This window comes from Blastococcus deserti (assembly GCF_042682525.1).
GTDB lineage: Bacteria > Actinomycetota > Actinomycetes > Mycobacteriales > Geodermatophilaceae > Blastococcus_B > Blastococcus_B deserti.
Window position 1 is genome coordinate 1 of record NZ_JBHUHP010000007.1, and the last position, 55,566, is coordinate 55,566.

General features: G+C 73.7%; 62 protein-coding genes (1 of these 62 only partly in view). 15 read left to right on the top strand and 47 right to left on the bottom strand.

Annotated elements, in window-relative coordinates; all coding sequences use genetic code 11:
* From ACFSHS_RS06710 to rimP, 4 genes are all read right to left on the bottom strand, one after another.
* Positions 1-268 (bottom strand): translation initiation factor IF-2 N-terminal domain-containing protein (locus ACFSHS_RS06710; RefSeq protein ID WP_376873380.1); only part of this gene is annotated, 268 nt, incomplete at its 3' end.
* A gap of 173 nt (positions 269-441) precedes the next feature.
* A complete protein-coding gene (locus ACFSHS_RS06715) occupies positions 442-750 on the bottom strand; it encodes a YlxR family protein (protein ID WP_376873382.1) in 309 nt (102 codons plus the stop codon).
* 8 nt (positions 751-758) lie between these two features.
* Positions 759-1,889 carry a transcription termination factor NusA gene (nusA, locus tag ACFSHS_RS06720; RefSeq protein WP_376873384.1) on the bottom strand — a complete coding sequence of 377 codons (1,131 nt, stop codon included), beginning with the start codon at positions 1,887-1,889 and terminating at the stop codon, positions 759-761.
* On the bottom strand, positions 1,886-2,557 hold the full coding sequence (gene rimP, locus ACFSHS_RS06725; protein WP_376873386.1) for a ribosome maturation factor RimP: 672 nt from the start codon (positions 2,555-2,557) through the stop codon (positions 1,886-1,888). Before rimP ends, nusA begins: the two co-directional genes overlap by 4 nt.
* A 325-nt stretch (positions 2,558-2,882) precedes the next feature.
* On the opposite strand from rimP, the gene ACFSHS_RS06730 reads away from it, so the two are divergent.
* Both ACFSHS_RS06730 and ACFSHS_RS06735 read left to right on the top strand, forming a co-directional pair.
* Positions 2,883-3,371 (top strand): hypothetical protein, encoded by a 489-nt coding sequence (locus ACFSHS_RS06730; protein WP_376873388.1) that lies wholly within the window; start codon positions 2,883-2,885, stop codon positions 3,369-3,371.
* Positions 3,372-3,383: 12 nt separating this feature from the next.
* Complete coding sequence (locus ACFSHS_RS06735; RefSeq protein WP_376873390.1) at positions 3,384-3,854, top strand: ferritin-like domain-containing protein; 471 nt, start codon at positions 3,384-3,386, stop codon at positions 3,852-3,854.
* Positions 3,855-3,910: 56 nt separating this feature from the next.
* On the opposite strand, the gene ACFSHS_RS06740 is transcribed toward ACFSHS_RS06735, so the two are convergent.
* The 5 genes from ACFSHS_RS06740 to dxr form a co-directional block, all read right to left on the bottom strand.
* Positions 3,911-5,800 (bottom strand): penicillin-binding transpeptidase domain-containing protein, encoded by a 1,890-nt coding sequence (locus ACFSHS_RS06740; RefSeq protein ID WP_376873392.1) that lies wholly within the window; start codon positions 5,798-5,800, stop codon positions 3,911-3,913.
* Between the two features lie 78 nt (positions 5,801-5,878).
* Positions 5,879-6,730 (bottom strand): GNAT family N-acetyltransferase, encoded by an 852-nt coding sequence (locus ACFSHS_RS06745; RefSeq protein WP_376873394.1) that lies wholly within the window; start codon positions 6,728-6,730, stop codon positions 5,879-5,881.
* Between the two features lie 20 nt (positions 6,731-6,750).
* Positions 6,751-7,911 (bottom strand): flavodoxin-dependent (E)-4-hydroxy-3-methylbut-2-enyl-diphosphate synthase, encoded by a 1,161-nt coding sequence (gene ispG / locus ACFSHS_RS06750; protein ID WP_376873396.1) that lies wholly within the window; start codon positions 7,909-7,911, stop codon positions 6,751-6,753.
* 107 nt (positions 7,912-8,018) lie between these two features.
* On the bottom strand, positions 8,019-9,386 hold the full coding sequence (locus ACFSHS_RS06755) for a M50 family metallopeptidase (protein WP_376873600.1): 1,368 nt from the start codon (positions 9,384-9,386) through the stop codon (positions 8,019-8,021).
* A gap of 13 nt (positions 9,387-9,399) precedes the next feature.
* Positions 9,400-10,599: a 1-deoxy-D-xylulose-5-phosphate reductoisomerase gene (dxr, locus tag ACFSHS_RS06760; RefSeq protein ID WP_376873398.1), complete on the bottom strand. Its 1,200-nt coding sequence runs from the start codon at positions 10,597-10,599 to the stop codon at positions 9,400-9,402.
* Between the two features lie 169 nt (positions 10,600-10,768).
* Between dxr and ACFSHS_RS06765 the strand changes: the two genes are divergently transcribed.
* Positions 10,769-11,056, top strand: a complete 288-nt coding sequence (locus tag ACFSHS_RS06765) for a DUF2631 domain-containing protein (RefSeq protein WP_376873400.1) — start codon at positions 10,769-10,771, stop codon at positions 11,054-11,056.
* A 61-nt stretch (positions 11,057-11,117) separates the two neighbouring features.
* On the opposite strand, the gene ACFSHS_RS06770 is transcribed toward ACFSHS_RS06765, so the two are convergent.
* Positions 11,118-11,828 (bottom strand): VIT1/CCC1 transporter family protein, encoded by a 711-nt coding sequence (locus ACFSHS_RS06770; protein WP_376873402.1) that lies wholly within the window; start codon positions 11,826-11,828, stop codon positions 11,118-11,120.
* Positions 11,825-13,012: a dual-specificity RNA methyltransferase RlmN gene (rlmN, locus tag ACFSHS_RS06775; protein WP_376873404.1), complete on the bottom strand. Its 1,188-nt coding sequence runs from the start codon at positions 13,010-13,012 to the stop codon at positions 11,825-11,827. The genes ACFSHS_RS06770 and rlmN overlap by 4 nt, the downstream gene beginning before the upstream one ends.
* 33 nt (positions 13,013-13,045) lie before the next feature.
* Between rlmN and ACFSHS_RS06780 the strand changes: the two genes are divergently transcribed.
* Positions 13,046-13,687, top strand: a complete 642-nt coding sequence (locus tag ACFSHS_RS06780; protein WP_376873406.1) for a TrmH family RNA methyltransferase — start codon at positions 13,046-13,048, stop codon at positions 13,685-13,687.
* An 80-nt stretch (positions 13,688-13,767) separates the two neighbouring features.
* On the opposite strand, the gene ACFSHS_RS06785 is transcribed toward ACFSHS_RS06780, so the two are convergent.
* Positions 13,768-14,160 (bottom strand): hypothetical protein, encoded by a 393-nt coding sequence (locus ACFSHS_RS06785; protein ID WP_376873408.1) that lies wholly within the window; start codon positions 14,158-14,160, stop codon positions 13,768-13,770.
* A 139-nt stretch (positions 14,161-14,299) separates the two neighbouring features.
* Here ACFSHS_RS06785 and ACFSHS_RS06790 point away from each other — a divergent pair, with 139 nt between their 5' ends.
* From ACFSHS_RS06790 to ACFSHS_RS06810, 5 genes are all read left to right on the top strand, one after another.
* Complete coding sequence (locus tag ACFSHS_RS06790) at positions 14,300-15,439, top strand: sensor histidine kinase (RefSeq protein WP_376873410.1); 1,140 nt, start codon at positions 14,300-14,302, stop codon at positions 15,437-15,439.
* Positions 15,436-16,116, top strand: coding sequence for a response regulator (locus ACFSHS_RS06795; RefSeq protein WP_376873414.1), 681 nt, complete (start codon positions 15,436-15,438; stop codon positions 16,114-16,116). Before ACFSHS_RS06790 ends, ACFSHS_RS06795 begins: the two co-directional genes overlap by 4 nt.
* 23 nt (positions 16,117-16,139) lie before the next feature.
* The gene (locus ACFSHS_RS06800; RefSeq protein WP_376873416.1) at positions 16,140-16,919 is read left to right on the top strand and encodes a polyphosphate kinase 2 family protein; all 780 of its coding nucleotides are present in this window, start codon (positions 16,140-16,142) and stop codon (positions 16,917-16,919) included.
* Positions 16,920-17,022: 103 nt separating this feature from the next.
* Positions 17,023-17,892 (top strand): alpha/beta fold hydrolase, encoded by an 870-nt coding sequence (locus ACFSHS_RS06805; protein WP_376873418.1) that lies wholly within the window; start codon positions 17,023-17,025, stop codon positions 17,890-17,892.
* A gap of 150 nt (positions 17,893-18,042) precedes the next feature.
* The gene (locus tag ACFSHS_RS06810; protein ID WP_376873420.1) at positions 18,043-19,149 is read left to right on the top strand and encodes a GNAT family N-acetyltransferase; all 1,107 of its coding nucleotides are present in this window, start codon (positions 18,043-18,045) and stop codon (positions 19,147-19,149) included.
* Between the two features lie 67 nt (positions 19,150-19,216).
* Here the strand turns inward: ACFSHS_RS06810 and ACFSHS_RS06815 are convergent, their stop codons facing one another.
* The 5 genes from ACFSHS_RS06815 to rpsB form a co-directional block, all read right to left on the bottom strand.
* Complete coding sequence (locus tag ACFSHS_RS06815; RefSeq protein ID WP_376873422.1) at positions 19,217-20,323, bottom strand: phosphatidate cytidylyltransferase; 1,107 nt, start codon at positions 20,321-20,323, stop codon at positions 19,217-19,219.
* Between the two features lie 20 nt (positions 20,324-20,343).
* Complete coding sequence (gene frr, locus ACFSHS_RS06820) at positions 20,344-20,901, bottom strand: ribosome recycling factor (protein WP_376873424.1); 558 nt, start codon at positions 20,899-20,901, stop codon at positions 20,344-20,346.
* 74 nt (positions 20,902-20,975) lie between these two features.
* On the bottom strand, positions 20,976-21,746 hold the full coding sequence (gene pyrH / locus ACFSHS_RS06825) for a UMP kinase (protein WP_458199738.1): 771 nt from the start codon (positions 21,744-21,746) through the stop codon (positions 20,976-20,978).
* A gap of 143 nt (positions 21,747-21,889) precedes the next feature.
* The gene (gene tsf / locus ACFSHS_RS06830; protein WP_376873426.1) at positions 21,890-22,705 is read right to left on the bottom strand and encodes a translation elongation factor Ts; all 816 of its coding nucleotides are present in this window, start codon (positions 22,703-22,705) and stop codon (positions 21,890-21,892) included.
* Positions 22,706-22,796: 91 nt separating this feature from the next.
* On the bottom strand, positions 22,797-23,702 hold the full coding sequence (rpsB, locus tag ACFSHS_RS06835) for a 30S ribosomal protein S2 (RefSeq protein ID WP_376873428.1): 906 nt from the start codon (positions 23,700-23,702) through the stop codon (positions 22,797-22,799).
* A gap of 299 nt (positions 23,703-24,001) precedes the next feature.
* Between rpsB and ACFSHS_RS06840 the strand changes: the two genes are divergently transcribed.
* Positions 24,002-24,556 (top strand): M23 family metallopeptidase, encoded by a 555-nt coding sequence (locus ACFSHS_RS06840; RefSeq protein WP_376873430.1) that lies wholly within the window; start codon positions 24,002-24,004, stop codon positions 24,554-24,556.
* 100 nt (positions 24,557-24,656) lie between these two features.
* Here ACFSHS_RS06840 and ACFSHS_RS06845 read toward each other — a convergent pair whose 3' ends face one another.
* The 5 genes from ACFSHS_RS06845 to ACFSHS_RS06865 form a co-directional block, all read right to left on the bottom strand.
* Positions 24,657-25,436 (bottom strand): class I SAM-dependent methyltransferase, encoded by a 780-nt coding sequence (locus ACFSHS_RS06845; RefSeq protein ID WP_376873432.1) that lies wholly within the window; start codon positions 25,434-25,436, stop codon positions 24,657-24,659.
* Between the two features lie 82 nt (positions 25,437-25,518).
* The gene (gene whiG / locus ACFSHS_RS06850) at positions 25,519-26,334 is read right to left on the bottom strand and encodes an RNA polymerase sigma factor WhiG (RefSeq protein WP_376873434.1); all 816 of its coding nucleotides are present in this window, start codon (positions 26,332-26,334) and stop codon (positions 25,519-25,521) included.
* A gap of 91 nt (positions 26,335-26,425) precedes the next feature.
* A complete protein-coding gene (locus ACFSHS_RS06855) occupies positions 26,426-27,361 on the bottom strand; it encodes a tyrosine recombinase XerC (protein WP_376873436.1) in 936 nt (311 codons plus the stop codon).
* Between the two features lie 75 nt (positions 27,362-27,436).
* Positions 27,437-28,603, bottom strand: a complete 1,167-nt coding sequence (locus tag ACFSHS_RS06860; protein WP_376873438.1) for a DNA-processing protein DprA — start codon at positions 28,601-28,603, stop codon at positions 27,437-27,439.
* Positions 28,600-28,725: a hypothetical protein gene (locus ACFSHS_RS06865; RefSeq protein WP_376873440.1), complete on the bottom strand. Its 126-nt coding sequence runs from the start codon at positions 28,723-28,725 to the stop codon at positions 28,600-28,602. The genes ACFSHS_RS06860 and ACFSHS_RS06865 overlap by 4 nt, the downstream gene beginning before the upstream one ends.
* A gap of 294 nt (positions 28,726-29,019) precedes the next feature.
* Between ACFSHS_RS06865 and ACFSHS_RS06870 the strand changes: the two genes are divergently transcribed.
* Entirely contained in the window at positions 29,020-29,205 is a 186-nt protein-coding gene (locus ACFSHS_RS06870; RefSeq protein ID WP_376873442.1) for a hypothetical protein, read from the top strand.
* 44 nt (positions 29,206-29,249) lie between these two features.
* Here ACFSHS_RS06870 and ACFSHS_RS06875 read toward each other — a convergent pair whose 3' ends face one another.
* The 22 genes from ACFSHS_RS06875 to ACFSHS_RS06980 form a co-directional block, all read right to left on the bottom strand.
* Entirely contained in the window at positions 29,250-30,770 is a 1,521-nt protein-coding gene (locus tag ACFSHS_RS06875) for a YifB family Mg chelatase-like AAA ATPase (RefSeq protein ID WP_376873444.1), read from the bottom strand.
* On the bottom strand, positions 30,767-31,126 hold the full coding sequence (locus ACFSHS_RS06880) for a YraN family protein (protein WP_376873446.1): 360 nt from the start codon (positions 31,124-31,126) through the stop codon (positions 30,767-30,769). Before ACFSHS_RS06880 ends, ACFSHS_RS06875 begins: the two co-directional genes overlap by 4 nt.
* A 91-nt stretch (positions 31,127-31,217) precedes the next feature.
* Positions 31,218-31,904: a calcium-binding protein gene (locus tag ACFSHS_RS06885; RefSeq protein WP_376873448.1), complete on the bottom strand. Its 687-nt coding sequence runs from the start codon at positions 31,902-31,904 to the stop codon at positions 31,218-31,220.
* A gap of 266 nt (positions 31,905-32,170) precedes the next feature.
* Positions 32,171-32,491 carry a DUF2469 domain-containing protein gene (locus ACFSHS_RS06890; protein ID WP_135099203.1) on the bottom strand — a complete coding sequence of 107 codons (321 nt, stop codon included), beginning with the start codon at positions 32,489-32,491 and terminating at the stop codon, positions 32,171-32,173.
* Positions 32,488-33,291, bottom strand: coding sequence for a ribonuclease HII (locus ACFSHS_RS06895; RefSeq protein WP_376873451.1), 804 nt, complete (start codon positions 33,289-33,291; stop codon positions 32,488-32,490). Before ACFSHS_RS06895 ends, ACFSHS_RS06890 begins: the two co-directional genes overlap by 4 nt.
* A 139-nt stretch (positions 33,292-33,430) precedes the next feature.
* Positions 33,431-34,168, bottom strand: coding sequence for a LuxR C-terminal-related transcriptional regulator (locus ACFSHS_RS06900; protein WP_376873453.1), 738 nt, complete (start codon positions 34,166-34,168; stop codon positions 33,431-33,433).
* Between the two features lie 220 nt (positions 34,169-34,388).
* Entirely contained in the window at positions 34,389-35,198 is an 810-nt protein-coding gene (lepB, locus tag ACFSHS_RS06905) for a signal peptidase I (protein ID WP_376873455.1), read from the bottom strand.
* 217 nt (positions 35,199-35,415) lie between these two features.
* Positions 35,416-35,772 (bottom strand): 50S ribosomal protein L19, encoded by a 357-nt coding sequence (gene rplS / locus ACFSHS_RS06910; RefSeq protein ID WP_376873457.1) that lies wholly within the window; start codon positions 35,770-35,772, stop codon positions 35,416-35,418.
* Between the two features lie 150 nt (positions 35,773-35,922).
* Positions 35,923-36,423 carry an NUDIX hydrolase gene (locus tag ACFSHS_RS06915; RefSeq protein ID WP_376873459.1) on the bottom strand — a complete coding sequence of 167 codons (501 nt, stop codon included), beginning with the start codon at positions 36,421-36,423 and terminating at the stop codon, positions 35,923-35,925.
* A complete protein-coding gene (trmD, locus tag ACFSHS_RS06920) occupies positions 36,416-37,159 on the bottom strand; it encodes a tRNA (guanosine(37)-N1)-methyltransferase TrmD (RefSeq protein WP_376873461.1) in 744 nt (247 codons plus the stop codon). The genes ACFSHS_RS06915 and trmD overlap by 8 nt, the downstream gene beginning before the upstream one ends.
* A 3-nt stretch (positions 37,160-37,162) precedes the next feature.
* Positions 37,163-37,702 carry a ribosome maturation factor RimM gene (gene rimM, locus ACFSHS_RS06925; RefSeq protein ID WP_376873463.1) on the bottom strand — a complete coding sequence of 180 codons (540 nt, stop codon included), beginning with the start codon at positions 37,700-37,702 and terminating at the stop codon, positions 37,163-37,165.
* Between the two features lie 8 nt (positions 37,703-37,710).
* Positions 37,711-37,947: an RNA-binding protein gene (locus ACFSHS_RS06930; RefSeq protein WP_376873465.1), complete on the bottom strand. Its 237-nt coding sequence runs from the start codon at positions 37,945-37,947 to the stop codon at positions 37,711-37,713.
* Positions 37,948-37,950: 3 nt separating this feature from the next.
* Entirely contained in the window at positions 37,951-38,424 is a 474-nt protein-coding gene (rpsP, locus tag ACFSHS_RS06935) for a 30S ribosomal protein S16 (RefSeq protein ID WP_376873467.1), read from the bottom strand.
* A 396-nt stretch (positions 38,425-38,820) separates the two neighbouring features.
* Entirely contained in the window at positions 38,821-40,569 is a 1,749-nt protein-coding gene (locus ACFSHS_RS06940) for a proline--tRNA ligase (RefSeq protein ID WP_376873469.1), read from the bottom strand.
* A 130-nt stretch (positions 40,570-40,699) separates the two neighbouring features.
* Positions 40,700-41,107 carry a hypothetical protein gene (locus tag ACFSHS_RS06945; protein WP_376873471.1) on the bottom strand — a complete coding sequence of 136 codons (408 nt, stop codon included), beginning with the start codon at positions 41,105-41,107 and terminating at the stop codon, positions 40,700-40,702.
* Positions 41,107-41,811, bottom strand: a complete 705-nt coding sequence (locus tag ACFSHS_RS06950) for a hypothetical protein (protein WP_376873473.1) — start codon at positions 41,809-41,811, stop codon at positions 41,107-41,109. Before ACFSHS_RS06950 ends, ACFSHS_RS06945 begins: the two co-directional genes overlap by 1 nt.
* Positions 41,812-41,937: 126 nt before the next feature.
* Positions 41,938-43,035: an amidohydrolase family protein gene (locus ACFSHS_RS06955; protein ID WP_376873475.1), complete on the bottom strand. Its 1,098-nt coding sequence runs from the start codon at positions 43,033-43,035 to the stop codon at positions 41,938-41,940.
* The gene (gene ffh, locus ACFSHS_RS06960) at positions 43,032-44,624 is read right to left on the bottom strand and encodes a signal recognition particle protein (protein ID WP_376873477.1); all 1,593 of its coding nucleotides are present in this window, start codon (positions 44,622-44,624) and stop codon (positions 43,032-43,034) included. The genes ACFSHS_RS06955 and ffh overlap by 4 nt, the downstream gene beginning before the upstream one ends.
* Before the next feature lie 65 nt (positions 44,625-44,689).
* A complete protein-coding gene (locus ACFSHS_RS06965; protein WP_376873479.1) occupies positions 44,690-44,881 on the bottom strand; it encodes a hypothetical protein in 192 nt (63 codons plus the stop codon).
* A gap of 14 nt (positions 44,882-44,895) precedes the next feature.
* On the bottom strand, positions 44,896-47,340 hold the full coding sequence (locus ACFSHS_RS06970) for a [protein-PII] uridylyltransferase (protein ID WP_376873481.1): 2,445 nt from the start codon (positions 47,338-47,340) through the stop codon (positions 44,896-44,898).
* 96 nt (positions 47,341-47,436) lie between these two features.
* On the bottom strand, positions 47,437-47,775 hold the full coding sequence (locus ACFSHS_RS06975) for a P-II family nitrogen regulator (protein WP_026856120.1): 339 nt from the start codon (positions 47,773-47,775) through the stop codon (positions 47,437-47,439).
* Entirely contained in the window at positions 47,772-49,136 is a 1,365-nt protein-coding gene (locus ACFSHS_RS06980; protein ID WP_376873484.1) for an ammonium transporter, read from the bottom strand. Before ACFSHS_RS06980 ends, ACFSHS_RS06975 begins: the two co-directional genes overlap by 4 nt.
* A 260-nt stretch (positions 49,137-49,396) precedes the next feature.
* Between ACFSHS_RS06980 and nicT the strand changes: the two genes are divergently transcribed.
* Positions 49,397-50,518, top strand: a complete 1,122-nt coding sequence (gene nicT, locus ACFSHS_RS06985) for a Nickel transporter NicT (RefSeq protein WP_376873486.1) — start codon at positions 49,397-49,399, stop codon at positions 50,516-50,518.
* 105 nt (positions 50,519-50,623) lie between these two features.
* Positions 50,624-51,070, top strand: a complete 447-nt coding sequence (locus ACFSHS_RS06990; RefSeq protein WP_376873488.1) for an SRPBCC family protein — start codon at positions 50,624-50,626, stop codon at positions 51,068-51,070.
* Between the two features lie 25 nt (positions 51,071-51,095).
* Here ACFSHS_RS06990 and ftsY read toward each other — a convergent pair whose 3' ends face one another.
* Positions 51,096-52,301, bottom strand: coding sequence for a signal recognition particle-docking protein FtsY (gene ftsY, locus ACFSHS_RS06995; protein ID WP_376873490.1), 1,206 nt, complete (start codon positions 52,299-52,301; stop codon positions 51,096-51,098).
* Between the two features lie 67 nt (positions 52,302-52,368).
* Here ftsY and ACFSHS_RS07000 point away from each other — a divergent pair, with 67 nt between their 5' ends.
* Together ACFSHS_RS07000 and ACFSHS_RS07005 are read left to right on the top strand one after the other, a co-directional pair.
* On the top strand, positions 52,369-54,042 hold the full coding sequence (locus ACFSHS_RS07000) for an alkaline phosphatase D family protein (protein ID WP_376873492.1): 1,674 nt from the start codon (positions 52,369-52,371) through the stop codon (positions 54,040-54,042).
* 12 nt (positions 54,043-54,054) lie between these two features.
* Positions 54,055-54,873, top strand: coding sequence for an endonuclease/exonuclease/phosphatase family protein (locus ACFSHS_RS07005; protein ID WP_376873494.1), 819 nt, complete (start codon positions 54,055-54,057; stop codon positions 54,871-54,873).
* 58 nt (positions 54,874-54,931) lie between these two features.
* On the opposite strand, the gene ACFSHS_RS07010 is transcribed toward ACFSHS_RS07005, so the two are convergent.
* The gene (locus tag ACFSHS_RS07010; protein WP_376873496.1) at positions 54,932-55,369 is read right to left on the bottom strand and encodes a hypothetical protein; all 438 of its coding nucleotides are present in this window, start codon (positions 55,367-55,369) and stop codon (positions 54,932-54,934) included.
* Positions 55,370-55,412: 43 nt separating this feature from the next.
* Positions 55,413-55,566, bottom strand: partial view of a chromosome segregation protein SMC gene (gene smc / locus ACFSHS_RS07015; RefSeq protein ID WP_376873498.1) — the end only. It continues 3,413 nt past the right edge of the window; the window shows 154 of its 3,567 coding nt (coding positions 3,414-3,567); its start codon lies beyond the right edge, outside the window — the gene reads right to left on this strand; its stop codon occupies positions 55,413-55,415.

Sequence of the window (55,566 nt, forward strand, 5' to 3'; positions counted from 1 at the left end):
GAACGGGGCTGGCCGGCTGCTGGGCCGGCGCGCTCGGAGCCGGGGCGGCGGGTGCGGGCGCACTCGGGCGCGGGGCCGGCTTCGGGGCGGCGGTGCCGTTGCCGGCGCTGCTGCCGAGAGCCTCCCGGAGCCGCCGGGCCACGGGGGCCTCGACAGTGGAGGAGGCGGACTTCACGAACTCGCCCTGCTCCTTGAGCTTGGCGAGCACGGTCTTGCTGTCGACACCGAACTCCTTGGCGAGTTCGTGTACGCGGGCTTTGCCTGGCACGGGTCTCCTCTTGCTGAGGCCGGCGGCTTGCCCGCTCGACCTCGTCGTTAGTGGTGCATGGTCATCGTGGGAACTTCACGGCTGACTCATCCGAAGGTGTCCTGTCGACATGCGGACCGGCCTGGTGCCGGTCCGACTGAGAACTGTCTGGCGTGACCGCGGCACGGCCGCGGTCACTCGCCCGTCCCGGCCCGCGCGCCCGGCTGCTCCGGGGAGGAGCCGAGGACGTGGGCACGGAGCGGACCGACCTCCAACGGGCCGCTGCCCCCCGGGAGGCGCAGCGCCCGGGTGAAGGCCCGGCGTCGCTCCGCTGCGTGCAGGCACTCCGGGGTGGGGTGCACCGACGCTCCCCTTCCGGGGAGCCGCCGCCGCGGATCCGGGACCAGAGCCCCGGAACGGACGACGACACGCAGCAGATCACTGGCCGGAGCGCGTTGCCGGCACCCCACACAGGTGCGCACCGGTTCCGACGTTTCGACCACCCTGCACTCTAGCGCGTGGCGGGGCCGGGATGTTCCGCGCGTCGGGGCGGCGGGCGGTGCGCCGCTGGACGATGGGCGGGTGGACGACCTTCAGCGCCCGCCGGCGCGCCCGACCGCAGCGGCGGCCGGCCCACCCCGGGCGAGGGGGTGGCGGTGTCGTCGTCGGGCTGGGCGTCACTGCGGATGTCGATCCGGCAGCCGGTGAGCCGGGCCGCGAGGCGGGCGTTCTGCCCCTCCTTGCCGATGGCCAGCGACAGCTGGTAGTCGGGCACGATCACCCGGACGGCCTTGGCCTGAGGGTCGACCACGCGCGCGGTGGTGACCCGGGCCGGGCTGAGCGCCGAGGCCACGAAGGTGGCGGGGTCGTCGGACCAGTCGACGATGTCGATCTTCTCGCCGTGCAGTTCGCTCATAACGTTGCGCACGCGCTGCCCCATGGGCCCGATGCAGGCGCCCTTGGCGTTGAGCCCCGGCACCTTGGTACGGACGGCGATCTTCGAGCGGTGCCCGGCCTCGCGGGCCACCGCGACGATCTCGACGCTGCCATCGGCGATCTCGGGGACCTCCAGGGCGAACAGCTTGCGGACCAGGTTCGGGTGGGTGCGCGACACGGTCACCTGCGGGCCGCGGAACGTGCGCGCGACCGAGACGACGTAGGCCCGCAGCCGGCTGCCGTGCGGGTAGCTCTCCCCCGGCACCTGCTCGGTCGGCGGGAGGACGGCCTCCACCTTGCCGATGTCGATCAGCACGGTGCCCTGCACGTTGCGGCGGTCGTGCGCCTGCACGATGCCGCTCACGATGTCGCCTTCCTTGCCGGCGTACTCGCCGAAGGTCTGCTCGTGCTCGGCGTCGCGCAACCGCTGGACGATGACCTGCTTGGCGGTGCTGGCCGCGATCCGACCGAAGTCGGAGGGGGTGTCGTCCCACTCTCGGACGACCTCGCCGCCTGGGCCCAGCTCCTGGGCCAGCACGGCGACCTCCCCGCTCTTGCGGTCGACGTGCACGCGCACGTGCTTGGCCGCGCCGTCGGCGTGCCGGTACGCCGTCACGAGCGCGGTCTCGATGGCCTCGATCACCGTGTCGGCGGGGATGCCCTTCTCCCGCTCCACCGCCTTGAGCGCGGTGACGTCGATGTTCACTGTGCTCCTCCTCGCGCCTGCGGGGTGCCGCCCGGCTCGATGTCGTCGTCGGCGAGGTCCGGATCGTCGGACAGCTCGTCGTACAGGTCGTCGTCCGTCGCGTGGTCGTCGAGGTGGTCGTCGGCTGCGCCCTCGCCCGGCCCGCTCCGCCCGAACTCCACCTGTACCCGGCCCTTGCCCAGCTCGTGCCACGGCACCTGCCGGGGTGCGGGCGGCCGCTTCTTCGCGCCGGGCTTGCCCGGCGCCTGGACGGCGAGGGTCACCCCCGTGCCGTCGACCGCGGTGACGCGACCGGTGATCTCGGCGGTGTGCCCGGCCGGACCGACGGCGACGGTCACCAGGCGGCCGATGTTGCGCCGCCAGTGCCGGTGCTCGGTCAGCGGCCGGTCCACCCCCGGGCTGGTCACCTCCAGCACGTACGGCGCACGGCCCATGCCGTCGTCGTTGCGGTCGAGCACCTCCGAGACCGCCCGGCTGACCTCGGCGATATCGTCGAGGGTCACCCCCTCGTCGCGGTCCACCACGACCCGGACGACGCTGCGCCGCCCGGCAGGGGTGACGACGAGTTCCTCCAGGTCGTAGCCGGCCGCACTCACGACCGGCTCGATCCAGCCCGTCAGCCGGGCGGTCGACGGATCGGTGCGCTGGTTGCCGTGAGAGGTGGACACGGTCTCCTCCTCCGGGCTCGAGCGACCGCGCGGTGCGGTCCGCCATGCCCCTCCGGTCCGGCGCCGGCCGCCCTTCGGCGCTGGTCGGGCCCGTGTGGAGGGGAAGAGGTCAGGCTACCGCCCTCGCGGCGGCCTCCGGACCGCGCACCGGGAGCCCGCGGGGAACGACCGGCATCGGCCCGCCGGGGGCCGGTGGTGACGGCGAGCCTCGGACACCGCCGCCGCGGGTGGGACCGGAGGGACGCACGATCTGGCCGGGACCGGCGTGGACGCGCCTGGGTAGCACTACCGGCCCGGTGGCGTTCCGGCTGCGAGAATGGCGGCGATGTCCCCTCCTCTCGCGTCCGGCCCGCCGGGCTTCTCCCGGCGCACCCTGCTGGCCGCCTCCGCGGCGGGGCTGGCCGTCCTGGCCACCGGGTGCACCTCGTCGTCGGCCGACGAACGGGAGAAGGTCACCGGCGAGCAGGCCGACGAGCTGACCGCCCAGGTGGCGGTGCAGGAGGGGCTGGTGTCCGCCTTCGTCGCGGCGGGTGCGGCCGACCCGGCACTCGCCGCGGAGGTCTCCGATCTCGCCGCGCAGGCCGACGAGCAGCTCGCCCGCCTCCGGGCGGCCGCGCCGGGCAGCTCGGCGGCGCCGTCATCCGCGGCGGGCGGGGCTCCGCCGGCGCCGGCGACCCGGGCCTGGCTGCGCGAGCAGGTCGCGCTGGCGGCGAGCTCGCACGCCACCGCGTGCCTGGACCAGTCCGGTGCGCGCGCGGCGTTGCTGGGATCGATCGCCGCGGGGCTCGCCGGGCAGGACGGGAGACTGGCATGACGGGGTCGCACGATGGCTGACGACAGTTCCGACCCGGGCGCCCTGGACGAGCGGACCGAGAACACGGCACTCGGCGAGGCGCTGGCGGCGGAGCACGCCGCCGTGTGGGGATACGGCGTCGTGGGGGCAGCGCTGGACGCCGGCGCCCAGGGGCTCGCGGCGGCCTCGGAGACCGCGCACCGCGACGTCCGTGACCAGGTCGCCGGCCTGCTCAGCGAGCGCGGCGTCGACCCGGTGGGTGCGCAGGGGGCCTACGCCCTGCCCTTCCCGGTCCTGTCGGCGACCGACGCCGCGGCGCTGGCCGTGGTCCTGGAGGACGGGGTCGCGGCGGCGTGGGTGCGGGTGCTCGACCAGGCCGTCGAGCGCAGCACCCGCGAGCTGGCGGTGGGCGCCCTCACCGCCACGGAGGTCCGGGCCGTCGGGTGGCGGACCACCGCCGGCCAGACGCCGGTGACCCGCGCCTTCCCGGGCCTGCCCCAGTAGAAGGTCCCCGAAGGACCCGTCCTCCCCGGTGCTCGCGAGCTCGGGACGGGCCGCGCTCAGAGACTGCCGAGGAAGGCGTCCGTGACACCGACCGCGACGCTGCTGGACTGCCCGCCCTCGACGAGGACGGCGAAGGCGACGTCGCCCTGGGGTCCGCCGAGCTGGTAGCCCATGAACCAGCCGTGTGCGTCCGGCGGGGTGTTGCTGCCGTACTCGGCCGTCCCCGTCTTCCCGTACACGTCGCCCCGGTCGGCCAGCGCCGTCGCGGTTCCCGACAGCACCACCTGGCGCATGAGCGGGCGCAGCGCGTCGAGCACCGCCTGTCCCGGACCGGCGGGCGCCGGACCGGCGGCCTCCCCGCCGACCACCTCGACCGGCGCGGCCGGGGTGCCGCCGGCGATCCCCGCCGCCACGAGGGCCAGCTGGGCGGGGCTCATCAGCACCTCGCCCTGGCCGATGGCGTTCGCGGCCTTGGTCGTGCCGGTGCTGTCGCTCGGCACGCTGCCGCTGAAGATGCCGACGGGGAGGTCCCACTCCGCGCCGACGCCGTAGGACGACGCCGCCTCGGCCAGCGCCCCGTCGGGCAGCTGCAGGGCCTGCTGGATGAAGGTGGTGTTGCACGACTGGGCGAAGCTCTCGGTGAACGGCACCGTGCCGAGGTCGAACTGGTCCTGGTTCTCGAACTCGCGGCCCTCGACGGTCGTCGTCCCCGGGCACGGCACGGAGGTGTCCGGACCGAGCGTGCCGGTCGACAGCAGCGCCGTCGCGGTGATCGCCTTGAAGCTCGAACCGGGCGGGAACCGGCCGCTCAGGGCGTTGCTGGGGTCGGCCGCCTCGTTGGACGACACGGCCAGGATCTCGCCGGTGCCCGGGCGCACGACGACCAGGTGGGTCGGCAGCTGCTGCCCCGCCACGGCGGCGTCCGCGGCGTTCTGCAGGGCGGGGACCAGCGGGGTCTGCACCGGCGTGCCGGGCCGCGGTTCGACGGCGGCGATCTGCAGCCCCTCGTCGGCGGTGCCCTCGTCGGTGCTCACCACCGACACGGTGAAACCGGGCGTGCCGGCGAGCTGCTCCTGGAAGGCGCGCTGCAGCCCGGAGAGGCCCAGCTGGTCGCCGGCGGCGTAGCGCGGGGCGCCGTCCTCGTCCTGGGATTCCTCGATCACCTCCTCCGTGGCCGCTCCGACGCGCCCGAGCAGGGCGGCGGCGAAGCGGGCGGTGGGCGCCAGGAGGCGTGTGTCGGTCGGGAAGACCGCGCCGGGCAGGTCGAAGACCTGGGCCCGGATCGCCTCGAAATCGGGCCGGCGCAGCGTGATCACCGGCACGAACTGACCCTCGGGCGCGGCCTGGACGTCGGCGACGATCTCCTCGGCCGCGATGCCGGTGGCCGCGGACAGGTCGGCGGCCAGCGACGGGAGGTCGGTCACCTGTGCGGGGTCGACGCCGACGTCGACCACCTCGGTCGGCGTGAACAGCGGCGCTCCCGCGGCGTCGGTGATCGGTGCCCGGTCGGGGAGGGTTCGGGTGAGCTCGAGGTGCTGCCCCGGCCCCAGCTCGGGGTGCACCACGGTGGGGTCGGCCACGACCTGCCAGTCGTCCTCGCCCTCCTCCAGGAGGAGCGTGGCGTCGTAGGTCCACTCCGGAGCGGCCGCCAGGTTCCAGGTGGCGGTCCAGTCGACGGTGGCCGTGCCGTCATCGACGGTCACCGTGCCCAGCTCGGCCGTGAGCACGGCGTCCGGCAGGTCCGTCGCGGTCCGCTCCAGCAGCTCCGTGGCCGCGTCCGGGTCGGTGGTCGCCGCCGCGGCCGCGGCGGTGTCCCCGCCGGCCCACGCGTCGAGGAAGGTCTCCGCCGCCGCTCGCACGTCGTCCTCGGAGCTGCCGGAGCAGGCGCCGAGGAGCGGAAGGGTCAGCAGCAGCGCCGTCGCAAGAGGTCCAGTCCGTTCCCGCACCCGGACAGGGTGTCAGAGACAGGATCCCGTCCCCCTCGCGCCTCGCTGCGCTCGACGCGAGCGCCCGGACGGGGCCGCTCAGAACAGCACGCTGGCGTACTGCCCGACCTCCTGGAACCCGACGCGGCGGTAGGCGGCGCGGGCGGCGGTGTTGAAGTCGTTCACGTAGAGGCTGACGACGGGTGCGATCGCCGTGCGGGCGTACTCCACGACCGCCGCGGTACCCGCCGTCCCGATGCCGCGGCCCCGGTGGGCCGGTGCCACCCACACCCCCTGCACCTGGCAGGCGGCGCGGCAGACGGCGCCGATCTCGGCCTTGAACAGCACCTCGCCGCCCTCGATCCAGGCCAGCGACTGGCCGGCGCGCACCAGTTCGGCGACCCGGGCGCGGTAGCCGGCACCACCGTCGACGCGCAGCGGGCTGACGCCCACCTCCTCGGTGAACATCGCCACGGCGGCGGGGAGCAGGGTGTCGAGCTCGGCCGGGCGAACCGGCCGGACCCGTGGCTCGGGGGGCACTGCGGGCGGTCCGTCGATGGCCATGAGGGGCTGGCGCGGCCGGTGGTCGCGGGCCGGGCCCCAGTACGGGGCCAGCAGGTCCCACAGCGGTGCGACCGAGGCGGCGGGGCCGACGATCGTCGAGCAGCGACGCCCGGCCCGCCGGGCCCGTTCGGCGAACGCGGCGGCCGCGGCGCGCTCGGCGCCGGGGAGGGCGAACGGGATGAGGTTGGCCCCGGCGAGGCAAACGGCCTCCAGCTCGTTCCCGCTGCCGAACCCCCACAGCGGGGCGCCGAGGGACGCGGGCGCGGTGCCCGCCGCCTCCACCCGCCCCGCGAGGACGCACGCGCCGACCGGATCGGTGGCCAGCAGCCGGTGCACGGCCGGTTCGTCGCCCTCGTCCAGGACGCGGGCGGTCAGCGCACGGAGCACGGAGACCTCGCGGGACGCGGTCAGCTGACGGTGACGACGGGCGGCCCGGACGGGACGCCGCCGTCGACCTGCTCGGCCGCTATGCGCATGGCCTCCTCGATGAGGGTCTCCACGATCTGCGACTCGGGCACGGTCTTCACGACCTCCCCCTTGACGAAGATCTGCCCCTTCCCGTTGCCGGAGGCCACGCCCAGGTCGGCCTCCCGGGCCTCGCCGGGACCGTTGACGACGCAACCCATGACGGCGACGCGGAGCGGCACCTCCATGCCCTCCAGCCCGGCGGTGACCTCGTCGGCCAGCTTGTAGACGTCGACCTGCGCGCGCCCGCACGACGGGCAGCTGACGATCTCGAGGCCGCGCCGGCGGAGGTTCAGCGACTCCAGGATCTGGGTGCCGACCTTCACCTCCTCGACCGGAGGGGCCGAGAGCGAGACGCGGATCGTGTCGCCGATGCCCTGCGACAGCAGCGCGCCGAAGGCGACCGCGGACTTGATGGTGCCCTGGAACGCGGGGCCGGCCTCGGTCACGCCCAGGTGCAGGGGGTAGTCGCACTGCGCGGCCAGGAGCTCGTAGGCACGCACCATGACCACGGGATCGTTGTGCTTGACCGAGATCTTGATGTCGCGGAAGTCGTGCTCCTCGAACAGCGAGCACTCCCAGAGCGCGGACTCCACCAGCGCCTCCGGGGTGGCCTTGCCGTACTTGGCGAGCAGGCGCTTGTCGAGCGAGCCGGCGTTGACACCGATGCGGATGGGGGTCCCGGCGTCCTTCGCCGCCCTCGCGATCTCGCCGACCTTGTCGTCGAACTTCTTGATGTTGCCGGGGTTCACCCGGACGGCGGCGCAGCCGGCGTCGATGGCGGCGAACACGTACCGCGGCTGGAAGTGGATGTCGGCGATCACCGGGATCTGCGACTTCCTCGCGATGATCGGCAGCGCCTCGGCGTCGTCGGTGTCGGGCACGGCGACCCGCACGATCTGGCAGCCGGAGGCGGTCAGCTCGGCGATCTGCTGCAGTGTCGCGTTGATGTCCGCCGTCTTGGTCGTGCACATCGACTGCACGCTGACCGGGAAGTCGCTGCCGACACCCACCCCTCCCACGTCGAGCTGCCGGGTCTTCCGGCGGGGTGCGAGGACGGGCGGAGGTGCAGCGGGCATGCCGAGACCGACGGGGATCGCCATGAGAGCCAGTATCCCCTGCGTGGCGGTCGATGCCGGTCGCGCGGCTGTGATCAAGGACCCCCTGCCGCACCGCTCCCACGCTCGCGGCGGGACCCTGCAGGGGCCGTTCAGCCCAGGGTGATCGGGTTGACGATGTCGGCGACGAACAGCAGTGCCGAGAGGGCGATGAAGATCCCGGCCACCACGTAGGCCACCGGCATCAGCCGGGCGATGTCGAAGGGACCCGGGTCGGGCCTGCCGCGCAGGCGGGCGACGGTCGACCGCGCCTTCTCGTAGAGCGCCCCGGCGATGTGCCCGCCGTCCAGGGGGTAGATCGGCAGCAGGTTGAACAGGAACAGCACGAGGTTGACGCTGGCCAGCAGGCTGAGGAAGAAGCTGAGCTTCTCCAGGCCGGTGAGCTGTTCCAGGGCGAACGCCTCGCCGGAGATGCGGCCGACGCCGACGACGCCGATGGGGCCGTTCTCGTCGCGTTCCTCGCCCAGGAAGGCCGCGCGGAACAGCTGCGGGATCTTCTCCGGGATCTCCACCAGCCGCTCGACGGAGTGGACGACGACCATGCCGAAGTACCCGGGCAGGTCGGCGACGTCCTGACGGGCGAACCCGAACACGGGGCTGACACCGAGATACCCGGCCGTCGTCGTCTCGTCGCTGCCCGCCTCGACGTAGACGGTGTTCGGGATCGGCGTGACCGTCAGGTCGCGCCGTTCGCCGTCCCGCTCGATCGTCAGCTCGATCGGCTCCCCCGGACTGGTGCGGATGGCCTCCTGCACCGCCGCCCAGCTGGCGTGGTCGGTCGGCTCGAGCGGGTCGCCGTCGATCGCCACGATGGTGTCCCCGGGTCGCAGGCCCGCCTTCGCGGCGGGGCTGCGCTCCGGGAGGGCGCACCCGGCCGCGCCCGCGGCGCACTCCTGCCCCTGCGCGGTGATCGGGACCGAGCACGGGTCGTCGGCGTCGGCGGTCTCGGCGCCCGCGGGCAGCACGCAGGCGGGCACCGACTCGATCTGGGTGGTGATGACGTTGGTGCCGATCGCGGTGAGGGTGATCGTGAAGAACACGACCGCGAGCACCAGGTTGTGGAACGGCCCGGCGAACATCACGATGACGCGCTGCCACCAGGGCTTCTTGTAGAAGACGCGGTCGCCGTCGGTGGGGAGGACGTCGTTGAGCGCCTGGCCGCGCACCTCTGCGATGAAGCTGCGCATGCGCGTGGCGCGCTTGCTCTCGCCCTCCTCGGCGGGCGGGATCATGCCGACGATGCGGATGTAGCCGCCCAGGGGGATCGCCTTGACGCCGTACTCGGTCTCGCCGCGCGTCCGGGACCAGATCGTCGGGCCGAACCCGACCATGAACTGGGGCACCCGCATGCCGAACCTGCGGGCCCAGTAGAAGTGGCCGGCCTCGTGGAAGGCGATCGAGAACAGCAGGCCGATCGCGAAGGCGACGATCCCGAGGAGTGTCAGCAGGATCCCGCTCAGTTCAGGCCCTCCGTCATGTTCCCTGGCCGATGACCCCCCGGGCGTGCTCCCGGGCCCACTTCTCCGCCGCCAGGACGTCCTCGACGCAGGTGGGGGCGCCGAGGTCCGGCGCCTCGTCGAGGGTACGCGCGACGAGATCGACGATGCCCCGGAACGACAGGCGACCGGCCACGAAGGCGGCGACCGCCTCCTCGTTGGCGGCGTTGTACAGCGCCGGGACGACACCCCCCGCCTCGCCGGCCAGCCGGGCCAGCCGGACCGCCGGGAAGGCCACCTCGTCCAGCGGCGCGAACTCCCACGTGCTGCCGGTCGACCAGTCCAGGGCGGGCTGGACGTCGGGCAGCCGCTCCGGCCAGGCCAGCGCGAGGGCGATGGGCAGGCGCATGTCGGGCGGGCTGGCCTGGGCGATGGTGGCCCCGTCGGCGAACGTCACCATCGAGTGGACGATCGACTGCGGGTGGACCACGACGTCGATGTCGGCGTACGGGACGTCGAACAGCAGGTGCGCCTCGATCAGCTCCAGGCCCTTGTTCACCAGGGTCGCGGAGTTGATGGTGATCACCGGGCCCATGTCCCAGGTGGGGTGGGCCATCGCCTCCTCGACGGTCACGCCGGCCAGCTGCTCGGCCGTGCGGCCGCGGAAGGGGCCCCCGCTGGCGGTCAGCACCAGGCGGGCCACCTCGCTCCGCGCGCCGCCGCGCAGGCACTGGGCCAGCGCCGAGTGCTCGGAGTCGACGGGTACCAGCTGACCGGGCGCCGCCGCACCGGTCACCAGCGCGCCCCCGGCGATCAGCGACTCCTTGTTGGCCAGCGCGACCGTGTGCCCCGCCCGGAGCGCCGACAGCGTCGGCCGCAACCCGATCGAGCCGGTGATGCCGTTGAGGACGACGTCGGCCGGCCGGGCCGCGAGCTCCTCGGCGGCGCGCGGTCCGGCCAGGATCTCCGGCAGGGCGTACTCACCCTTTGCCCAGCCCCGCTTCGAGGCGGCCGCGTAGAACGCCAGCTGCAGGTCCTGGGCCGCCGTCGCACGCGCGACGGCGACGGTGCGGACGCCGAGGGCCAGCGCCTGCTCGGCCAGCAGTCCGACGTCGCCTCCTCCGGCGGCCAGGCCGGTGATGCGCAGCCGTTCGGGGTTCTGCTGCGCCACCGCGATCGCCTGCCGGCCGATCGAGCCGGTGGAGCCGAGCAGGGTGATGCGACGGGGTGGACTCACGATGCCTCCGGTCCGCTCCCGCGGGACGCTCCGCTCCTCGCTCGCCGGCGCTCGCTGCGATGCTCACGACCCTGTCCGCTCACGTCCTGCATCCTCCCCGAGCGGGCGGCGCGCCGTCGGTCGGCCACCTCGGCCGGTGTCCGGCCGCCCCTCCTGCCAGAATGTCGGCGTGAGTGACACGCAGCGGGTCAACCAGCCTGGTCGCGAGGAAGCCGTCGTCCGCGTCGGCGCCCACCCCGTCGAGCACGAGCGTCCCGAGGACTGGGGCTGGCACGGCGAGACCGGCAGGAAGGGCCGCATCGGCGCGTGGATCTCGGTCCTGGTCCTGCTGAGCTACCTGGTCGGCAACCACGAAGGCCGGATGGAGGACCTGTGGATCCTCGGCATCGCCCTGGTGATCGTCCTCATCCTGCTGTGGGACATCCGCCGGCGGAAGAACGCCTGGCGCAGCCGCTGAGCGGCCTCCTCCCGGGCACCGCCCCGAGCTCGCGAGGGGGTGGGGAGGAGGAGGTCCTTGCTCACGCGACGGCGACGCCGATCGCCGCACCGATCGCGTAGGTGACTCCGGCCGCCGCGGCCCCGAACAGCAGCTGCCGCAGCCCGGCGTACCACCACGGCCGCGGGGTGAAGCGGGCCGACAGCGCTCCGGCGGCCAGCAGCCCCAGGCCCCCGCAGAGCAGCGCCACCCACAGCAGCGAGATGCCGAACAGGTAGGGCAGCAGCGGCAGGAGGGCGCCGGTGCCGAAGGTCAGGAACGAGCTGACCGCCGCCGTCGTCGGCGACGGCTTGTCCTCGGGGCTGACGCCGAGCTCGGCGACGACGTGCAACCGCAGAGCCGTCTCCGGGTCGCGCGAGAGCTGGACGGCGACGTCGCGGGCGAGGTGCTCGTCGACGCCCCGCACCCGCAGCATCTGGACGAGCTCGGCGAGCTCGCCGGCGGGATTGCGCTCCAGCTCCCGGCGCTCCTTCTCCACCTCGAGGTCGAGCTGCTCGTTCTGCGTCCTGACCGACGTGTACTCCCCCAGCGCCATGGAGATGGCGCCGGCCACCAGGCTGGCCACGCCGGCGAGGACGATCGCCCGCGGGGCCGCTCCGCCACCGCCGACACCCGCCACGAGGGCGGTGTTGGTCACCAGGCCGTCCATCGCGCCGAACACCGCCGCGCGCAGCCAGCCCCCCGAGACGTCGGCGTGGCTGTGCTCGTGCGCCTCGGCGTCGGTGGTGGTCACGCCCCGTCCGCCTGGTCCGCCTCCTCGCCGAGCGGGACCGGCGGCTCCAGCTGCGGCGTGGGCAGCGCCACGGCGGGCAGGCCCTCGACCCGGTCGGCCGCGGCCAGCTGACCGCAGGCGCCGTCGATCTCCTGCCCGCGGGTGTCGCGGACCGTCGTCGGGATGCCGGCGGTGCGCAGCCGCGCGACGAACTCCCGCTGGGCCGGCAGCGGGCTGGCGTCCCAGGGGCTGCCCGGCGTGGGGTTGAGCGGGATCAGGTTGACGTGCGCGAGCCGGCCCGCGAGCAGTCGCCCCAGCAGGTCGGCCCGGAACGGCTGGTCGTTGACGTCGCGGATCAGCGCGTACTCGACGGAGTAACGACGGCCGGTCTTCCGCGCATAGGCGTCGGCGGCCTCGATGACCTCGCCGACCTTCCACCGCGTGTTGATCGGCACGAGGGTGTCGCGGAGCTCGTCGTCGGGCGCGTGCAGGCTGACGGCGAGGGTCACGTTGCGGCCCTCCTCGGTGAGCCGCCGGATCGCCGGCACGAGCCCGACGGTGGACACCGTGACCGACCGCTGCGACAGGCCGAGCCCGTGGGGGGCCGGGGTGAGCAGCGCGTCGAGGGTCTTGCGGACGCGGGCGTAGTTGGCCAGCGGCTCCCCCATCCCCATGAAGACGACGTTGGACAGCCGGCCCGGGCCGCCGTCGAGCTCGCCGTTCGCCATCGCCGCCGCGGCGGCGACCGCCTGGCCGATGATCTCGGCGGCCGACAGGTTCCGGGTCAGCCCGCTCTGGCCGGTGGCGCAGAAGGGGCACGCCATGCCGCAGCCGGCCTGGCTGGAGATGCACACCGTCGCGCGGTCGGGATACCGCATGAGCACGCTCTCGACCAGCGCGCCGTCGTGCAGCCGCCACAGCGTCTTGCGGGTGCGGCCGTTGTCGGCGGTCTGGTGCCGGACGACGGTGAGCAGGCCGGGCAGCAGCGCCTCGGTGAGCGCCTCGCGGGCGTCGGCGGGCAGATCGGTCATCAGCGCCGGATCGGTCACACCGCGGTAGAAGTGGCGTGCCAGCTGGTCGGCGCGGAAGGCCGGGTGCCCCAGCTCGGTGACCGCGGCGCGGGCCTCCCCGCGGGTGAGGTCGGCGAGGTGGCGCGGGGGCATGCCCCGGCGCGGGGCGTCGAAGACGAGCGGGAGGGCAGTCATGGCGCCCTCCATGGTCCCACTAGCGTGCGCGGGGTGACGGACGCCGAGACAGAGCTCACCCCGCCGGAGGCGGTGCTCGACACGGTCGGGGTGGGGCCGTGGCCGGGTCCGTGGCCCGAGGATCCCCGGTACGACCCCGAGCTGCTGGCGCACGGCGACCGGCGCAACGTCGTCGACCGCTACCGCTACTGGACCGTCGAGGCGATCGTCGCCGACCTCGACCGCCGCCGCCACCCCTTCCACGTGGCCATCGAGAACTGGCGGCACGACCTCAACATCGGCACGGTCGTCCGGACCGCCAACGCGTTCCTGGCCGAGGCGGTGCACATCGTCGGGAGGAAGCGCTGGAACCGGCGCGGGGCGATGGTCACCGACCGCTACCAGCACGTCCGGCACCACGCGGACGTCGTCGCTCTCGCGGCGTGGGCCCGTGACGCCGGGCTGCCGCTGCTGGCCGTGGACAACCTGCCGGGAGCCCGGCCGCTGGAGACGGCCGAGCTCCCGAGGTTCTGCGTGTTCCTGTTCGGTCAGGAGGGCAGCGGTCTGTCGGCCGAGGCCCGCGACGCCGCCGACTGGGTGCTCTCGATCGCCCAGTTCGGCTCCACCCGCTCCATCAACGCCGGGGTGGCGGCCGGGATCGCGATGCACGCATGGATCCGGCAGCACGGGATGTGACGCGACGGTGTGCGGGGATGCGCAGCCCCCGGCTCGGGAACTGCGCCTGCCCGCACACCGTCGGAGCCTCACGAACCGGGTCAGCGGTTCCGGTGGGCGATCGCGGCCAGCAGGGCCATGATCACCAGGCTCACGGCCATGAAGCCGACCGCCTCCGGCTCGTCGTACACCGTCAGCTTGACCACGCTGAAGACGAGGTCGACCAGGATCACGGCCGCGAGCGCCGGTAGCACGCGGCGGTCCCGCCCCAGCCGGGCGGCGGCGACCAGGTACGCGACCGCGAGCAGGGTCGACCAGATCCCGACGGACCAGTCGGCGAGGCCCTCGGGGTCACCGCCCTGCTCGGCGGTGGCGAAGAAGAGGAAGTACGCGGTACCGAACAGCTTGACGGCGCCGAAGAGACCGAGCAGCGCGCGGGTGCCGTACAGCAGGGGGTCGCGCCGGGTCGGTGGCCGAACTGCCGTGGTGGTCATCGGTTCCTCCTGGACGTAGCCGGATCGATGCCCGGAACGCTAGGGAGACGCGGCGCCACCGACATCGACCCGGAGGCTGTTCCTGCGATCAGCCCACGGGCTGATGGCGGGCGGCCCCGGCGGCCCTACGCTGCCGCTCGTGGACGTGTCGCGGCGCCGTCCGGCCCTGCCGATCTGGTCCGACGTCGTGCTCGCGGCCGGTTTCCTCGCCGTGTCGCTGGCCCAGGTCGCGGTCGCCCCGATCGCCGGACCCGTGGCCTCCGTGGTGGTCGCGCTGGGGTCCACGGTGCCGCTGGCCTGGCGCCGGACGGCGCCGGCGACCGCCGCGCTGGCCGGGACGGCGGTGTGGATCGTCCCGACGCCCCACGGCTACCTGCTCCTCGGCTACGTGATCGCAGGTGTCCTGTACTACTCGGTCGGCGCGTACGTGCCCGAGCTGTGGCGGGTGGTCGTGGTCAGCGGCGTCGGCGTGGCCGTCGGCGTCGTCCTCACCCTGCTGGGGCCGGAGATCTGGCAGGCCGCCATCGGCTCGGCGCTCGTGGTCGCCGGCCCGGCCGCGGCCGGACGCCTGGTGGCCCACCAGCGAGCGCAGAATGCCCGGCTGCGGGAACTGACCGGACAGCTCGTCCAGGAGCGGGCCGCCGCGGAGCGCGCCGCGGCGGCCGAGGAGCGGGCGCGCATCGCGCGCGAGCTGCACGACGTCATCGGTCACGAGGTGACCGTGATCGCCCTGCAGGCCGACGCCGCGGCGGCGGCCCTGGCCCGGGCGCCGGAACGGGCCGCCGCCCCGGTGGCCGCCATCCGCCGGTCGGCAGCCGAGGCACTGAGCGAGATGCGGCGGGTCGTCGGCATGCTGCGGACCGCCGGCGAGGACGACGACCTGCGGCCGCAGCCCGGGCTTGCCGATCTGCCGGCGCTGGTGGAACGGGCGCGGTCCGCGGGCACGGACGTGGAGCTCGCCTTCCGGCCGCCGGCCGCCGCCGTGCCGCAGAGCCTGCAGGTGGCGGTGTACCGGATCGTCCAGGAGTCGCTCACCAACGCCCGGCGGCACGCGCCCGGTTCGGCCGTCCGCGTGCGGGTCGACGCCGACGCCGACGCGCTCTGCGTCGAGGTCCTCAGCACCGGCGGCGGTGCGGGTCCGGGCCCCGGCGGCGGCCACGGTCTGGCCGGGATGCGGGAGCGCGTGCGCACGCTGGGTGGCCGGCTCGACGCCGGTCCGACGGCCGACGGATTCGTGGTCACCGCCCGGCTGCCCCTCGCGCTGCGGACGACGCCGTGACCGAGCCGGCCGCGGCACCGCTCACCGTCGTCCTCGTCGACGACCAGGCGCTCGTCCGGGACGGGCTCCGGCTGATCCTCGAGCTGTCCGGCATCGAGGTGATCGGTGAGGCCGCGGACGGCGCGGAGGCGGTGCGACTGGTCCTCGACCGCCGGCCGGACGTCGTGCTCATGGACCTGCGCATGCCCGTGATGGACGGCGTCGAGGCGACCCGGCGCATCGTCGCGGCCGGGGCCCGCTCGCGCGTCGTCGTCCTCACCACGTTCGAGGGCGAGGAGCACACCTACCGGGCGCTGCAGGTGGGGGCGACCGGCTACCTGCTCAAGGACGCCGGGGGCGAGCGGATCGTCGCGGCGGTGCGGTCGGCCGCCGCGGGCGAGATGCCGCTGGCCCCGTCCGTCGTGGCCCGGCTGGTGAGCTCCTTCGTGAGCCGGCCCCCGGTCCCCGCGGCGTCGGACCGGCTGGCCGTGCTCAGCGAGCGGGAGCGCGACGTCCTGGCCCTGGTCGGGGCGGGCCGGTCCAATCCCGAGATCGCGGCCGAGCTGTTCATCTCCCTGGCGACGGTGAAGAGCCACGTGCGGCACATCCTGGCCAAGCTGGACCTGCGGGACCGGGCGCAGGCGATCGTGCTGGCGCACGAGTCGGGACTCGTGGCCGGCGCCCGCGCGCAACGCTGAGCACCGCCTGCCAGGCTCGGGCCATGAGCCGGCTCGCCGACGTCGATCTGTCCCTCAGCCTGCCGAAGAAGGAGGGGAAGAAGCAGCTGGAGGCGGCCCAGCAGCGGCTGGTGCACCTGCGCCTGCTCCTCGGCGGCCAGATCGGTCCGGGACAGCTGGGGCCACCGCTGTGCGTCCTGTTCGAGGGCTGGGACGCCTCGGGCAAGGGTGGCGCCATCCAGCGTCTGGTCGGCGAGCTGGACCCGCGGCACGTCCGCGTGGCGCAGTTCGCGGCGCCCACCCCGGACGAGAAGCGGCACCACTTCCTCTGGCGGTTCTGGCCGGTGCTGCCGGGCTGGGGCGGCATGGCCGTCCTCGACCGCACCTGGTACGGCCGGGTGCTGGTCGAGCGGGTCGAGGGCTTCGCCGCCGACGACGCCTGGCAGCGGGCCTACTCCGAGATCGTGGACCTGGAGACGACGCTGGCCGCCGAGGGCACGATCCTGGTCAAGTTCTGGATGCACCTTTCCCCCGAGGAACAGCTGCGCCGGTTCGAGTCGCGCCGGGCGAACCCCTACAAGGCGTGGAAGCTCACCGAGGAGGACTGGCGCAACCGGGAGAAGCGCGACGCCTACGAGGCAGCCGTCGAGGAGATGCTCGACCGCACGGACCACCCGGCCGGGCCGTGGCACGTGATCGCCGCCGAGGACAAGCGATGGGCCCGGGTGGCGGTCGTGCGCACCGTCGTCGAGGCGATCGAGGCGGCGCTGGAGGCGCGGGGCATCGACCCCGACCCGCCCTCGCTCCTCCCCGGCGAGCGATGAATTCGCGGGGGACGCGCCGTCTGCAGGTGGCAAGGACCCACGGAGAAGGACCCACAGAGAAGGACCCACAGAGACAGGGACCCACGAGCCCCGGGAGACCACCATGACCGCCGTGCTGTCGACGCTCACCCTCGAGGTGCCGGGAGCCTGCCTGGCGTACGACGTCCACGGGCCGCTGCCACCGGCCGACGGGCAGCCGCCGCTGCTCATGGTCGGGCAGCCGATGGACGCGAGCGGGTTCGGCACGCTCGCCTCCCTCTTCCCCGATCGCACGGTCGTCACCTACGACCCCCGCGGCCTGGGTCGCAGCGTGCGCACCGACGGCCGGACCGACCACGACCCCGAGCAGCAGGCCGACGACGTGCACCGGCTCGTCGAGGCCCTCGGCGCCGGGCCGGTGGACCTGTTCGCCAGCAGCGGTGGAGCCGTCACCGCGCTCGCGCTGGTGGCCGCCCACCCGGGTGACGTGCGCACGCTCGTGGCGCACGAGCCCCCGCTGCTGGGCATCCTGCCCGACGCGGAACAGGCGTTCGCGGCCGAGCGCGCGTTCCTGACCGCCTACCAGGAGTCGGGCTTCGGCGCCGGGATGGCCGGCTTCATCGCGCTCACCTCGTGGCAGGGCGAGTTCCCCGACTCCTTCGAGGTGCCCGACCCCGGCCGGTTCGGCCTGCCCACCGAGGACGACGGGTCGCGGGACGACCCGCTCCTCTCCGGCGCCTCCGCGCCGGTGACCGCGTACCGCCCCGACCTCGAGGCGCTGACCGCGGCGTCGACCAGAGTGGTGATCGCGGCCGGGACCGAGTCGCGCGGCACCGTCACCTGGCGCACCGCCGAGGCGCTGGCCGGAGGGCTGGACCAGCCGCTGACGGTGTTCCCCAGCCACCACGGCGGCTTCCTCGGCGGCGAGCACGGCTACGCCGGCCAACCGGAGGCGTTCGCGGCGAGGCTGCGTGAGGTCCTCGGCGGCGCCTGACCGGACCCAGCCGGCCGGCCGATGCGTCCCCCCGTGGGCACACGCTCGCGGAACAGGGCACGTCCGTCGGAATGCCCCGGGAGGAGCGCAGCGCGGCGAACGGCAGCGTCGGGTGACTCCTGCCCGCGGCAGTGCAGCAGGATCCTGCTCGTGGCCGGGGACCTGCTGCTGCACCTGATCGAGCCCGCGCAGTGGCGAGCGGCGCTGGCGGACGGCGCCGTCCGCCCGCCGTCGCTGGCGTCGGTCGGTTTCGTGCACCTGTCCACGCCCGACCTGGTGCACGTCCCAGCGAAGGCCCTCCACCCCGTCCGCCGCGATCTCGTCCTGCTCGTCGTGGATCCGGCCCGGCTGACCGACCGGGTCCGCTTCGAGCCAGGCGTCCCCGCCGATCCGGGAGGCCGGTTGTTCCCGCACCTGTACGGGCCGCTCCCGGTGAGCGCCGTGGTGGCCGTCGTCCCGTACCGTCCGCCGGCCCGGCCCCCGCTGCCGGCCCCGGACGACGTCCTCGGGCGGGCCGTGGCCTATTACGCCTCTCTTCCGGTGCGACGGGCGGCCGGCGTGGAGGACGTGCCGGGGGGCGTGGCCGTCCTCGACCCCGGCTTCCCGCACTCCCGGGACAACAACCGGCTGGTCCTCACCGCGCCGGTGGACGCGGCGACGATCGAGGCCACCGCCGACGAGATGGCGGCCGACGCCGGGTGGCCGCACCGGGCGGCGGCACTCCTGTGGGCCGGAGCCGGTGAGGTCGCCGGGGAGCTGGCGGAACGCGGCTGGGAGGTCGAGGAGCTGCTCCTGATGGCCCGGGGGGCCGAGCCCCTGCCGGGTGGTGAGCGAGCCGAGCTGGTGGACCAGCGCGACGTGCACCCGCTCTGGGAGCGATCGTGGCGGGACGCTCTCCCCGATCTGGGGCCGCAGCTGAACGCCGTCGTGGCGCAGCTCGTGGGCCGCGAGCACCTCAACGACCGCGTCGTCGCCGTGCACGACGTCGTCGTCCGCGAGGATGGACGCGTGGTGGCCGCCGGCCAGCTGCGCATCGACGGCGCGACCGCCGCCGTGGACTCCGTGCTCACCGATCCCCCGGCCCGGGGACGGGGGTACGGCGACGCCGTCCTCGCCCGGTCGCTGGCCGTCGCCGCCGGGGCCGGCTGCGACCTCGTCGTGCTGGAGGCGGCGGCCGACGACTGGCCGCGGCACTGGTACGCACGCCGCGGTTTCGAGGCGGTCGGCTCGTCCTGGTCCGTCAGCCGCCCGGCGTAGCTGGGGCGGCCCCCTTGCAGGGACCCGCCGCGAGCCTGCGAGCGGTGGGGGGCAAGGGGGTCCTCGGTCAGAGCGGCGCGAGCACCGACAGCAGCAGGTAGGCGGCCGCCGCGGACGGCAGGAGCGAGTCCAGCCGGTCCATGATCCCGCCGTGGCCGGGCAGCAGGTCGCCCATGTCCTTGATCCCGAGGTCCCGCTTGATCAGGGACTCTCCCAGGTCGCCGATCGTCGCCGAGGCGGCCAGCGCGGCGCCGAAGACCAGCCCGCCCCACCACGGGCCGTCGAGCCAGAGCACGACGAACGGGGTGGCGACGAGCATGCAGGCCGTCACCGACCCGGCCATGCCCTCCCAGGACTTCTTCGGGCTGATCGACGGTGCCATCGGGTGCTTGCCGAAGAGGACACCGGCCGCGTAGCCGCCGACGTCGCTGGCCACGACGGTCGCGATGAACGCCAGCACCCGTGCCGCCCCGTCGTCCGGGACCAGCAGCAGGACGGCGAACCCGGCCAGCAGCGGCACGTAGAGGGCGACGAGGACGCCGGACGCGGCGTCCCGCAGGTAGCCGACCGGGCCGTGGCCGAGCCGCCAGAGCAGGACGGCGAGGGCGGTGAGCAGGAACCCGACGACGAGTCCGGTGGGCCCGCGGCTCCAGGCCAGGCCCTCCATGACGAGGGAGCCCACCAGCAACGGGACCAGCGGGGGGTCGAAGCGGCCGGCCCGCAGGGCACGGGTGAGCTCCCACACCGCGACGAGCACCGCCGCGACCAGCACGGCGAGGAACGCCGGCCGCCACAGCAGCAGCGACGCGACGATGAGCGCGACCAGGCCGACGCCGACCCCGATGGCGGCCCGGAGGTTCCGGCCGGCCCGGCCGCCCGCGGGCCGCTCCGTGGTCGGCAGCTCCTCCACCGCCGGGGGCAGCGGCGGGGACTGGGGGGGCGGCGGTGGAGGGTCGGTCGGGCGGGCCGGGGGCGCTGGCAGGTCACCGACGATCGGCACGGGCCCGGTGTCGTCGTCCTTCCGGCCCGTCCACGCGACGGGCGGCGGCTGCCACGGGGCCGGAGCCCGGCCGAGCGTGTCCGACGACCGGTCCACTCGCGGACCGTAGGGGGGCAACCGCTCGGTGCCCGGCCCGGAGGTCCCGGGCCGGTCGGCGGCGGAGGGGGTGGTCATGGGCGGACGGGCCGTCGGGGTCAGACCTCGAGCAGCTCCGCCTCCTTGTTCTTCACTGCGTCGTCGATGGCGTGGGTGTGCTGGGCGGTGAGGTCGTCGAGCTCCTTCTCCGCTCGGCGCACCTCGTCCTCGCCCGCCTCGCCGTCCTTGACGATGCGGTCGAGCTCCTCCTTCGCCCGGCGGCGGATGTTGCGGATGGCCACCTTGGCGTCCTCGCCCTTGGACCGGGCCATCTTCACCAGGTCGCGGCGGCGCTCCTCCGTCAGCTGCGGGAACACCACCCGCAGGACGTTCCCGTCGTTGGTGGGGTTCACGCCGAGGTCGCTGTCGCGGATCGACCGCTCGATGGCCGACAGCTGGCTCTGGTCGTAGGGCTTGATGACCGCCATCCGGGCCTCGGGCACGGTGATCGACGCCATCTGCGGCACGGGGGTGGGCGCCCCGTAGTAGTCGACCATGATCTTGTTGAACATCGACGGAGCCGCCCGGCCCGTGCGCACCGAGCCGAGGTCCTCGCGGGCGACGGACAGCGCCTTGTCCATCCGCTCCTCGGCATCGAGCAAGGTGTCGTCGATCACGGGTCTTCCCTCCATCGGCGGCGGCGCTGGGCCGTCGTCCGTCTCGTCCGGCGTGCCGTCCGGTCAGTCCGCGCTCAGGCCGGCTGACTGATCAGCGTGCCGATCCTCTCACCTGCGGTGGCCCGAGCGATGTTGCCGTCGCGCAGCAGGTTGAAGACGACGATCGGCATGGCGTTGTCCATGCACAGGCTGATCGCGGTCGCGTCGGCGACCTTCAGCTGCTTGGCCAGCACGGTGGCGTAGTCCAGGTCGTCGTACATGACGGCGTCCGGATTGGTGCGCGGGTCGTCGTCGTACACGCCGTCGACGCCGTTCTTGCCCATGAGCAGCACCTGGCACTCGATCTCCAGCGCCCGCTGGGCCGCCACGGTGTCGGTGGAGAAGTACGGCATGCCGGCGCCGGCGCCGAAGATGACCAGGCGCCCCTTCTCCAGGTGGCGGATGGCCTTGCGCGGGATGTAGGGCTCGGCGACCTGGCCCATGGTGATCGCCGACTGCACGCGGGTCTCGAGGCCCGCCTTCTCGCAGAAGTCCTGCAGCGCCAGGCAGTTCATGACCGTGCCGAGCATGCCCATGTAGTCGGCCTTGGTGCGGTCCATGCCGGCCTGGCTGAGCTCGGCGCCGCGGAAGAAGTTGCCGCCGCCCATGACGACCGCGACCTGGGTGCCCTTGGCCACCACCTCGGCCAGCTGCTCGGCGATGCCCTTGACGATCCCGGCGTCGACGCCCACCTTCCCGCCGCCGAACGTCTCGCCGGAGAGCTTGAGCAGCACCCGCTGGTAGCCGGTGCCGTCGGCCGGCTGGAAGGCGGTGGGGGCGGACAGCGGCGGTGTGGTGTCGGTCAACGCGTCATCCCTCGGTCGACGTCAGTGGGTGAATCCTGCCGGACGGACGAACGGCCCCGCTCCCGGGGCGGGAGCGGGGCCGGTAAGGACCCTCCTGCCCCCACCACTCGCACGCTCGCGGCGGGGGCCTGCAGGAGGGCCGGCTAGGCCTGGCCGACCTCGAAGCGGGCGAATCGCTCGACGGTCAGGCCCGCCTCGTCGACGATCTGCTTCACCGTGCGCTTGGGCTCGGTGATCGACGGCTGCTCGAGCAGGACGAAGTCCTTGTAGAAGGCGTTGACCCGGCCCTCGACGATCTTGCTGATCGCCTGCTCGGGCTTGCCCTCCTCCTTCGCGGTCTGCTCGGCGACGCGGCGCTCGGTCTCGACGGCCTCGGCCGGCACCTCGTCGCGGGTGAGGTAGCGCGGGCGGGCGGCGGCGATGTGCATCGCCAGGCTGCGCGCGGCGTCCTCGCTGCCACCGCTGTACTGCACGGCGACACCGATGGCCGGGGGCAGGTCGGTGGCCCGCTTGTGCAGGTAGGTGGCGGTGGTGCCCTCGAAGACGGCGAACCGGCTGAGCACCAGCTTCTCGCCGATGCGGGCGGACTCCGACTCGATGAGGGCGGCGACGGTCTGCCCGTCGACCTCGGTGGCGAGCAGCGCGTGGACGTCGGCCGGCTTCTGCGCCAGGACGACGTCGAGCAGGCGCTCGGCCAGCTTCACGAAGTCGGCGTTCTTGGCGACGAAGTCGGTCTCGCAGTCGAGCTCGAGCAGCGCGCCGTCCTTGCTGACGACGACGCCGTTCGTGGTGGAGCGCTCGAGGCGCTTCCCGACGTCCTTGGCGCCCTTGACCCGGAGCAGCTCGACGGCCTTGTCGTAGTCGCCGTCGGCCTCGGTGAGCGCCTTCTTGCAATCCATCATGCCGGCGCCGGTGGCGTCGCGGAGACGCTTGACGTCGGCAGCGGTGAAGTCAGCCATGTCTCTTCCTCAGAGGTGTGGGTTGCGAGCACAGTCGGCCCCGTCGCTCTCACCCCGAGCGTGCGAGGGTGAGAGCGACGGGGTCGGGGTTTCAGACGGAGCGGGGGGACTCGCCCGTGGTGGCGGGCACGCCCTCGACCGGTGCGACCTCGTGCGCGCTGACGGCGGGCGGCTCGGCGGGGGTCTCCGGCAGCGGGGTGGCGGCCTGGTCACCACCGGTGAGCAGCTCGCGCTCCCAGTCGGCCAGCGGCTCGTCGCCACCGATGACGGGCTCGGCTGCCTCGCCGCGACCGGCGTCGGCCTGCGCGGCCGAGCGGGCCATGAGGCCCTCGGCGACGGCGTCGGCGATGACCCGGGTCAGCACGGTGATGCTGCGGATGGCGTCGTCGTTGCCCGGGATCTTGTAGTCGACCTCGTCGGGGTCGCAGTTGGTGTCGAGGATCGCCACCACCGGGATGTTGAGCTTTCGGGCCTCGCCGACGGCGATGTGCTCCTTCTTGGTGTCCACGATCCAGATGGCGCTGGGCACCTTCTGCATGTCGCGGATACCGCCGAGGCTGCGCTCGAGCTTGGCCTTCTCGCGGCTCAGGACCAGCTGCTCCTTCTTGGAGAGGCTGACCAGGGCACCGGTCTGCTCGAGGTCCTCGAGCTCCTTGAGGCGCTGGAGGCGCTTGTGCACGGTCTGGAAGTTGGTGAGCATGCCGCCCAGCCAGCGCTGGTTGACGTAGGGCATCCCCACCCGCGTGGCCTGCTCGGCGACGACTTCCTGCGCCTGGCGCTTGGTGCCGACGAACAGGATCGAGCCGCCGTGGGCGACCGTCTGCTTGACGAACTCGTAGGCGTTGTCGATGTACCCCAGCGTCTGCTGCAGGTCGATGATGTAGATGCCGTTGCGCTCGGTGAAGATGAACCGCTTCATCTTCGGGTTCCAGCGGCGGGTCTGGTGCCCGAAGTGCACGCCGCTGTCGAGCAGCTGCTTCATGCTGACGACTGCCATTGCAGCCTCTCTCGTCTGCGCGCGGCCACGGCCGCGCTTCTCGGTTCGTCGCGGGCACCGGGTGGTGCACCGCCCTGGCGTCCAGCTGCGCCACACCCCCGGCGGTTGCCCGTCGGGACCGAGGTGGCGACTGCCCCGCCTGCTGCGGCGGGAGGAGGACGCGCGAAGTCGACCCATCGGTTCGGGCCGCACCGGACAGCATACGCGAGGGCCCGGGCCGTCATCCCCAGCCGTCCGGGTTGTCCACAGATCGCACCGGGGACGCCCCGCCGGCCGCCGTTCCCGGCGAGCGTTCGCCCATGCGCGCCCGCACTCTGCTCCTCCTCGCCCTGCTCGGCGGCGCCCTCGCCCTGATGCCGGTGCCCGCCGCCGCCGGGCCGGCGCCCGCACCGCCCCCGGCGGCCGGCGGCCCCCGCTGGGGACCGCCGATGCACGGCGACCTGTCGGTGACGCGGCCCTTCGAGCCGCTCCCCCACCCGTTCGCCGCCGGTCATCGCGGCGCCGACCTGCCGGGCACCCCGTGGAGCCCGGTCCTCGCCGCGGGCGACGGCGTGGTGGTGTTCGCGGGCATGGTGGCGGGCCGGCCGGTGGTGAGCGTCGACCATGCCGGCGGTCTGCGGACGACGTACGAGCCGGTCGACCCCTCCGTCGCGGCCGGTCAGCCGGTGACCCGTGGCTCGCCACTGGGCACGCTCGCCGCCGGGCATGCCGGTTGCCCGGTCCAGGCGTGCCTGCACTGGGGTCTGCGCCGCGGGGAGACCTACCTCGACCCGATGGAGCTGCTGCGGCCGACGCGGGTCCGCCTGCTGCCGCGGGCCGGCGACGGGCGCCCGCTCGCCGGCCGCGCGCCGTAGTGGGCGGGCACGCAGGAGGCCGCGAACGGACGTGGCAGGCAGCCGGTGCGACGGGGCAGCCAGCCGGTCGGACGGCGGCACCGGCCCCGGTGACCGGTGGTCAGGCCGGTGGACGCTCGGCCCGCCACAGGGTCCAGCGGTCGCGTTCGACGAGAGGTCCCTCGGGAAGGCGTCGGCGGAGTTCCTGGACGAGTCGCGCCACGTCGTCGTCGCCCAGCTCATGCAGGATCGACCGCCCCGTCCGGGCGGCGATGTCCGCCAGGTAGTCCTCCGCGTCGTCGTACCGGCGCCGGACCTCCTCGACGGGCACCGCGCGCACGCCGGTGAAGCCGGCCGACGCCAGGGCTGCGGAGACCACCTCCACCGTGGGGCGGCGGCGGTTCTCCACCTCCAGCAGCCTCGGGAAGATCTCGAAGAACCAGCCGCGCGGATGCGCCGGAGAGCCGGGGACGGCGACGTCCTCGGGCGTGCGGTCCTGGATCAGCAGGACGCCTCCCGGGCGCAGCAGCCGGGCCGCCTCCACCGCCAGCGCGGCCAGGTCGGTCACGTGGTGCACCAGCGCGCGCTCGAAGACGATGTCGGCGCACTGGTCCGGCAGACCCGTGCGCTCGGCGTCCCCGTGCCGGAACGTGACGCCGGGGAGGTTCCCCTGCTCCGCCCGCGCGGCCTCGAGGATGTGCGCGCTGAAGTCCACGCCGGTGACCGTCGCCGCCCCGAGGTGGTGCCACGTACGGGTGTAGGTGCCGCCTCCGCAGCCCACGTCGACGACGTCGGCCCCGGTGGGATCGACGAGGGTGAGCACGGCCTCCCGCCAGGAGGTGTCCGCCTCCCGGCCGGAGTAGCTGGTGCGGTTGCCGGCGTCGTGGAAGTCGATGGGCACGGCCGCGGACCGATCAGGCGATGCGCTCAGGCGGGAGCGCTCAGGCGGGAGCGCTCAGGCGGGAGCGCTCAGGCGGGAGCGCTCAGGCGATGTCGGCGAGCTTCGTGCGCAGGTGGAGGACGGCCTTGGTGTGCAGCTGGCAGATGCGGCTCTCGGTCACGCCGAGCACCCGGCCGATGTCGGCCAGGGTCAGGCCCTCGAAGTAGTAGAGGCTGACGACGACCTTCTCCCGCTCCGGCAGCTGCTCGACCGCGCGGGCGAGCAGCTGCCGCGCCTCCCCGTGCTCGGCCATGGCCTGCGGGTCGAGGGCGCTGGAGTCCTGCAGGGTGTCGCCGAGGCTGGGAGCTCCACCCCCGTCGTCGTCGGTGAGCAGCTCGTCGAGGGCCACGACGTTGACCAGCGACAGCTGACCGAGGAACTTGCGGATTTCCTCGACGTCCATGTCCATCTCCGCCGCGACCTCCTCGTCGGTCGGCGAGCGGTGCAGCCGTGCCTCCAGCTCGGCGACGGTGCGCTCGAACTGACGGGCCTTCATGCGGACCGACCGCGGGATCCAGTCGGTGTTGCGGAGCTCGTCGATGATCGCGCCGCGGATGCGGGCCATCGCGTAGCTCTCGAACTTCACCTCACGGGTCGGCTCGAACCGGGTAATCGCGTCGATCAGGCCGAAGGTGCCGTAGGAGACTAGGTCGGCCTGCTCGACGTGCGCCGGCAGGCCGCTGCCCACCCGGCCGGCGACGTACTTGACAAGGGGCGCGTAGTGGAGGATCAGCCGGTCGCGCAGCGTGGGGTCGCGGTCGGCGACGTAGCTGGCCCAGAGCTCGGCCAGGAGGGCGTCTGCGTCCTCGGGGGACTCGTCGTCGTACTCGTCCAGCCGGTGGATGGTGGCCTCAGGCACGGTCGCGCTCCTCGGTACTGGTGGTCGGTCCTGCGCAGTGGTCCTGCCCCGTCATGACTGCTGCCCTGGACATCGGCAGGCAACCACCCCTCTAGGCACGGGGATGCGCTTGCGCATGGACCGCACGCAGCCGTTCGACCGTCACGTGCGTGTAGATCTGGGTCGTCGCGAGGCTAGCGTGGCCGAGCAACTCCTGGACCGAACGCAGGTCGGCGCCGCCCTCCAGCACGTGGGTGGCGGCGGAGTGGCGCAGGCCGTGGGGCCCGATGTCGGGGGCACCGGGCGTGCCGGCGACCGCCGCGTGCACGGTCCGGCGCGCCTCCCGGGCGTCCAGTCGTCGTCCGCGGGCGCCCAGGAGCAGGGCCGGGCCGGACTCCGGCGTGGCCAGCGCGGGCCGGCCGCGGGTCAGCCACGCGTCGAGGGCCTGCTCCGCCGGGACGCCGTAGGGCACGCTGCGCTCCTTGCGCCCCTTGCCGAGGACGCGCAGCAGCCGGCGGCCCCGGTCCACGTCGTCGACGTCGAGGCCCACCAGCTCGCTCACGCGGATGCCGCTGGCGTAGAGCAGCTCCAGCACCACCGCGTCGCGGAGCCCGACCGGTTGCTCCGCACCGGCCGCGGACTCGACGAGGGCCCGCGCCTGCTCGGGCGCCAGCACGCCGGGCAGGGTGCGGTGCGCCTTGGGGCTGACCAGCCGCAGGCCGACGTCGTCGGGGGTGAGGCCCGCCCGGCGCAGGTACGCGGTGAAGGAGCGCGCCGACGCGGCGTGCCGTGCGATGGTCGCGCGGCTGTGGCCCCGGGTCCGCCCCTGGGCCAGCCAGCTGCGCAGCGCGGCGAGATCGAGCTCATGCACCTGCGTCCCGCCCCGGCGCGCGAGGTGGTCCAGCAGTCCGACCGCGTCGCCCACGTACCCCCGGACGGTGTGGTCGGACAGGTTCCGCTGGGTGCGCAGGTGGTCCTCGTAGCCGTCGAGCGCCGCCGCGAGCGGCGACGGCAGCGCTGCGCGCACGTCGACTGTCCCCGCGGTCACCGGGGAACCGTCCGTCGACGCCTACGGCCCGTCAAGCCGCCGCGCCGGGACCGCCCGTCCGCCGGGACCGGCTCGTCACGTCGCGGGGTGCAGCCGCCAGCCGGTGCCGGTCCACTCGACGAGGTCGGCCAGCTCCAGTGCGGGCAGGACCCGCAGCACCTCGAGGACGTCGCAGCCAGCGATCGCGGCCAGCCGCTCGGGGCTCACCCCGGTGCGGACCGGGCAGGCGTCCAGCACGCGGGCCGCCAGGTCGCCGAGCCCGTCGCGTGGGCCAGTCGGCCGCTCCGGTGGCGGAGCGAGGTCGGTGCCGATGCCGCCGACCGCCTCGATGACGTGGTCGGCCGAAGCCACCAGCGTCGCGCCCACGTCCTCGTCCCGGAGCAGCTCGTGGCAGCCCACGCTCATCGCCGAGGTGACCGGGCCGGGCACGACCAGGACCTGCCGGCCGAGCCGCCGCGCCCGCTGCGCGGTGGCCTGCGCGCCCGACCGGGCGGCGGCCTCGACCACGACCGTGCCCCGGGTCAGTGCGGCGATCAGCCGGTTGCGGACCAGGAACCGGTGCCGGAGCGGCGCGCACCCGGGCGGCCACTCGCTCACCACCAGCCCGCTCTCGGCGAGCACCGCGACCGTCCCCACCCCGGCGGCCAGTGCCCCCCGGTGCGCGGCGCCGTCGACGCCGAAGGCGCCGCCGGACACCACGGTCCATCCCCGCTCCCCCAGCTGGTGGCCCAGCTCTCCGGCCACGTGCTCGCCGTACGCCGTCGACGCCCGCGAGCCGACCACCGCCACCGACCGGGCGACGAGCTGGTCGAGCCGCCCGGTACCGCGCACCCACAGCGCGACGGGCGGAACCGGCGCGCGGGTCCGGTCGGACTGTTTCGCGTGGTCCCCGGGCTCCTCGGCGACGGCCACGGTGAGCGCGTGCAGCGGCAGGGCGGGCCACTCGTCGTCCTCGGGGATCACCAGCCGCGCGCCGCACCGCTGCGCCCGGGCCAGATCGGCCAGGGTGGCGTCCTGCTCGGCGCGCGCCCCGACCAGTGATCGGATCCGCTCCGGAGCCCGGCCCGCACGCAGCCGCCGGATCGCCTCGACGGGCCCGACGTCGTCCACGTAGCGCCAGAAGTCGACGGTCCCCGGCTCCACCGCGCGGCTCAGCCAGGCCCGGGCGCGCCGGAGCCCCGCATCGACCGACCCGCCACCCCCGCCTGCGGCGGCCTCCTCGAGGTCCTCGTCCAGGCTCATGCCGCCGCCCGCTGCCGCCGCATCCCCAGCGCCTCGGCCACGTCGCCGGCACCGGGCACCGTGCCACCGGCGAGGTCGGCGAGGTCGGCGAGGCCGGCGAGGTCGGCAAGGGCGCGAGCCATCCGCAGGACGACCGCTCCGCTGACGTCGCAGGCGGATGCGTCAACCCGCCAGCCGGTCACCAGGGGCGGAGGCGGGCAAGGACGGCATGATCCGGTCACATGGGAGTCGGAGACCGCGCTGACCCTGCGGACAAGGTCGCCATCGATGTCACCGAACGCGGACGATTCGTCCTGGAGAGGGGCCTGAGCGAGTGGGCCGGCCCAGCGAGATGCACGGACGACATGGCGTCGGCCATGGGCTTCGAGGATGTGGACGATCCTCTGCACGGTGACGGGCCACGGATCCACCGGGCGGTGACACGACGCCAGCCGCTGACGCGAAGGGACTGGGCTCGGGCGCTGCTGGCGACGGAGATCGTCTTCGCCAGCAACCTGGTCGGGTCGGGACTCGACTGGTCGAGCACCACCGGGCTCAGCGACGAGGAGACCATCGCGCTGCTGCGGACGCTGCAGCGCAAGATCCCCCCTGTCCACGGATAGCCGGTCGGCCTCGCTCCGGCAGGGTTCTGCGACGCGCGGGTGGGTCATGCCGCTGCCCGCTGCAGCCGCATGCCCAGCGCCTCGGCCACGTCGTCGGCACCGGGCATCGTGCGACCGGCGAGGTCGGCGACGGTCCAGGCCACCCGGACCACGCGGTCGAAGCCCCGCACGGACAGCGCGCCCCGTTCGAGGGCGCGCTCGGCCAGGCGCAGGGCGGGACGCGGCACCGCCCACCGCTCCCGCAGCAGGCGGCCCGGGACCTGGCTGTTGAGCGTGAGCCCCGTGCCCGCCAGGCGCTGCGCCGCCGCGGCCCGCGCGGCGGCGACCCGGCGGGCCACCTCCGCCGTCGTCTCCGGCGGGCCCAGCCCGTCCAGCCAGGCGGCCCGTGTGACCGGTGGAAGCTCCACCCGCAGGTCGATGCGGTCCAGCAGCGGCCCGGACAGCCGCGACCGGTACCTCCGCCGCTCCAGCGGACTGCACGTGCACGCGGTGTCGCCCGCCGCGCTCGCGCAGGGGCACGGGTTGGCGGCCAGCACCAGCTGGGCCCGGCACGGAAAGGTCGCCGAGCCGGCGGCGCGGTGGATCGTCACCTGCCCCCGCTCCAGCGGCTGGCGCAGCGTGTCGAGGACGGCGCGGGGGAACTCCGGCGCCTCGTCGAGGAACAGCACGCCGCGGTGGGCGCGGCACAGGGCGCCGGGCCGGATCTGGCCCGAGCCGCCGCCGATCAGGGCGGCCATCGTCGCCGAGTGGTGCGGAGCCTCGAACGTCGGCCGGGTGACCAGTGGAGCGCCCGGCGGCAGGGTGCCGGCGACGGAGTGGATGGCCGTGACCTCCAGGGCGGCCCCCTCGTCCAGCGGTGGCAGGAGCCCGGGCAACCGCTCGGCGAGCATGGTCTTGCCCGCCCCCGGCGGACCGGCCAGGAACAGGTGGTGCCCGCCCGCAGCGGCCACCTCCACGGCCCGCCGTCCGGCGGCCTGCCCCACCACGTCGCCCAGGTCGGGAGGCGCCGGCACCTCGGGCACCGGGCCGCGGACGTGTCGGGTCAGCGGCTCCCGGCCGGACAGGTGCGCCATCACCTGGGCGAGGCTGTGCGCACCGAGGACGTCGATGCTCTCGACCAGCGCCGCCTCGTCGGCGTTGGCGGCTGGCACCACGACCTGCGAGCGGCCGGCGCGGGCAGCGGCCAGCACGGCCGGCAGCACGCCGCGGATGCCGCGCACCGATCCGTCGAGACCCAGCTCGCCGAGGAACACGAGCCGGTCGACCGACTCCTGCGGAACCGTGCCACCGGCGGCGAGCACCGCGGCCGCCAGGGCGAGGTCGAAACCGCTGCCCTGCTTGGGCATGGAGGCCGGGGACAGGCCGATGGTGATCCGCCGCTGCGGAAAGGTGGCCCCGGCGTTGGCGACCGCGGCACGGACCCGGTCGACCGACTGCCGGACGACCGCGTCGGGGAGCCCGACGAGCGCCACGTGCGGGACGCCGGCAGCCATGTCGACCTCGACCTCCACCATGGCGCCGTGCACTCCGGCCAGGCCGACCGACCAGGTGCGGGCCAGGGTCACAGGAAGGCCGCCCGGAGGTGCGTGACCAGGGCCGGCCGCGACGGGCGGACGAGCACCCCCACGACGTCGAACCGCAGTTCGGGGGCGTGCTCGTCGTGCGCCGCCAGCCAGCGGTGGGCCAGTGTCCGCAGCCGCCGCTGCTTGACCGGCGTGACGGCCTCGACGGGGTGCCCGTAGCCCACCCCGCGCCGTGTCTTCACCTCGCAGAAGACAAGCGCGTCGCCGTCGCGGGCGACGATGTCGAGCTCGCCCTCCGGGCAGCGCCAGTTGCGGTCGAGGACGCGGAACCCGCGGTCGCTCAGGAAGGCGGCGGCGATCCGCTCGCCACGGAGGCCGAGGTCGGTGGTGGTGGGCACGGACCGACCGTCGCCGGTCCGGTGGGCTCCGCGACAGGAGCCCACCGGATCTGTGGAGAGCGGATCGCCCTGTGGACGGGGCCGCGACCGGTCAGGCCTCGATCGCGGTACTCACGTCGCACTCGGTGCCGGTGTCGGTCCCGGTCCCTCCGTCGCAGACGTCACGGGCCGGCGCCGGGGCCGGAACGGGCGGGGGCGGTGCGTCGGGCGGCAGCTCCCCGGCGAGGAAGTCGTCGCCCGGGCCGCCGCGGAGGACGTCGGCGTCGAAGCCGCCGGCCGCGAAGTCGTCGCCGGGCCCGGCCTCGATCACGTCGCGGCCGAAGCCGCCGATGATGCCGTCCGCGCCCGGACCGCCGTTGCCGTAGTCGTCCCCGACCGCGAGGGCGAGGAAGTCGTCACCGTCCTCACCGAACACCCGGTCGTGGCCGGGCCCGGGCAGCACCTCGTCAGCTCCGGCGCCGGCGTACACGGTGTCGTTGCCTCCGGCGGCGCCCACGTTGCCGAAGAAAGTGGTGGTGTCGCCGAGGACGAGGTCGTCGCCTCCCTTGGCGTAGATCACGTCGTTCCCCAGCAGGCCGCAGATGAAGTCCGGCCCGTCGGTGCCGGTGAGCACCTCGGAGCCGTTGCTGCCGATGACCACGTTGAACTGCGTGAGGTCGATGTCCGGCGGGACCGCGCACTCGGCCGGGACGGTCGGTGCCGCAGCGGCCACGGGCGTGGCGGCCAGGACCGGGACGACGAGGGCCGACAGGCCCAGCAGTACTCGTGCTCCGCGCATGGATTCCCCTCCGTCGGTGAGCGAAGGATCCGGAGGCTAGGGACCCTCGCCGCGGAGACCAATGAGGTCACCCGCGCCGCCGCGCACGACGGGGGGCTCGCGGACGGAGGACACGCTGCGCGAGCGCAGCACTCCGGCGCGCCACGTCACAGACATCGGCGGCGCCGTCCACGGCGCCCGGGGAGCGCCCCGGACCGGCTGCTCGGAGCCCGGGGCTGCTCCGCCGCGGTACGACGACGTGCCGGTGCGTGCGGCGCTGCCGCCGATCAGGTGATCCGCGGGTTGTCCGGCAGCTCGAGGTCGGGCTTGTCCAGCTCCTCGACGTTCACGTCCTTGAAGGTCAGCACTCGCACGTTCCGCACGAAGCGGGCCGGGCGGTACATGTCCCAGACCCAGGCGTCGGAGAGCTTCAGCTCGAAGTAGACCTCTCCCCCGGCCTCCCGCACCTGCAGGTCGACGGAGTTGGCCAGGTAGAACCGCCGCTCGGTCTCCACCACGTAGGTGAACTGGCGGACGATGTCCCGGTACTCGCGATAGAGCTGCAGCTCCATCTCGGTCTCGTACTTCTCGAGGTCCTCGGTGCTCATCGCAGCTCTCCGGGAGCGCTGCTCGGCGCAGGGGACGACGGCTCAAGGGACATGGCCCCATCATCGACCATCCCGGCGGAGGCGGTCAGTCCGCCCTCCCGCGCGGCGTGCGCGTCGCGCGCCCGGGCCACGTTGACGAACCGCATGCGGTGCTCGGGGCAGGGCCCGTACCGCTCCAGGGCCGCGCTGTGGACGTCGGTGATGTAGCCCTTGTGCCCGGCGAAGTCGTACTCCGGCCAGCGCTCGTGCAGCTCGAGCATGATGCGGTCACGGGTCACCTTGGCCAGCACCGAGGCGGCCGCGACGCAGGCCGCGACCCGGTCCCCCTTCCACACGGCCAGGCCGGGGCGGGTGAGCCCGGTCACCGGGAACCCGTCGGTGAGCACGTAGTCCGGGCAGGGGTCCAGTGCGCTCACGGCCCGGCGGAGCGCCTCCACGTTGGTCACGTGCATGCCGCGCGCGTCGAGCTCACCGACCGGAATGACCACCACCGACCAGGAGAGCGCCCGCTCGACGACCTCGGCGTACACCCGCTCGCGCGTGGCGGCGGTCAGGAGCTTCGAGTCGGCCAGGCCGGGCACCCGCCCTCGGCGGCCGGGCGGGAGGATGCACGCGGCGGCCACCAGGGGGCCGGCGCAGGCGCCCCGGCCCGCCTCGTCGGCGCCGGCCACGACCTCGAAGCCACGGCGCCGCAGGGAGCGTTCCATGTCCCAGAGGGAGTCGGGACGGTCCTCGTCGGCGATCGTGCGCCGGGAGCGGACGGCGGGGCTCGACGTGGGATGAGTGGTTCGGACGGCCATCGCGCTCCGACAGTACGACGGCCACGGCCGGGGATCGTCGGCCGGGATCGTCGGCCGCACGCCCGGCCCCGGAAACGCACGACGGGCCGGCCCCCGGATGGGGACCGGCCCGTCGAGCCGGAGGTGCAGGTCGCCGGGGTCAGACCTCGGCGGTGCCCAGGTCGGCGTCGGCGGTGGGCAGGTCGCCGGCCGACAGGCCGTGCCCGCAGGTGCAGCCGGGCTGCCGGTTGGAGAGGACCAGCGAGACGGCGTGCGCCCGGTCACGGGCACCCAGCTTGCGCAGGATGGCCTTGACGTGGGACTTGACGGTGTCCTCGCTGATGAACAGGTTGCGCCCGATCTGCCGGTTGGACTGGCCCAGCAGCAGCTCGTCCAGCACGTCGGACTCCCGCCGGGTCAGCGGCACCTCCGGCGTGAAGGGCTTGGCGGCCGGCGTCGCCGACGGCTCCACCCGGCGGATCTGCGGGTCGACGACGGTGCGCCCGGCACGAGCGGCCAGGATCGCCCACCCCAGCAGGGTCGGCGAGGTGTTGATCATGAGGTAGCCGCGGACACCGGCAGCCAGCGCCTCGTTGACGACGGCCGGGTCCTCCGACGTGGCCAGCGCGACGATCGCGACGCGGGGGAAGCGGCGCCGCAGGTCGCGGCAGGCGTTGAGGGTCGCGGCGCGGCCGGAGCCGAGCTCGACGACGACGGCGTCGGGGCGGGCCGACTCGACCAGCGTGAGAGCGCGACGCAGTTCGCCGGGCGTACCCACCGACTGCATGCCGGCCGTCTCGTTGATCATGCTGACCAGACCGCGACGCAGGACGGGCGCGTCGGCGAGGAGGAGCACGCGGGTGACCCCGCGGGCGGCGCTCGCCATAGGTGCAGACACAACTGACTCCGTTTCACTCCGGGAACGTGCAATGTCTCCATCGGAAGGGTGAAACGGTTACTTGAATACTTTTCCAGCATTTTTCCGCTGCTATCCGCGCGTCTGCAATGGCGGGCCCGCCGTCACATCCGTAACAGGAATTGGCTCCGCACCGGCGCGCGACGACCGCCCGTCCTGGTCGGGGCCGGGCCGAGGGCGGGCAGGAATGCGCGGAAGGCGGTCAGTCGCCCGGGGAGCGGTGCCGTCGTCGCCAGGCGGCGATGGGGACGGCGCCGGCCAGGCCGATGGCCCAGGGGGCCACCGTGGCGGCGGCCACCGCCGAGGGGACCGTTCCGGGGGCGCCGGGTGCGGCGGCTCCGGCGTCCTGGATGTCGGGCGAGTCGAGCAGGCCGAACCGGCTGACGGGCCAGACGATCATCGCCGCTTTGCCGATGACGTCGTCGACGCCGACCGTGCCGCTGTACTCGTCACCGATGTGCGACCGGGAGTCCGCGGACGCGGAGCGGTGGTCGCCCATCACCCACAACCGGTCCTCGGGCACGGTGACCGGGCCGAACGCCCGCGACTCGATCGGGGTGTTCTCGAAGATGTAGGGCTCGTCGATGGGTACGTCGTCGACGGTCACGCGGCCCTCCGCGTCGCAGCACTGCACCGTCTGGCCCTCGACGGCGATCACCCGCTTGACGAAGTCGTCCTCGCTGGGCGGGGCCACCCCGACGGCCCGGCCGAGCCAGAGCAGGGCGCCGGTGAGCCAGTTGTCCGGCTCGGCCACGGACACCTCGGGCGTCCACGTGTCGGGCCCCTTGAAGACGACGATGTCGCCGGGTTCGGGCTCGCCGAACCAGTACGGCACCTTGTTCACCAGCACCCGGTCGCCGGTGCAGCCGGCACAGCCGTGCAGGGTCTGCTCCATCGATCCCGACGGGATGAAGAAGGCCTGCACGAAGAAGGTCTTGACGACCAGGGCGAGCACGAACGCGATCAGCAGGAGCACCGGCAGCTCGCGCAGCAGCGACCCCTTCTTCGCCACCTTCGCACGGTCGGCGCGACGGGAGCCCCGGCCGGTAGACGCATTGCCTGCTGGGACGTCCTCCCCTCGGTCATCCCCCGGAACGACGTCGGCGGGCCCCCCGGGCCGATCACTGCTCATCGGGAGCAGCGTACGGCGCGGGAGACCCGCCGTGGCCGCAGCCGGTCCGAACCGGCCGCCAGGCGTGTCAGCGCAGGGTCGTGCAGGGCACGGTCACTCAGCGAGCGACGACGTCGCGCTTCTCCTTGATCTTGGCCGCCTTGCCGCGCAGCTCGCGGAGGTAGTACAGCTTGGCGCGACGCACGTCTCCGCGGGTGACGACCTCGATCTTCTCGACCACCGGGGTGTGGACCGGGAAGGTCCGCTCCACGCCGACACCGAAGCTCACCTTGCGCACGGTGAACGTCTCGCGGATGCCGCCGCCCTGACGGCGGATCACGACGCCCTGGAAGACCTGGATGCGGGAGCGGTTGCCCTCCACCACGCGCACGTGCACCTTGACGGTGTCACCCGGGCGGAACTCGGGGATGTCGTCGCGCAACGAGTCGGCGTCGAGTGCGTCCAGGGTGTTCATCTCGGCAGTCCTCAGTCCTAGCGTGTGGGGCTCGTTCTCGGCGCAGACAGCGGCGGGCCAGCCGTCGGAACCGGTGGGCTGCGGCTCCCCGTCGGAGCTCCCGCCGGCGGGTGCCCACGGTCTGCAGCAGCTCTCTACTGTGCCACATCTTCAGGTGACGATGCGCGGGGGCCCCGTCCACGGTCCCGTGAGCAGCTCCGGGAGCAGGGCCGCGAGGTCGGACGGGGCGAAGGACTGGCCGCTCCTGGCGATCTCCTCCGCCGTCCACCAGCGGTGCGGTTCGTCGCCGAGCAGCTCCAGCTCCGTCAGCTCCCGCGGAGCGACCTCGTGCACGACGTCGCGGAGCACGAAGAAGGTCTCCCGGGAGTCGATCTCGACGCCGGCGAAGGGGCCGACGTGTCGCCGCAGCCACACCGGGCCCTCCAGCGCCGCCGGGTCGACGTCCAGCCCGATCTCCTCGGCCAGCTCCCGGACGGCGGCCACGCGCAAGGCCTCGCCGTCCTCCACTCCCCCGCCGGGCGTGTACCAGAACAGGACGTCGCCGGGGGGCACGGCAGGATCGGTGAGACGGGCACCGAGGAGCAGCACCCGCCCCGAAGGATCGAGCACCACCACCCGCGCGGTGGGCCGGACCCAGGCCCGGTCACCCACCGTCGAGCAGCGCCCGATCGGCCTCGGTGAGCGCGGCCCGGGCGAGCAGGTCCGGACGCCGGGTGGCGGTGCGCCGCAGCGACTCCGCGCGGCGCCAGCGGGCGATGGCGGCGTGGTCGCCGGAGAGCAGGACCGGCGGTACCTCGTGCCCGCGCCAGCTGGCCGGACGGGTGTAGGCCGGTCCCTCCAGGAGGCCGTCGGCATGCGAGTCGAACTCCACGGACTCGCGGTTGCCGACGACGCCGGGCAGCAGCCGGGTGACGGCCTCGACCATCACCAGCACGGCGGACTCACCGCCGGCCAGCACGTAGTCGCCGATCGAGACCTCGGACACCGGACCGGCGTGGGCGGCCCAGTCGGCCACCCGCTGGTCGATGCCCTCGTAACGGCCGCAGGCGAAGACGAGCCCCGGCTCGGCGGCCCATGCGGTGGCCATGGCCTGGGTGAAGAGCCGGCCGGCCGGAGTGGGCACGACCAGCCGGGTGCCGGGCGGGCGCACCGCGTCGAGGGCCCGGCCCCACGGCTCGGGCTTCATGACCATGCCCGGCCCGCCGCCGTAGGGGGCGTCGTCCACGGTGCGGTGCACGTCGTCGGTCCACTGCCGCAGGTCGTGCACCCCGATGGTGACCAGGCCGCGCTCGGCGGCCTTCCCGAGCAGCGACTGGCCCAGCGGGGCGAGGTACTCGGGGAAGATCGTGACTATGTCGATCCTGTAAGGGTCGATCCGGAAGCTCACGCCTCAGAGCTCCAGCAGGCCCTCGGGCGGGTCCACGACCAGGAAGCCCCCGGCGAGGTCGACGGTGGGGACCAGCGCCGACACGAACGGGATCAGCACCTCGGCGCCCTCCCGGCGACGGACGACCAGCAGGTCCTGGGCCTCGTGCCGGACCTCCGTCACCTCGCCGAGGACCGTGTCGTCGAGCAGCCGCGCGGTCAGGCCGACCAGCTGGTGGTCGTAGAAGGAGTCCGGGTCCTCGATCTCCGGGAGGTCGGCGACCGGGACCAGCAGCAGGGTGTTGCGCAGCGCGTCCACCGCCTCGCGGGAGCCGTAGGTCTCGCCGTCCGGGCCCGCCAGCTGCAGCAGGAGGGTGCCGCTGTGCCAGCGCCGGTCCACGACGGTGAGCGGCCCTCGGGCGGGCGGGTCGGTGAGCAGCACCTCCCCCGGGGCGAAGCGGAGGTCGGGGTCGTCGGTGCGGACCTCGACGGTGGCCAGACCACGGACACCGTGGGGCCGGCCGATACGGCCGACCACCACGGTGTCGGGGGCAGGGTCCGGCAAGCCGACGCTCAGCGCCCGTCGGTGTCGACGACGTCGACCCGCAGGCCGCGTCCGCCGACGCCGGTCATGACCTGGCGCAGCGCCTTGGCGGTGCGCCCGCCGCGGCCGATGACCTTGCCGAGATCGTCGGGGTGCACCCGGATCTCGAGCGTCTTGCCACGGCGGCTGGTGAGCAGGTCGACGGTCACGTCCTCCGGATGGTCGACGATGCCCTTGACCAGGTGCTCGAGCGCGTCTTCCAGCACGTCTTACTCGGCGGGCGTCTCGGCCGAGCCGCCGGACTCGGTACCGGCGACGGGCGCGGCGCCCGGGTCGGTGTCCTCGACGCCGGCCTTCTTGGCGGCCTTCTTCTTGGCGGTGGTCGCCTCGGTGGTCGGCTCGTCCATGCCCGCGCGGACGGCGGCCTCGTAGAGGGCCTTCTTGTCCGGCTTGGGCTCGGCGACCTTCATCGGCGCCGGGGCGGGCTCGCCCTTGAACTTCTGCCAGTCGCCGGTCACCCGGAAGATGGCGGCGACGGCCTCGGTCGGCTGCGCGCCGACACCGAGCCAGTACTGCGCCCGCTCGGAGTCGACCTCGATGAAGGAGGGCTCCTCCTTCGGGTGGTACTTGCCGATCGTCTCGATCGAGCGGCCGTCACGCTTGGTCCGGGCGTCGGCGACGACGATGCGGTAGTACGGCGCGCGCATCTTGCCCAGGCGCATGAGCTTGATCTTGGTGGCCACGGTGGGTGGTGTACTCCTCGAACGCTGTGTGGTTGCTCGCCGGAGCGACGTGTGGGGGTACGCCGGGGCGGAGCGATGGACACGGCCGGCAACGGTGAGAGGGCCGCCACCGCCGTGTTCGACCGACCATGATGCCAGATCGCGGGAGGAGCGCCGTGGCCAGGATGAGTCCCCTGCGCCACACCGAGCTCCGGGTGACCGTTCTCCCCCGCCGGGGAGCGGAGCTGGGGGCGGCGGCTGACCCGGCTGGGCGCGCAGACGTTCCGGTCGTGCATCCCGACCAGGACCCGTTCGCCGGCGGCGCCGCCCACCGGGCGGCCCACCCCGGGGACGCGGACGGCCACGAGTCGAAGGACCCGATCCTCCCCGGGAGCGGCCCGGGACGAGGGCCTGCCCTCAGCCCCGGACGACGGCCAGCACCCGGGCCGCGGCGTCGGCGACCGGCACCTCCACGCGGTCGCCGGTCGCCCGGTCGCGCAGCTCGATCACGCCCTCGGCGAGCCCCCGGCCCACCGTCACGATCGTCGGCATCCCGAGCAGCTCGGCGTCCTTGAACTTCACCCCCGGGGAGACCTTGGGCCGGTCGTCGTAGAGGACCGTGAGGCCGGCGGCGACGAGCTCCCGGGACAGCGCCTCGGCGGCCTCGAACACGGCGGCGTCCTTGCCGGTGGCGACGACGTGCACGTCGGCGGGGGCCACCTCCCGCGGCCAGCACAGGCCGAGCTCGTCGTGGGTGGACTCGGCGATGGCGGCCACCGCGCGGGAGACGCCGATGCCGTAGGACCCCATCGTGACCGTGACGAGCTTGCCGTTCTCGTCGAGCACCTCGAGACCCAGCGCGGCGGCGTACTTGCGGCCGAGCTGGAAGATGTGCCCGATCTCGACGCCGCGGGCCAGCTCCAGCGGACCGGAGCCGTCGGGAGCGGGGTCGCCGGGCAGCACCTCGGCGGCTTCGACGACGCCGTCCCAGGTGAAGTCGCGCCCCGCGACCAGGTCGAACACGTGCTTGCCGGGCTCGTTGGCGCCGGTGATCCACCGGGTGCCGGGCACGACGCGCGGGTCGACCAGGTAGCGGATCCCCGAGTCGCTGCCGGCACCGAGCACCTGCGGGCCGATGTAGCCCTTGACCAGGGCCGGGTGCTTGTCGAACTCGGCGAACGGCTCGACCTCGGCGGGCGAGACCTGCGCCTCCAGGCGCTTGAGGTCGACCTCCCGGTCGCCGGGGATGCCGATGACCAGGGGCTCGCGGGTGCCGTCGGGGTGCACGAGCAGCACGACGACGTTCTTCAGCGTCGACGCGGCGGTGTACCCGGCGTCGGGGAACATCTCCTGCGCGACGGCGACGAGCGTCTCGATGGTCGGGGTGTCCGGGGTGTCCTCGACGTGGGCCTCGGGCAGGCCCTCCAGCGGTATCGCGTCGGGGACGACGGTGGTCACGGCCTCGACGTTGGCCGCGTAGCCGCCGGGTGAGCGGACGAAGGTGTCCTCGCCGATCGGCGTGGGGTGGAGGAACTCCTCGCTCTTGGAGCCGCCCATGGCCCCCGACATCGCCGAGACGATGGCGTACTCCAGCCCCAGCCGGTCGAAGATCCGGATGTAGGCGTCGCGGTGGGCGGCGTAGGACTTGTCCAGGCCGGCGTCGTCGACGTCGAAGGAGTAACTGTCCTTCATCGTGAACTCGCGACCGCGCAGCAGCCCGGCCCGGGGCCGCGCCTCGTCCCGGAACTTGGTCTGGATCTGGTAGAGCGAGAGCGGCAGGTCCTTGTAGGACGAGTACAGGTCCTTCACCAGGAGCGTGAACATCTCCTCGTGCGTGGGGCCGAGCAGGTGGTCGACGCCGCGGCGGTCCTTGAGCCGGAAGAGGTTGTCGCCGTACTCGGTCCAGCGGCCGGTCGCCTCGTAGGGCTCGCGCGGCAGCAGCGCGGGGAAGTGCACCTCCTGCGCGCCCATCGCGTCCATCTCCTCGCGGACGATCCGCTCCACGTTGCGGAAGACGCGGAAGCCCAGCGGCAGCCAGGTGAACCCGCCGGGCGCGGCCCGGCGGATGTAGCCGGCGCGCACGAGCAGCCGGTGGCTGGGGACCTCGGCGTCGGCCGGGTCGTCGCGCAGGGTGCGCAGGAACAGGGAGGACATCCGCAACAGCACGGGGAAAGTCTCCCAGGCGGGGCGGAGTCGATGCCCGAGGACCCCGTGACGCGACGGGTGTGAGCGGATGGAGCGGGGGAGCGCGTCACCGGTGGGGGATGGAGGCAGGACCTCCGTCCCCCACCGGCACTCACGCCGTCAGAGAACTGGGCCTGCGCCGCTCTTCCCAGCGCTCCAGGCCGTACCAGGAGAGCGCCGTCAAGGCCAGGGCCCCGATGGCCGCGCCCACCCAGTCCGGCCAGTAGGTGCTGGATGCCACTCCCGCGCTCACCAGGGACACTCCCAGTGTGTAGGGCAGGAGCGGCGCGGCCTCCCCCGGTGTCAGCCGCCACCGTGGCCGGTCGTCCCGGTGCATGCGCGGCGCGAGCCATCGCATGTACCCGGCGGTCAGCAGGGCGACGACGGCCGACGCGACGATGAAGTGCCACCAGGGGGACTCGTCGCCGACGAGGACGCGGGCCAGGACGACCTCGACGCTGACGACGATGCCCGCCGTCAGCAGCCATACCGAGGTCGCCAGCAGTCTCTGACTGGTCATCAGCGGCAGTATCCCCCCGTGTAGTGGCCCGGCGTCACACCCGGCGTCGCGCCCTTCCAGCTCCAGGTGAACCCGTACTGCACCTTGAGGCACTTGCGCTGCCACATCGCCGACGACGCCCACCCGATGATGTTGCCCGTGTACCAGAGGGCGACGACGTTGAACGGCGGAGGCGCGAACGAGAAGACGCCCACCAGCGAGATGGCTCCACCGGCCACGCCCTGGGTCTCGTACTTGTTGAAGTACACCGTGCCGGTCGTCCACCCCCACGTCCAGCGCGGGTCCGCGACCACCGGGAATGCCGTGGCCTCGTCGAGCTCGATGTGCTGGACCAGGGCGCCGTCGACCAGCTCGTAGGAGCTGGGCACTGGCTGACCGTTCCCGTCCACCGCCCACGCCGGGTCGACGTGACCCAGCGTCAGTTCCTGCACCGTGCCCTCGGTGGGCGTGTCCGTCTTGACGAAATCGACGCCGCCGTCCTCGGCGGGGACGGCGACGACGTCCTCGGGCAGGGTGAGCGGAAAGCTGTAGCTGGCCGGAGCGCTGTCGTCCTCGAGGGCGACGGTCGCCCGGATGCTGCCGTCCACCAGCGGCTGCACCGCGACGTCCGTCGAGGCCCGATCCCCGCCGCTGTAGACGACGGTCCCGTCCGCGACGACGTCCGGGTCGCTGGCCCCGGCGGGCACCGGAAGACCGACCGACATGCGGCAACGTGGCGGGTCCGACGAGACGCCGGAAGAGGCGGAACGGGCGCTCAGAGGTGCGCGAGAAATGACCGCTATGGAGGCCGCTGTGGCAGGGCCCCCGGTGCCGGGCGCGGGGCGGGCTCCTCAGGCCACGACGAGCCCGCGCAGGACCATCCGCTGCGGCCGCCGCAGTACGTCCAGATCCGCACGGGGATCGGCGTCGTACACGACGACGTCGGCGGGGGCACCCTCCTCGATGCACGGCAGGCCCAGCCACGACCGGGCCGACCACGAGCCCGCGGCCAGCGCCGCGTCGGCGGGGATGCCGGCGTCGTGCAGCGCCCGGATCTCGTCGGCGATGCGCCCGTGCTCGATGCCCCCGCCGGCGTCGGTGCCGGCGAAGACGGGCACCCCGGCCTCGAAGGCGGCCCGGACGACGGCGCCGGAGCCGGCGTACAGCCGCCGCATCGTGCTGGCGTACGAGGGGAACTTCTGCTCCCCCGCCGCCGCGAAGTCGGGGAAGTTCTCGACGTTGACCAGCGTCGGCACGACGGCCGTCCCCCGCCGTGCCATCTCGCCGATCAGGTCCTCGGTCAGGCCGGTGCCGTGCTCGATGCAGTCGATACCGGCGGCGATCAGGTCGGGCAGCGCGTCGGTCCCGAAGGTGTGGGCGGTCACGCGGGCGCCCTCCTCGTGGGCGGCGGCGATCGCGTCCTCCAGCACGTCCCGCGGCCACTCGGGGGCCAGGTCGCCGACACCTCGGTCGATCCAGTCGCCCACCAGCTTCACCCAGCCGTCGCCGCGGCCGGCCTGCACGCGCACCTCCGCGGGCAGGTCCTCCGGCTCCAGCTCGATGCCCAGACCCGGGATGTAGCGCCGGGTGCGGGCGATGTGCCGGCCCGCGCGGACGATCCGCGGCAGGTCGGGCTCGTCGTCGAGGGCGCGCGTGTCGACCGGTGAGCCGCAGTCGCGCAGCGCCAGCACCCCGGCGGCCCGATCGGCGAGCGCCTGTTCCCGGAGACCGTCGATGTCCTCGACGTGCACGCCGCCGAGACCGATGCCGACGTGGCAGTGCGCGTCGACCAGTCCGGGCACTAGCCACCCGCCGCGGCTGACCGTCTCGGCCCGGGGCACCGGCTCGAAGGTGAACCTCCCTCCGCGCACCCAGACGTCGCGGTGCTCCCCCTCGGGCAGCACCACACCCGACAGGTGCAGGGGCCGCTCCGGCATCGGCGCGGTCACCGGCCCGGCCGGTCGTCCTTGAGCTGGTCGAAGTTCAGCTTCGTGAGGTCGGGCAGGCCCTGCCCGGGCGGGAAGCCGGGCATCCCGCCCGGCAGCCCGCCGCCGGGGAACCCGGCGCCCGGGGGAAGGGCCGGAGCGCCCATCGGCCGCCGGGCCGGGGCGGTCCCCTTGTTGGCGCCGGCCTTCCCCTTGCCCTTCTTGCCCTTCTTCGACCCCTTCGCCGACGCAGCCTGCATCTGCCGCCCGCGCTGCTTCTTCGACATGGGGCCCATGCCCGGCAGACCCATGCTGCCCGCCATCTGGCTCATCATCTTCTGCGCCTGGGCGAACCGTTCGAGCAGCTGGTTGACGTCGGTGACGCTGACGCCCGAGCCGTTGGCGATGCGGACCCGTCGCGAGGCGTTGATGATCTTGGAGTTCACCCGCTCCTCGGGCGTCATCGAGCGGATGATCGCCGCAGTGCGGTCGAGGTCGCGGTCGTCGACCTGCTTGAGCTGCTCCTTCATCGCCCCAGCCCCCGGGAGCATGCCCAGCAGGTTGGCGATCGGCCCCATCTTGCGGATGGCGAGCATCTGCTCGAGGAAGTCCTCGAGGGTGAAGCCCTCCCGGGAGGCGAGCTTGCCGGCCATCCGCTCGGCCTGCTCGGCGTCGAAGGTCTTCTCGGCCTGCTCGATGAGGGTCAGCACGTCGCCCATGCCGAGGATGCGCGAGGCCATCCGCTCGGGGTGGAAGACGTCGAAGTCGGTGAGCTTCTCGCCGGTGGAGGCGAACATGATCGGCTGGCCGGTCACGTACCGCACCGACAGGGCGGCGCCGCCGCGGGCGTCGCCGTCGAGCTTGGTCAGCACGACACCGGAGAAGCCGACCCCGTCGCGGAAGGCCTCGGCGGTGGTGACGGCGTCCTGACCGATCATCGCGTCGACCACGAACAGCGTCTCGTCGGGCTGCACGGCGTCACGGATGCCGGCCGCCTGCGCCATCATCTCGGCGTCGATGCCCAGCCGGCCGGCGGTGTCCACCACGACGACGTCGTGCATCGTGCGGCGGGCGTGCTCGATGGAGTCCGCGGCGACGCGGATCGGGTCACCGATGCCGTTGCCCGGCTCCGGCGCGAAGACGTCGACGCCCGCCTGCCCGGCGACGATCGAGAGCTGGTTCACGGCGTTGGGGCGCTGCAGGTCGGCGGCCACGAGCAGCGGGGTGTGCCCCTGCTCCTTGAGCCAGCGGCCCAGCTTGCCGGCGAGCGTGGTCTTACCGGAGCCCTGCAGACCGGCGAGCATGATGACCGTGGGCGACTGCTTGGCCAGCCGGATCCGGCGGGTCTCGCCCCCGAGGATGGCGATGAGCTCCTCGTTGACGATCTTGATGACCTGCTGCGCCGGGTTCAGCGCACCGGAGACCTCCGCCCCGCGGGCGCGCTCCTTGATCGAGTTGATGAACGCCCGCACCACGGGCAGCGCGACGTCGGCCTCCAGCAGCGCGATGCGGATCTCGCGCGCGGTGGCGTCGATGTCGGCGTCGGTGAGCCGGCCCTTGCCACGCAGGCCGGCGAAGACCTTGTCCAGGCGGTCGGAGAGGGTCTCGAACACAGCACGTCCTCAGAAGTCACGGGCGCAGGGTCGGCCGCGCCACCTGACCCCAGGGTATCGAGGACCTAGGCGGCGATGCGGGCCCGCACGACGTCGGCCACCACCGACAGCTCACCCATGACCACGGCCGCGCCGCAGTGCACGCACGCCCACTCGGGGCACTCGCCGCCGTCGTCGGTGTGCCCGTCGAGGCACGGGGGCTGCACGAACTCGGTGACTTCCCCGCACGGGGGGCAGGGCCACATCCGGCTGTCCATGTGGGCTCCTCTCGTCAGGGGGACCGTTCCGTCCCGTCGTCCTGACCGTCGCACGCCCTACTGACAGAACTCGGGAGCTGACCCGGCGTGTCGGCCGTGCGCGACTCGACCGGCGCACCCGTGCCGAGGGTGGCGGCCACCAGGGCGGCGTCCACCCGCCGGCGGTGCTCGGGCTCGACGGCCGAGCCGGAGGGGCTGCAGACGTAGAAGCAGTCGACCGCGTCCGCGCCCAGGGTCTCGATGCGGGCCGAGGTCACGTCCAGCCCCTCCTCCGCGATCGCTGCGGTGAGCCGGTACAGCAGCCCGGCCCGGTCGGGGGCGCGCACCTCGACGATGCCGGTCGCCGCACCGCTCACCTCCCCGTCGTGCCAGGAGATCCGCGGGACCGCCGTCCGGACGCCGTCCTGGCGGTAGTCGGCCTCGCGCTGCCGCAGACGGGCGGCCAGCGGCAGGGTGCCCTGCAGCGCGGCCCGCACCTCGTCGGCGAGGATCTCGGGCACCGGGGCGCGGCCGAACCGCGGGCGCACGGCGAACACGCCCGTCGCGTAGCCCTCCGCCACCGACATCTTCGCCGCACGCACGTCGAGCTGGTTGAGGGCCAGGACGCCGGCGCACGTGCTCAGCAGCCCGGGCCGGTCGGGAGCGCGGATGGTGACCTGCTGCCCGTCGGCGACGTCCGCGATCCCCACCGTCACCGCCCCCGTGGCGTCGCGGCCGTCCGGCAGCGGGGCGATCACCTGCGCGCCGGTGGGATGCAGGAGAGGCTCCGGCTCGGGCACCGGCCCGCCGTCCAGCTTGCCCTGCACGCGGGCCACCAGCGCGGCGACCAGGTGGGCCTTCCACGGCGACCACGCCGACGCGCTGGTGGCCGCGCCGTCGGCCTGGGCCAGGGCGTGCAGCAGCTGGAGGACGGCGGGGTCGTGCCCGATCGTCGCCGCGACGCGGTCGACGGTCGCCGGGTCGTCGATGTCGCGCCGGGTGGCGGTCGCCGGCAGCAGCAGGTGGTGGCGCACCAGCGTGGCCACCGTCGCCACGTCGGGCGGGGCGAAGCCCATCCGGACCGCGATGGCGGCCGCGATCGGCTCGCCGACCTCGCTGTGGTCGCCCGGCCAGCCCTTGCCGATGTCGTGCAGCAGCGCGGCCACGAGGAGCAGATCGGGGCGGTCGACGTCGCGGGTGAGCTCCGCGGCCGCCGCGGCGGCCTCGACCAGGTGCCGGTCCACGGTGAACCGGTGCCAGGGGTGGCGTTGCGGCAGGGACCGGACCCGGTCCCACTCCGGCAGCAGCCGGGCGAGCAGCCCCTCCTGGTCGAGCTGCTCGAGAACCGGGACGGCGGCGCGCCCGCTGGCCAGCAGGCGCAGGAAGGACCAGCGGACCTCCGCCGGCCACGGCTCGGGCACCGGCGGGCTGTGCACCGCCAGCACCTTGAGCGTGTACGGCGAGAGGAGCAGGTCCACCCGGGCGGCGGCGGCCGCCGCCCGCAGCAGGAGCCCGGGATCGGCGGAGGGCTTGGCGCCCTGTGCCAGGACCACCTCGTCGCCCTGACGCACGACGCCCTCCGCCAGCGGCTCCCGGCGCACCCGGCGGTAGCGGCCGCGGGGACGGCGGACGAGGGCGGCCTCGACGCGGCGCCACGTCTCGTCGACCACGAACGCCAGCCGCCGCCCCGCGAGGCTCACCTCGCGCAGCAGCGCGTCCTCGTCGGCCAGGCCCAGGGCCACCGCCACCGGGCGCTGCTCCTGGCGCACGAGGACGTCGCTGGGCCGGCCGGTGCGCCGGCGCAGTTCGTCCCGCACGTCGAGCAGGAGGGAGTAGGCGGCTTCCAGTTCGGCGCCCGGCTCGTCGCCGAGCTGGGCGGCGGCGACCGCGCGCAGGACCTGCCCTTCCCGGAGTCCGCCATAGGCCTCCTTGAGGTCCGGCTCGAGGAGGAAGGCGAGCTCACCCACGTGCCGCGCCCGCTGGCGGCGGAGGTCGCGCAGCTGTGGCAGGAGCTTGGACGCCGCCTGCCGCCAGCTGGCCAGGGTGGCGGTGCGCAGCCGCGCGGCGAGGTCGGCGTCGCCGGCCACGAGCCGGGCGTCGAGCAGGCCGAGACCGGCCTTGACGTCCGTCGACGCCACGGTGACCGCCTCGCCGATCGACCGCACCGAGTGGTCCAGGCGGACGCCGGCGTCCCAGATGGGGTACCAGAGCGCGTCGGCGACGGCCGCGATCTCCGGCCGGCCCTCGTGGAGGAGCACGAGGTCGAGGTCCCCGTGGGGCGGCGGCTCCCGGCGCCCCAGGCTGCCGACGGCCACCAGGGCGACGCCGTCCGTGCCGGTCCGCGGAAGGGGGCCGCCCCGGCGCGGGCGGGGCGGCGGCGTGCCGGCCACCGCGTCGGCGAGCAGCCCGCCCAGCCAGGCGTCGAGGGTCCGCACGCGCTGGTCGCGGCTCAGGCCCGGCAGCGCCTCGAGGTCGAGCAAGGATCCCCCTCCGGAAACGGCGTCAGCCGGGGTGACGGGTGGTCCGCCACCCCGGCCGACGCGGTGGTCAGCGCAGGAACTCAGCGCGCGCCGGCACTAGAGCGCATCGTCGCCGCGCTCACCGGTGCGGACGCGGACGATCTCGTCGATCGTGGTGACCCACACCTTGCCGTCCCCGATCTGCCCGGTGGACGCGGCCTCGACGACGGCGTCCACCACGCGGGCGGCGTCGAGCTCGCTGACGACGACCTCGATGCGGACCTTGGGCACGAAGTCGACCTGGTACTCGGCCCCGCGGTAGACCTCGGTGTGGCCCCGCTGCCGGCCGAAGCCCTGGACCTCGCTGACGGTGAGCCCGGCGATGCCGATCAGCTCGAGGGCGTTCTTGACGTCGTCGAGCTTGAACGGCTTGACGATGGCGGTGACGAGCTTCATGCCAGGGTCCTCTCGGTGTTCCGGGCCTTGTCACTGGGGAAAGGGCCCTCGGTCGATGCGGCACGCGCCTGACCGGCCAGTGGTGCGGTGGAGCCGCTGCTGCTGAGCGAGGCGAAGTCGTAGCCCGACTCCGCGTGCACGACGTTGTCGATGCCGGTGACCTCCTCATCCTCGGTGATCCGGAAGCCGATCGTCTTCTGGATGAGCGTGCCGATGACGAGGGTCACGACGAAGGAGAAGAGCAGGACGGCCAGCGCCCCGACGACCTGACGCCACAGCTGGTCGACGCCACCACCGTAGAAGAGTCCGTCCACACCCGCCGGGGCATGCGCCGTGGCGAGGAAGCCGATGAGGATCGTGCCGACCAGACCGCCGACGAGGTGGACACCGACGACGTCGAGGGAGTCGTCGTACCCGAACCGGTACTTCAGGCCCACGGCCAGCGCGCACAGCGCACCGGCGACCGCACCGACGACGATCGCGCCGATCGGCGACACCGAGGAACAGGCCGGGGTGATGGCGACCAGACCGGCGACAACTCCGGAGGCGGCACCCAGCGACGTGGAGTGGCCGTCACGCACCTTCTCCACGAGCAGCCACGCCAGCGTCGCCGCCGCTGTGGCCACCAGGGTGTTCACCCACGCCACCGCGGCGGTGTTGTTCGCCGCCAGGGCGGAGCCGGCGTTGAAGCCGAACCAGCCGAACCAGAGCAGCCCGGCGCCGATCATGACCAGCGGCAGGTTGTGCGGGCGCATCGCCTCCCGGCCGAAGCCGCGGCGCTTGCCGAGGACCAGGGCCAGGGCGAGCCCGGCGGCACCGGCGTTGATGTGCACGGCGGTCCCACCGGCGAAGTCGATGGCCGCCAGGTCGTTGGCGATCCAGCCACCCACGTGGCCGGCGTCGGTGTCGAAGTCGAAGACCCAGTGCGCGACGGGGAAGTAGACGATCGTGGCCCAGACACCGGCGAAGACCATCCACGAGCCGAACTTGGCGCGGTCGGCGATGGCTCCGGAGATCAGGGCGACGGTGATGATGGCGAAGACGGCCTGGAAGCCGACGAAGGCCATCGCCGGCAGCCCACCCTCCTCGCTGGTGGCGTCGGCCATCAGGCCCTGGAGACCGAGGAACTCACCCGGGTTCCCCAGCAGGCCGAGGCCGACGTCGTTCCCGAAGGCGACCGAGTAGCCGTAGACGACCCACAGGACGCTGATCAGGGCCAGCGCGCCGAAGCTCATCATCATCATGTTCAGCACGCTCTTCGCGCGGACCATGCCGCCGTAGAAGAGCGCGAGGCCTGGGGTCATCAGCAGCACGAGCGCCGCGCTGGTGAGGATCCAGGCGGTGTCGCCGGTGTTGACCACGGCAACCTCCTGAGTGGTTCGTCGGCCCTGCGGCCGTTCGGTGGACTCCGACGCTCGGGTGAGCGGCGACGTGGCGTTCACCGTGCCGTCGGCGTGTTTCTGCCGCGGTCGTCGTCGCGTTTCGGATCGGTGAACAACGCGCCGGGTGTCCGGTCCCCGTGTTCCACCCGTGTTGCGCGGGGACCGGCTGATGGCGGCTGTTCCGCCCGGCGGGCGCCCGGGGCGCTTGTTGCGAACAGTTCGCAGTAATGTCTGCGCCCGTGAGCCGAGGGATGACCGTGGACCAGACGTTCCTGCCGCACCGCGCCGCCTCGACCGGCCGGCTCTCCCCGCGGGACCGGCGCTCGATCGGCGGCATGGCCGGCTTCGTCCTGCTCCTGCACGTCGTCGGGTGGGGCGTGCTGGTGTTCGCCGTCGCCCCCCGCGACTACCAGCTGGGCAGCACCGGCGTGCTCGGCGTCGGCGTGGGTCTGACCGCGTACATGCTCGGCGTCCGGCACGCCTTCGACGCCGACCACATCGCCTCGATCGACAACACCACGCGCAAGCTCGTCGGCGAGGGCAGGCCGTCGGTGAGCACCGGCTTCTGGTTCTCCCTCGGGCACTCCTCGGTCGTCTTCGTCGCCAGCCTGCTGCTGGTGCTGGGGGTCCGCTCGGTCGCCGGTGTGGTGCAGGACGAGAACTCCGACGTCGGCCAGACGCTCGGCCTGATCGGCACCCTGGTCGCCGGGACCTTCCTGGTGCTCATCGGTCTGATGAACCTGGTGGCCGCGGTGGGCATCACGCGGGTCTTCCGGCGGTTGCGCACCGGGGAGTTCGACGAGGCCGAGCTCGAGCGGCACCTGCACAACCGCGGCTTCCTGGCGCGGCTCCTCGGCCGCGTGACCCGGCGGGTCAGCAAGCCGTGGCACCTCTACCCGGTGGGCCTGCTCATGGGGCTCGGCTTCGACACCGCCACCCAGGTGGCGCTGCTCGTGCTCGCCGCCGGCTCCGCCGCGTTCGTCCTGCCCTGGTACGCGATCCTGGTCCTGCCGGTCCTCTTCGCGGCCGGGATGAGCCTGTTCGACACCGCGGACGGCGTGCTCATGTCGCGCGCCTACGGCTGGGCGTTCCTCAAGCCCATCCGCAAGGTCTTCTACAACCTGACCGTGACGCTGCTGTCGGTCACCGTCGCCCTGGTCATCGGCGTCCTGGTCCTGGCCGGCCTGATCGTCGAGCGGCTGGGCATCGAGACCGGGCCCCTCGTCTGGGCGGCCTCGCTGGACCTCGAGCACGTCGGGTTCGCCGTCGTCGGGCTGTTCGTGGTCACCTGGGCGGTGGCCCTGGCCGTGTGGCGGTTCGGCCGCATCGAGGAGCGCTGGACCGCCCCGGCCGAGAGCTAGAACGGCGTCCGGCAACGTACGCCCTGAGCGGCCACCCAGGGCGAGCAGTGCGACGGTTCCGGAGGCCCTGGACGCTCCTCATCGAGTAGGTGCACGGTAGGGAGCATGCAGTCGGTGGAGGCCTCGGCCATGGTGCCGCTGAGCCCGGAGAAGACGTGGGACTTCTTCTGGGAGGACCCGCAGCGGACCGCCACGTACCTGGCCAGCTCCGTGACCCTCGAGGACTTCGAGATCCGCGCCGACGGGACGCCCCGTTACCGGATGGTGCAGAGGATCGGCCCTCTTCCGCGCATCAGCTGGGTCTCGGACTACGAGGTGTTCGACCGCCCCAGGCAACACGTGAACAAGACACTCGAGTCCCCGCTGGGCGGCAGGTTCTACGGCACCTTCGAGCCCACGGCGGGAGGCACGAAGGTCACGTGGCGCTGGGACGTCGAGCCGCAGAACCTCTTGGTGCGCTCGCTGCTCCCGGTGCTGCGACCGGTTCTCGCCTGGTCGTTGCGGCGCGACCTGAACGCCTGGACCAAGGCTGCGGCCGACCGGCTGGCCTAGCGCCTTGCCCGTGTCGTGGGGGGTGCTAGTCCGCTCCCCCGACGAGCGCCTCGGCGAAGGCCCGCGGCTCGAAGGGCGCCAGGTCGTCGGGACCCTCCCCCAGGCCGACCAGCTTCACCGGGATGCCCAGTTCCCGCTGGACGGAGACGACGATGCCGCCCTTGGCCGTGCCGTCGAGCTTGGTGAGCACGATGCCGGTGACGGTCACGGCCTCGGTGAACACCCGCGCCTGGACGACGCCGTTCTGACCGGTGGTGGCGTCGAGGACGAGCAGCACCTCGGTGACCGGCGACTGCTTCTCGACGACCCGCTTGATCTTGCCCAGCTCGTCCATCAGGCCCGACTTGGTGTGCAGCCGGCCGGCGGTGTCGATCAGCACGGCGTCCACCTCGCCCTCGACGCCGGTACGGACCGCCTCGAACGCCACGGAGGCCGGGTCGCCGCCCTCGCGGCCCCGCACGGTGAGGACACCCACCCGCTCGCCCCACGTCTCGAGCTGGTCGGCCGCGGCGGCACGGAAGGTGTCGGCCGCGCCGAGCACGACGCTCTTCCCGTCGCCGACGAGCACGCGGGCGATCTTCCCCACCGTCGTGGTCTTGCCCGCGCCGTTGACGCCCACGACCAGGACGACGCCCGGCCGGCCCTCGTGCCGCTGCACGCCGAGGCTGCGGTCGAGGTCGGGGCCGAGGACCGCGGTGAGCTCGCGGACGAGCAGGTCGCGGAGCTCCGTCCCCGACGCGGTCGCGAGCACCATCGACTGGGTGCGCAGCCGCTCCACGATCTGCGTGGTGGCGGCGAGGCCGACGTCGGCGGCCAGGAGCGTCTCCTCGACCTCCTCCCAGTCGTCCTCGGTCAGCTTCTCGCGAGCGAGCACGGTGAGCAGGCCGCGGCCCAGCGACGACTGCGAGCGGGCCAGCCGGGAGCGCAGCCGCACCAGCCGCCCGGCCGACGGCGGCGGGGTCTCGAAGACCAGGCCCGGCTCCGGCTCGGCCGGCGGCAGCTCGACCGGTGGCGCCTCCGCAGCCTCCGGCGGCAGGCCGAGCCCCGACGCGGTGGCACCGCTCGGCCGCCGCTCCTCGACCGGCGGCTGCGGGCGGGGCCGGGTGAGGGTCGTCCCGGTGATCGCGTCGTCGTCGAGACGGGTGGTCCGCCGTCCGCGGCCGACGAGAAGACCGACGCCGGCGATCAGGGCGACGACGAGTATCGCGATCGCGATCAGGACGAATTCCATACCGCGAGTCTCCCAGCCCGCGGCGGCGATGCAGGAAGGACACAGGTTCGTGGTCCACCCTGGACCGATGCCGCATCCGACGAGCGACGATCCGGTCCTCCTGCTGGGCCCCCTGCTCCGGCACGTGGACCCCGTCTCGGCCACCGTGTGGGTGGAGACCGACCGACCCTGCGAGGTGGATGTGCTGGGCCGGCGCGCCCGCACGTTCTGCGTCGGAGGGCACCACTACGCGCTCGTCGTCGTGGAGGACCTCGAGCCCGGCAGCGCCACGCCGTACGAGGTCCACCTGGACGGCGTCCGCGTGTGGCCGCCGGAGCCCTCGGAGTTCCCCCCGAGCCGGATCCGGACGCCGGGCCGTCCGGGTCCGTTCCGGCTGGCCTTCGGCTCCTGCCGCTACGCCAGCCCGCGCACGGTCGAGAAATCCGAAGGCATCCCGCCGGACGCGCTGGACCTCTATGCGGCCCAGGTGTCCGCCGTGCCCGAGGACCAGTGGCCCGACGCCCTGGTGTTCCTCGGCGACCAGGTCTACGCCGACGAGCTCACGGAGCACACGAGATCCGCGCTGCGCCGCCGGCGCGACGGTCGGCCGAGGAAGCAGGCCCCGGTCGGCGAGGTCGCCGACTTCGAGGAGTACACCCGGCTCTACGACGAGTCCTGGCGGGACCCGCAGGTGCGCTGGTTGCTGTCGACCATCCCGTCGTCGATGATCTTCGACGACCACGAGATGATCGACGACTGGAACACGTCGGCGGCCTGGCGCGAGAGGCTGACCCGGAAGCCGTGGTGGGAAGGACGGATCACCGGCGGCCTGGTCAGTTACTGGGTCTACCAGCACCTGGGCAACCTCAGCCCGCAGGAGCTGGCCGGGAACAAGACCTGGCAGGCGATCCAGGGCATGAGCACCGACGACCCCACCCGGGACGCCGAGCCGATGCTGCGCGAGATGGCCGAGCTGGCCGACGCCGAGCCCGCGACCATCCGGTGGAGCTACGTGCGGCACTGGGGCGACGCCCGGCTGATCATGGTCGACAGCCGGGCCGGCCGCGTCCTGGAGGAGCAGCACCGCCGGATGCTCGACGAGGACGAGTTCGCCTGGGTCGAGGCCGCGATGCGCCGCGCGGTGGACGAGGGCGTGGAGCACCTGATCCTCGGCACGTCCCTGCCGTGGCTGCTGCCGCACGCGATCCACAACCTCGAACGGTGGAACGAGACGCTCAACGCGCGCCACCACGGCCGCTGGCGGGGGCGGATCGCCGAGGCGGTGCGCCAGGCGTCCGACCTGGAGCACTGGTCGGCGTTCGGGCACTCGTTCGAGCGCCTGGGCAGAGCCCTCACCCGGGTCGCGGGAGGCGAGTACGGCCGGACGCCGTCGACCGCGCTGGTGCTCTCCGGCGACGTCCACCACGCCTACGCCGCCGAGCTCGTACAGCCGGCGGGCCTGACCGCGCGCGTGCACCAGCTCACCGTCTCCCCCCTGCACAACCAGGCACCGCACCCCATCCGCGTCGGCTTCAAGATCGGGTGGAGCCGCGCGGCGCGACGGCTGACCGCGCGGCTGGCACGGTGGGTGCAGGCCGAGCCGACCCAGCTGGGATGGGAGAAGCAGGCCGGCCCGTACTTCGGCAACCAGATCGGTGAGCTCGTGCTGGAGGGGCGGTCGGCGCGGTTCGTGCTGTCGGTCACCGAGCTCGGGCAGCCGGGCCTGCGTCAGGTGCTCGACACGTCGCTGGCCGGCGCCTGAGAAGGTGCACCCATGACAGGTGGTGTCCCCGGTGTGCGGCCGGCCCCGGGTCCCGGCCAGCCACCGATCCCGGTCCGGCTGGTCACGTTCAACACCCATCACGGTGTCGGTGAGGACGAGCGGCACGACCTGCCGCGGCTGGCGAAGCTGCTGCACGCCGTGGACGCCGACGTCATCTGCCTGCAGGAGGTCGACCGTCACTTCGGGGAGCGCAGCGAGGACGTCGACCAGGCCCTGCTGCTCTCCCGCGCCCTGGACATGCAGCTGGCCTGGGGCCCGGCCATCGACGAGCCGAGGCCGGACCGCGCGGCCCGGCGTCAGTACGGCAACGCGCTGCTCTCCCGGCTGCCGATCCTGATCAGCGACGTGCACCGGCTGCCCGGCGGTGGCGAGCCGCGCGTCGCGCTGCGGACGATGCTGGAGCTGGACGGCGGGACGCTGTGGGTCACCGCGACGCACCTGACGACCCGGTCCGCGCGGGAACGGGCCGCGCAGGTCGCCGCGCTGGCCTCCCTGCACGGCGAGGACATGGCGTCCGGGGTCCTCGTCGGTGACTTCAACGCGCGCCCCGACGCCCCGGAGCTCGACCCCCTGCGGGAACGGTTCACCGATGCCTGGGAGCTGGCCCGGGACCGGGACGACCAGGCGGGCTGGCGGTTCTGGCAGCGCGAGGAGGGGCTCACGCACCCGGCGCACTGCCCGCACCGGCGGATCGACCAGGTGTGGGTGTCGGCCGGGGTGGGTGTCGCGTCCGCCCGGGTGCTCGACGCCGAGGGCGCGTCGGACCACCTGCCGGTCCTGGTCGACCTGCTGATCCCCTCGGGGGTCTGACGGAGGCCGGCCCGCTCACCGCGCGCGGGGCGCGGCGAGCCTCCGGACGCGGCCGCCGCTAGCGCGCACGGCGCCGTCGCCACCACGACCGCTGCGCACCGACGGCGGGCTCGGCTTCCCCGCCCTCGCCCGTCTCCCAGCGCACGCGCTCGGGCGCCGGCAGCGGCAGGGGTTCGTCAAAGGAATGGACCTCCAGCCCGGCCAGCCGGCCGTGCTCGACGAACAGCACGAGGCCGCCGATCGGCTCGCCGTCCCGGTCGAGGACCGTGCCTTCGACGGGCACGGGGTTCCGTGCCGGGGACGCCGGCAGGGAGGCGGGCACGTGCAGGTCGATGGTCATGCAGCCGCACTCGCAGCCGGTGGAAGCCGTCGCGTGCGGTACCTGTGCCCGCAGCGCCTCGACGCCGTCGAAGTCGTGGTGGAGCAGCGAGTCGAGCAGCGATCGTTCCGTCCGCGTCAGGGGCCGCCGTGCTCCGGCGCGGTGGTCGTCGGGCATGTCGTCAGTGTCGTCCACGGGTTCCGGTCACGAGCGCCGCCGCTCAGGCGGTCTCAAGCTCCCGGAGGCGCTGGCTGATGACGCCGGTGATGCCGTCGCCGCGCATGCTGACCCCGTAGAGCGCGTCGGCGATCTCCATCGTCCGCTTCTGGTGCGTGATGATGATCAGCTGCGACGTCGAGCGCAGCTGCTCCACC

Bases quoted from the DNA above. Each gene is read 5' to 3' on its own strand.
- ACFSHS_RS06730 (WP_376873388.1), top strand. From the start codon at position 2,883: ATGTCCCCTCCTCTCGCGTCCGGCCCGCCGGGCTTCTCCCGGCGCACC.
- ACFSHS_RS06735 (WP_376873390.1), top strand. From the start codon at position 3,384: ATGGCTGACGACAGTTCCGACCCGGGCGCCCTGGACGAGCGGACCGAG.
- ispG (WP_376873396.1), bottom strand. From the start codon at position 7,911: ATGGCGATCCCCGTCGGTCTCGGCATGCCCGCTGCACCTCCGCCCGTC.
- rlmN (WP_376873404.1), bottom strand. From the start codon at position 13,012: ATGACTGCCCTCCCGCTCGTCTTCGACGCCCCGCGCCGGGGCATGCCC.
- ACFSHS_RS06785 (WP_376873408.1), bottom strand. From the start codon at position 14,160: ATGACCACCACGGCAGTTCGGCCACCGACCCGGCGCGACCCCCTGCTG.
- ACFSHS_RS06800 (WP_376873416.1), top strand. From the start codon at position 16,140: ATGAGCCGGCTCGCCGACGTCGATCTGTCCCTCAGCCTGCCGAAGAAG.
- ACFSHS_RS06805 (WP_376873418.1), top strand. From the start codon at position 17,023: ATGACCGCCGTGCTGTCGACGCTCACCCTCGAGGTGCCGGGAGCCTGC.
- ACFSHS_RS06815 (WP_376873422.1), bottom strand. From the start codon at position 20,323: ATGACCACCCCCTCCGCCGCCGACCGGCCCGGGACCTCCGGGCCGGGC.
- tsf (WP_376873426.1), bottom strand. From the start codon at position 22,705: ATGGCTGACTTCACCGCTGCCGACGTCAAGCGTCTCCGCGACGCCACC.
- rpsB (WP_376873428.1), bottom strand. From the start codon at position 23,702: ATGGCAGTCGTCAGCATGAAGCAGCTGCTCGACAGCGGCGTGCACTTC.
- ACFSHS_RS06840 (WP_376873430.1), top strand. From the start codon at position 24,002: ATGCGCGCCCGCACTCTGCTCCTCCTCGCCCTGCTCGGCGGCGCCCTC.
- ACFSHS_RS06860 (WP_376873438.1), bottom strand. From the start codon at position 28,603: ATGAGCCTGGACGAGGACCTCGAGGAGGCCGCCGCAGGCGGGGGTGGC.
- ACFSHS_RS06865 (WP_376873440.1), bottom strand. From the start codon at position 28,725: ATGGCTCGCGCCCTTGCCGACCTCGCCGGCCTCGCCGACCTCGCCGAC.
- ACFSHS_RS06885 (WP_376873448.1), bottom strand. From the start codon at position 31,904: ATGCGCGGAGCACGAGTACTGCTGGGCCTGTCGGCCCTCGTCGTCCCG.
- ACFSHS_RS06890 (WP_135099203.1), bottom strand. From the start codon at position 32,491: ATGAGCACCGAGGACCTCGAGAAGTACGAGACCGAGATGGAGCTGCAG.
- ACFSHS_RS06895 (WP_376873451.1), bottom strand. From the start codon at position 33,291: ATGGCCGTCCGAACCACTCATCCCACGTCGAGCCCCGCCGTCCGCTCC.
- rplS (WP_376873457.1), bottom strand. From the start codon at position 35,772: ATGAACACCCTGGACGCACTCGACGCCGACTCGTTGCGCGACGACATC.
- ACFSHS_RS06945 (WP_376873471.1), bottom strand. From the start codon at position 41,107: ATGACCAGTCAGAGACTGCTGGCGACCTCGGTATGGCTGCTGACGGCG.
- ACFSHS_RS06950 (WP_376873473.1), bottom strand. From the start codon at position 41,811: ATGTCGGTCGGTCTTCCGGTGCCCGCCGGGGCCAGCGACCCGGACGTC.
- ACFSHS_RS06965 (WP_376873479.1), bottom strand. From the start codon at position 44,881: ATGGACAGCCGGATGTGGCCCTGCCCCCCGTGCGGGGAAGTCACCGAG.
- ACFSHS_RS06975 (WP_026856120.1), bottom strand. From the start codon at position 47,775: ATGAAGCTCGTCACCGCCATCGTCAAGCCGTTCAAGCTCGACGACGTC.
- ACFSHS_RS06990 (WP_376873488.1), top strand. From the start codon at position 50,624: ATGCAGTCGGTGGAGGCCTCGGCCATGGTGCCGCTGAGCCCGGAGAAG.
- ftsY (WP_376873490.1), bottom strand. From the start codon at position 52,301: ATGGAATTCGTCCTGATCGCGATCGCGATACTCGTCGTCGCCCTGATC.
- ACFSHS_RS07000 (WP_376873492.1), top strand. From the start codon at position 52,369: ATGCCGCATCCGACGAGCGACGATCCGGTCCTCCTGCTGGGCCCCCTG.
- ACFSHS_RS07005 (WP_376873494.1), top strand. From the start codon at position 54,055: ATGACAGGTGGTGTCCCCGGTGTGCGGCCGGCCCCGGGTCCCGGCCAG.
- ACFSHS_RS07010 (WP_376873496.1), bottom strand. From the start codon at position 55,369: ATGCCCGACGACCACCGCGCCGGAGCACGGCGGCCCCTGACGCGGACG.